The sequence below is a fragment of the Vibrio sp. B4-6 genome, from assembly GCF_963888245.1.
Taxonomy (GTDB): Bacteria; Pseudomonadota; Gammaproteobacteria; order Enterobacterales; family Vibrionaceae; genus Vibrio; species Vibrio anguillarum.
In genome coordinates, this window is the sequence record NZ_CAWPIM010000002.1 from 1 (window position 1) to 57671 (window position 57671).

Here is a 57671-nt window from a genome sequence, read left to right on the forward strand (position 1 = left end):
TGACCAGTCTTCGTTACATTGTCAGACTCGCTACTTTATTCAGAGTCCTAGGTTCATCTGGTGATACAGATGGTTCACACATTAAGCGGTGAACAGCGCTTCATACGACCTCACGTCGCACGCCCCATAATGAGTAGAAAGCGCTATCAGAGTAGAGGGAAGCGTTCTAAATTGGTGGTACCAAAACTAATGGGAGTCCCTACCTAACCTCAATGATTTAGCGGGAGCTGTTCATATGTCACCTGAACATTCAATTTATGCTATACAAGCTTTTTATTGTCTCCCTTAACCATACGATTTTAGGATTCTGATTATTGCGCTTATGCCAGATCATCGTAAATGGAATCAGTAGCTTATGCTGATATTCTTGCGAAATTGGAATGGGTAGCGATACCAAGTTAGGGTGCAGTTGTTCACAATATCGCTGACAATACTTGGGTGCCGTGGTTAACATTAGATGGCTGGGCTTCTCTGCTACAAACAGCGCTTGTTCGAAGCTTGCCATCGTTAGGCTAACATTGCGCGTATGTCCCTGCTCAGCCAAAATCTCATCCAGCGCCCAGCTGTCGTTCTTCTCCCATGTAACATTGATATGGGCGTAGCTTAAGAAGGTCTCCAAGTTCCATTCCTGCTCAATCGCTGGGTGGTCTTTTCGGATATACACCATAGGCAGGTCGGAAAATAGAACTTCAAAATTGATGAAATATGGCAGCAGTTCTAGCGACTCCTTAGATCGAGGGTGGCTCTCTCGCCCCGTAAAACCGATATCCACTTCACCGCGCGTAATCGCGTCTAATGAATCGTAATCCCAATTGTGATACTTCACTTTAGAATTGGGATACGTGTCATGAATTCGTTTAGTCAGCTCATCCACCATAATGAGTGACAATGGCGACTCGACACCAAGGTGAAACTTCACACCACTCGGCGCATCATCACCTTGTCGTGATGCAATCTGATTACCGATTTGCATCCAGTCTAACAAGCTTTCTTGCATGCTCGTCGCAAGCGTTGTTGGTTTAAGTCCCAGCGGCGTGTTCACAAATAAAGGGTCGTCAAACCAATCACGTAATTTAGCCAGTGACTTACTCACCGATGAGGGTGTTACATTCAGCTTTTTCGCCGTTTTCGTGACACTTTGCTCTTGCAAGAGCAACTGCAGAGTGAGCAATAAATTGAGATCAAGTCGGGCAAGAGATTTCTTCATGGCTTTCACTAACATTATGATATGGAAACAATACTATTAGAGAGAGGCCAATTACGCCACTCGCGACCAAGGCAATGATTAATATCATTACTGCCGAGAGGCCTAAAAGCGCCATCAACCAGATAAATATTGCCGAACACGATACCTGAGCAATACCAAGCACGGAGCTTGCTAACCCAGCTTTGCGAGAGAACAAACTGAGTGCTTGACTCATTGCCACGCCAAATCCCATTGAAAAGCCCATGCTGATTAAGGCGAACCCAGCCATATAGAGCGTCGAGTTATCACCATTCAAGTGAGCCGCAAGAATGACGATAACCGACAGCAAAATGGTTACCTGAGCTAAAAACATTAATGTCGTTTGTTTGAAGTAAGAGAGGGCCACAGGCGCTGAAAATGACGTTACCATACCCACCATGGCAAGCAGTGCCATCGCAGCAGAATACTCAACTCTTGTAAGGCCAAGAATATCCATAACAATCATCGGTGAGGTATTCACATAAGAAAGAATCGCAGTCACACCCAAGGATGTGTAAACAACGCGCGAGATAAAGAAACGATTAAACAGTGACTCATTTGAACCGTCATTCGCAGTGATAAAGTGACGCTCATTTTTAGGTAAGGTTTCCTTCAATACAAAGCAAGCTATCAAACCTATTGCTATCCCCATCAGTGCCATGGCAGTGAACAGCACAGGCCATGGAAACTTAATCATGATCAGATTACCGATAACAGGTGCTAGCACGGGAATAGAACAAGTTATGCCATTAAGCATTGAAAGCACTTTAGCCCGCATTTGGTCATCTAAGGTATCACGCAAAATAGCGAAGGCTACAACGTAGCAACATGCCGCTCCAACGCCTTGGAAGAAACGCATAACTAGGAAGCTATCACTGGTTTCCGCTGAACCCGCCAACGTCGAAGCAAGCGAGAAGATCACTGCCCCACACATGGCGACAGGTTTACGGCCAAAATGGTCAGCAGCTCGTCCTACAAACACCATAGTAGAAGCCATACCCGCAAGATAAACAGAAAAGGCGATATGAAGTTGGGATTCACTTGCAGAAAGATCGTTGGCAATTTGTGGCAAGGCAACCAAATAGAGATCGATGGCAGTGGGATAGAGCAGCACAAAGGCAAAGCTGCATAGCAGATATCGGGATACATTAGCCGCTGGTTTCATGGTGGTCTCGTAAGTGGTTGGGTTTACGAGGATAATATGAGACATCTCTGAACTTGGCGCGTTACCTTTATGACAACAGGTATTTCCATTTACTACATTAGTAAATGAAATGTGTTGGTATGTCAGGGATTTACGTTAGTAAGGCCCCCTGTTTTTCATACATGCTTGATTTTTCCTTGAGCTACTACGCCTTTTCTGTTTATTGGTTCAATAAACAAACATTCATGCTCACCAACCGCGAACATGAATGTTCAGGCTTTATCTAACCTAGTTGCGCTTACTGTTCTAGTCCTGCCTGCAGAATACGGAATGCCGCTTTCACTCGTTCCTGATTTGGGTAGTTTTTATTGGCAAGAATCACGATACCCGATTCTTTGCTTGGAATGTAGACCACGTAAGCACCAAACCCACCAGTCGAGCCTGTTTTGTTGACCCATACTTCGTTCGTTGGTGGTGTCGGCGGCGTGTTTATCTGGATTGTTTGAGGCTTAATGATTACGTCCGTCGAATTGCCTTCTAAAAGGGCACTGAGCTGACTGGGATACGGGTACATCTCCCACGCCAAACCTTGCATAAAAGTACTGGACTGATAGAAGCCAGTCCTGTTATTGACCAGTGCTTGTTGCATATCGGTTGCGACTACGGCCAACCCCAGATTAGCTTTGATGTACTGTGCCATGTCCGAACTGGTGGACTTGACTCCATACGCCTCTGCATCCAGTACGCCCGGATTCACTCTCACGGCTTCGCCGTTCGCGTTATAGCCAAACGCATACTCTTTCATTTTGTTATCCGGCACATGGATGTAGGTATTGGACATACTCAGTGCTGGGAACACATTTTTTTCCATAGCAGACACGTAGTCCTCTTTCAGGCTTAATGCGGCTATATAGCCAAACAAACCGATACTGGGGTTCGAATAGACTCTTTTAGTGTTGCTTGGGTACACTTCGTCCCAATTTCGATAGTACTGAACCATATCCTGATTGTTTTTCACCGTATCTGGAAACTGCAACGGCAACCCGCCTGCGATGTACGTTCCTAACTCTTGCAAGGTTCGTGCACCGATGGTGCTGCCTTTTAGTTCTGGCATGTGTTGCTCCGCAGTATCCGTTAACGACAGTTGCCCCTTCACCTGCGCGTAGCTCGTCAATGTGGCTGCGAATGTTTTACTGACAGAACCCAACTCAAAAATCGTCGCTTCAGACACAGGCTGGTTTTGCGCTGTATCAGCCACACCGTAATTGTAAAAATACGTCTTCCCCTCAACGACAACACCAAACGCCATACCCGGAATATGATAGTTCTGCATCAATGCTTGAGCCTGTTTATCGACCTCGTTTTTTAATTTTTCTCCCACCCCAGCCGCGCGAACGTTAGGCGCAAACAACATAGCCAGAGCTATTGTATTGATGGTTAGTCTTCTTACACACATTGAAGTTAATCTCTCCATTTATAAGTTTTACTTATTGTTTTTAATATATATCACCATAGGACACGCTAATCATAAAAATAGATTTATAAGAGAACAATGTGTTAAAACTAAATCCAGCCATAAGTTTAACTAAGATCTAATCATGAACATCACACATTTACCGCTGAATGCACTGAGGGCATTTCTTATCTCTGCTAAGCATTTAAACTTCACAAAAGCAGCTATCGAGCTCTGTGTCACGCAGGCGGCGATCAGTCAGCAGGTTAAGATGTTGGAGCAGCAATTGGGGGGAGCGCTGTTTTACCGTCTTCCGCGGGGATTAGCGCTGACCGATGAAGGAATGATGTTATTGCCGGTGGTTAAAAATGCGTTTGACAGTATGACCGATACGCTAGAGATGCTTGAACAAGGAATTCACCGAGAAGTGGTCAGTGTTGGTGTTGTGGGCACCTTCGCTCTGAACTGGTTGCTCCCAAGAATTAAAGACTTTAATGAACGTTTTCCTTATATCGATGTCAGAATCTCGACCAACAACAACGTGGCAGATCCCGTGTCCGAAGGGCTGGACTTCTTTATTCGTTATGGCAAAGGCAGATGGCATGCGACCGAAGCAGAGCATTTGTTTCCTGCCCCTTTAACCGTGCTTTGCAATAAAACGATCGGCCATCACTTAGAGAAACCGCAGGACATTCTGGGCTACACTTTGCTCCGTTCATATAATCCTGAGGAGTGGTCGTTGTGGTTTCAACAAGCCCGTATATCGCTACCTAAGTCCAGGCTCAATAGCATTACCTTTGACTCATCCATTTCGATGATTGAAGCAGCAATTCAGGGACTAGGGATTGCATTAGCGCCTCCCGTTATGTTTGAAAAGGCACTCATTGAAGAGAAGCTCATTCAACCCTTCGATATCTTTCTCGACAGCGGATCCTACTGGCTAACAAGACTCCAAAGTCAAACTGAGACCAAAGCGCAGACTCTATTCAAGCAGTGGATCCTGGAGTGTTGCTGATGGTGAACGGGTATTAATTCTGAAACGTCCAGCTGTCAGGCCATCAAAATAGCGGACATCGATGTTAGCCACCTATGGGATCAAACATCCGAGAGTTCACTGCCCGAAGATCACTATCCCACGCTTCAGTTGTGGTATAGCGCGTGACGCAACCGCATGGATTACAGTGCTTAAAGCTAATGCACTTGCCTCCATATTCGTAACTCCCTAGACCAAACTGCTTGACTTTAGTGAATGAGAATAGTTGGCTATCTCAAATAGAGGTTGTTTGCCATACATCTACTAATTTATTGAGAGCTGGTAATTTCTCGTGAATGTGTAGAGCGCATCTAACGCAGTAAGCCTTGTTCCCTATCTTAAAGCCCGAACCCAAGCGTTCGGGCTTTTTCTTTAACACACTGACTGATAAGTAAAAGCAGAGTTTTCTACTCGCTTGAACAGATATGACCTCTAGTTACTTAGTATTAGAAATAGTGTGCTTTAGGTTTTACTCAACTATCTTTAACAGCATAACAATATTCATATAAACGAATGGCTTTAATGATTGTGTTTGGAGAGCGCATTTATGCAGTGGATTAAAGACTTATCGATTACCCAAAAAATGATTTCGCTAATTACGCTAATGCTGTGCCTAATTGTTGGTGTTGCAAGCTTTAGCGCTTTAAAAATGAATCGTATTGCGCTCGAAATTGAAGAAATCGCGGATGAAAGTATTCCTTTAATCCGGTTGACGTCGGATATCACCATCAAACAGTTGGAAAGCTCGATCGTGTTAGAAAAGGCTTTTCGACTGACTAAAATCCCTGTCGAAGGCAACTCACAAGCGCTGAAAGACCTTACTCAGAAGACAGAAAACATCGCAAAAGTGTTGGAGTCTGAATTGACACAAGCGAAGCAAATACTTAGTGATGCAAAGAAGCATCGTCAAGCGAAGGGTGTTGATCAAGAGAGCCAAAACCGATACCAAACATTTGAAGCGTTAGAACGTTCTTATCACCAGTATGAGGTGGCTTTATTTCAATTACTCAAGCGCTTAAATAGTAATGAGCCAGTAGAACAACTTGCGCCGCAAGCACTCGCACTAGAAAATATGCAAAAGTCATTTAATACCGAAATTGAACATTTTCTACGCGATTTAGAGCAAAAAACAGCAACCTCTATTCTCATTACTGAGGATGAAGAACACAGAGCATTGCAGGGCACAATAACATTAGCTGTCGTTTCGATAATTCTTGGCCTTGTTATGGGGACGTTACTCAGCCGTCAAATTGTTCGCTCTGTGCTAAAAGTGAGAAATATAGCGGCTAAAATGGCAAATGGTCATTTTGATCAGCACATTGTGCCAGAGTCAAAAGATGAGATAGGCCAGTTGACGCAAAGTATGAACACCATGGCGGACTCGTTGAGTAAAACCGTTGGTGAGGTGATTCAAAGAGCAAACAGCATTGCAGGGCTGGTGACGGAATTAAATGTGTTGGCAGAGAATAACCGTAAAGCGATGCTTGTACAGCAAGAGAGCACTCAGCAAGTTGCGGCTGCAATGGAGCAAATGGCATCAACGATTACAGAAGTGGCGAGTAATGCTGAAGGTGCCGCGGAGTCGACTACTCGTGCAGATAACAGCGTTAAAGCGGCTTGTGAGACGACGGATGTGACACAAAAAATCTCCCATCAATTGGTGATTAACGCGGCTAACTCACAGAAAATGATCTTAGAGTTACAAGACAGCACACATAAAATTCAGAATTTCGTTTCAGTAGTTGATTCGATTTCAGAGCAAACCAATTTGTTGGCACTCAACGCTGCAATTGAAGCGGCAAGGGCGGGTGAACAAGGAAGAGGATTTGCGGTTGTGGCTGATGAAGTGCGCGCTTTGGCGTCTCGCAGCCAAGAAGCGACTCATGAAATCAGCAGTTTGATCCAAGTGTTGGTGAATAAAGCTCAAATTGCTGCAAAATCGATAGAAGATAATGACCAGCAGATCAGCGAATCATCAACACTCGTCGATAGTGCAAAAGCTCAGCTCTATTCGATAGCGGGAGCGTTAGACGAACTGATGCAATCGAACTTGCAAGTCGCCTCCGCCAGCGAGCAGCAAGCCGTGAGTGCTGAAGAAGTCAGCCAAAATTTGTTGGGTATTCGTGATTCAGGCGACAAAGTATTAGTGAGTACAGAAGAAACCGCTAACGCTAGTAATGATTTATCACAGCAAGCCAATGATTTAAAAGCGTTAATGAGCCAATTTAGTGTGCGTAAATTAGCTTAACGTCAATAGTATTAGGATAGAAGAAAGGGCGACGTTGCTGTTCGCCCCTCTGATATTAATTATCTCTTCAATGCGCTGAGGACTTTGACCTTAGTAAAGGCATGGGCCTTTTTAACGAATATGGTTTTGACGTATGTAGCTTTGACGTAGACGTATATAGCTTTAACGGACGTAACTGCTTAATCTGGATTGCTTGTTTCTTCGCCCATTGAATATGACAAATCTCCATTGCCAAACCAAACGCCATCGCAAAATAGACGTAGCCTTTATTGATGTGCAGCTCAACACCTTCCGCGATTAACAAACCGCCCAGCATCATTAAAAACAGTAATGCCAGCGTTTTAAAACCCGGATAACGGGTGACTAAGGCGTTAATGCGCGCTGCGGTTAATATCATGATCACCGCAGACGCTAAAATGGCCGCGACCATGATAGGAATGTCGTTAGTTAGACCCACCGCAGTGATTACCGAATCCATGGAAAATACCGCGTCAACCGCGACAATTTGCAGTAATACGACCGCAAGGCCAGCACTTACTGTCGTCGTATGTGAATGCTCATCAGGCATTAGCCAGTTCCACAACTCTTTTGCTGCTTTGAATAACAGAAAAGCACCGCCGAAGATGAGGATAAAATCTCGTCCAGATAATTCGTTGCTAAACCAAACGACTATCGGTGCAGTTAATGACATCAGCCAACTGATAGAAAAAACCAAACCAATCCGAGCGGTAACTGCTAACAAAATGCCTAAGTTACGCGCAAGCGGCCGCTGCTGAACGGGGAGTCGTTCACATAAGACGGAAATGAACACTACATTATCAACGCCAAGAACCACTTCTAAAGCAAGCAGTGTGGCAAATATCGCCCAAGTTTCGGGTAGTAGGAAGAGTTCTAACATGTGGCCTCCTTAAGTAAGGGGGCACGGTGAAGGGGGGAATCAGTAAATATTGGTCGCCTGAAGGGGTCGTCCATTGTCAATAAAAGCCTCTGTTGCTAGGGAAGCGACAGTAAATCATTGACTGAACCACAAGACAAGAGGGCGATTTGTAACAAAATACATATTCATCTTATCGAACAACGCCCTGCGAGCTATTTGTTCGCTCGCAGGCTAATTGTATCTTCAAAATGATGAATCTTATTTAAATCTCGCTTTGCGATAGAATCTTAGTTTGTCGTGTTGATGAGGTGGCGCATAGTTGAACACTGCTCTCCGGGGTAACCAGGCAGAGCCTTAGCGGCTGAGCTACATGCCAGTTGTGCCGCTTGTTCGAGTCGTTCTGGGAGCGTACTCGCATTGACTGGCACCCAATTCATTTGCTCCCCAAGCCAGCTAGCCCAAGCAAACTCAACAAAATAAACCTGTTCATGCTTGCTGTAATAACCGGCATCTTGTAGTTCACCAGCCAAAGAGCGGTAGGGGTAGTCGGATAGCTTACTTATGTGTGCAGGTAATTGATCGGGAGTTAGCGGGGCTCCTTTTTCATCGCGCAGCCATGTCCAGTGGTTGCCTTGCATGTCTTGCCAAAAGCTCACCTTGTTGTCGAGGTGAGCAAGGATGTGGACGGTCACCTCTTTCACACCTTGCTGCCAAAGCGCCTTAGTTAGATGATGTCGGTCAACCAACCAATACTGGCCATCAGCATCTACGATTACCGGAATCTTTTTCTTTTTCATGTACTTCTTAAGTTGTGCTGGGCTTTTTGTCGCCAGTTTGGCTTGTGTTTTATCAACTTGTTGTTGACCAACCCCGGCCTGAGTGGGGTGTAGCTGATTAATATCCAGGCTGCACCAGTCCCCTATGCCACTGTCTGTCCCGCAAGGAGCGAGTGCCCATGCTCCCTGACTGATGATTGCGGCGGCAAGCAATATCCATCCTTTGCTCAACATACTATTCCTTTTGAATGATGACGGTACCAATGCAATCAAATGCATTGTTGAGTATTCAATATGTAAAAGTGAAAGTTTAGCCTTCACCGACCTTCTGCCTTGCATTGTAGGAGTTTGAAGCCTAACGGTACAGAAAACATCGATAAGGTGTTGGAGAATTGATCAGTCGGTATATAGTTTGATAAAAATCATAGTGTTACAGTGATGGCGTAAAGTTATAACTTTGAATGAATGCATTAACGTTTATCATTTTGAGTGTGTTTCAGAGTCGAGTGATTAGAGAGCCGTCAACACACTTTTGCCCCATTATGTTCCTCCCCCTTTCAGGGGGAGGTTAGGAGGGGGTGCTGCTAGCGACGAACCAAGAAACACCCCTCCCCTTGAAGGGGAGGGAATTAGTTTCGTGAGCGTTGAGAGTATGCTATTTATGATGAGCGATATAGTTTGCTGAAACATGTGATATCCACTACAACCCCCAAAATTCTCTTTATTCGTTTTCCTCATAAATCAATACCTTGCGTAGTAAATCAGCAAGTTGATCTTGTTCTTTTTTAGTCAATACATTCAGCATTTTATCCATGTTTTCAACATGATCGTTTAACGCAGTATCAACACACTTAACACCTTTTGAGGTCAAAGTGACTTTGCAGCTTCGTCGGTCGTGTTCGCTATAAATACGCCCTACCAATCCTTTTTTTACTAACTGATCTAAACGCGTACTTACAGCGCCTGAAGAAAGCATGAGTGTCTTATATAACTCTGTTGGTGTAATACCGGAAGGATCGCTTCGACGCATCGTTGCTAAAATATCGAACTCGATGCTGCTTAACCCATGTTCTTTAAACACCTTATCCATTTTACTCTTCCAGACATTACTGGTTCGACGTAAACGTCCAATGACTCCCATAGAAGAACAGTCCAGATCGGGTCTGACACTTTTCCACTGAATCAAAATGGAATCGACATTATCCAATGACATTTTATCTCTCCTATAAATATCTTACTAAAAAGATACTTGATCATAAGTTAAATATCCATTACTTTAAAGAAAGTATCTTTTACAAGAGATATTTTTAATTTGAAGGAATCATTATGAAAGGATTACATCAGATAAGGACAATCGGTTTGACCGCTATAGCGCCGATTGTCTGGGGAAGTACTTATATTGTTACCACTGAGTTGTTGCCAGCGGAGTCACCGTTGCTTGCATCAACAATTCGAGCTTTGCCGGCAGGTTTGTTTCTAGTCTTAATTAGCAAGACGTTACCTGATAGCAAGTGGCTGAGCCGTCTTGCGTTACTTGGCTTTTTAAATATTGGCTTGTTTTTCTACTGTCTATTCTTTGCTGCAACTTATCTACCTGGGGGGATGGCGTCGATAGTGATGTCTATCCAGCCTATGTTCGTACTCCTACTAAGCTGGAAGTGGCTAAAATCAGAGCTATCATCGCGTCAAATTTGGGCTAGTGTGGTTGGAATCTCAGGTATTGTCTTGCTGGTCATCAACAGTGCTGTACAGATCAATTTATTAGGAGTTGTTGTTGCTTCTATTGGTACATTAAGTATGGCTTCTGGGGTTGTATTAACAAAAAAATGGGAAAGACCTAGAGAGATAACTTTACTGAGTTTCACCGGTTGGCAACTGCTTTTTGGTGGGTTCATGCTGCTGCCAGTGGCCTTATGGGTTGAAGGGCTTCCTGAACATTTAAGTTTGTCAAATTATATTGGATATCTGTATCTGAGTGTAATAAGCGCAATTTTAGGCTACTCCTTATGGTTTCGAGGAATAGAAAAGCTGCCACCGGTTACCGTTTCTTTTCTCGGTTTTCTCAGTAGCGTATCTGCATGTGTGTTGGGTTATCTCATTCTCGATCAAACCTTAACTTGGCTTCAATTATTAGGGGCAATGTTTGTCCTAGTTGCTATCGCTTTGGCAGCCCCTCGTACAAATTCGTCATCTAATAATTTACTTTTAAAAAGGAACTAATATGAAGATTACAATTGTATCTGGCAGCCAGCGTGCAAACTCGCTTTGGACTAAATATTTTCTGAATAATTTGTTTTCAATAGCCAACTTCAAGAAGATCATTAGGTGAACCTCTCGAGGTCGAAGCTATTTCCTATATTCTTTATAGTTTAAATTATGCGAATTTAGTGGAAATAGTTCGTGTCGGTAACCCCATTTATGTCCGTACGACCTGAAGTCGTATTAAGTGTGGTTCTCCACGATAAGAGGGAATTAGTTTCGTGAGCGTTGGGTGTATGTCATTTATGATAATGGATGAAGTTTGCTAAAACAGTTTTGTCCAGAACCTTCACTGTGGGCACTTCGTAACTCACAATTGTCCAAAAATCGTTTTACAGCCTAACAAAAAGGCGAACTTCTCAGTTCGCCTTTATTGTATCGAGAAAACCCCCAGCTAGGCTGGGGGTTCCGTAAAGCTTACAGCTATAAGTCAGTTATATAACCCCTTTCAATTTGATAAAAACGTCTTGTGGTCTGGCAACTGCAAGAGTTAATTAAGAATTGAAAGGGGGTCCCAATGGGGGACGAAAAGAGCTTAGCGCATACGCGATGGAACTGTAAATATCATGTGGTTTTTGCACCTAAGTATCGAAGACAGGTGTTCTATGGTGAGAAACGAAGGGCAGTAGGCGAGATACTTAGAAAGCTATGTGAATGGAAAAACGTGAATATTATTGAAGCGGAATGCTGCGCAGATCATATTCATATGCTTTTAGAGATACCACCTAAGATGAGTGTTTCATCCTTTATGGGGTATTTGAAAGGAAAAAGTAGCCTGATGCTCTATGAGCGATTTGGTGATTTGAAGTTTAAGTACAGGAATCGGGAATTTTGGTGTCGAGGGTATTATGTCGATACGGTAGGAAAAAATACCGGCAAAATACAAAGTTACATAAAGCATCAACTAGAGCAGGGTAAAATGGGAGAGCAATTATCGATCCCGTACTCAGGTAGCCCGTTTACGGGCCGCAGGAATAGTCATATGCAAATGTCAGATCACTACGCGCCAGCTAGGGCGCTGCCAGTAGGAAAGCCTTATAGGCGCATATGAAAAACCACCGGCTATGCCGGTGGATACTTTTTTGAATATTGATAACAAAGTCAGTCACAACCAAAAAGATGATCATAAGTTGTGACGACGAGCTATCAACGTTAGCACCTACTCTTGGTAGTTATCGATACTTGGGCATGAGCAGACAAGGTTACGGTCGCCGTAAACGTTATCGACGCGGCTCACGGTTGGCCAGTATTTTGATGCCTTAGTATGAGCGGATGGGAAGCAAGCCGTTTCACGAGAATATGGATGAGCCCATGCTTCACTCGCGAGATCCGATTGTGTATGCGGCGCATTCACTAACGGGTTGTCGGCTAATGGCCATTCGCCTGATTGAACTTTCTCCATTTCGGCGCGAATCGCAATCATCGCCTCGCAGAAGCGATCCAATTCGGCTAAGTCTTCCGATTCGGTTGGTTCAATCATCAAGGTGCCAGCAACAGGGAATGACATCGTCGGTGCGTGGAAGCCATAATCCATCAAACGTTTAGCAATGTCTTCTTCGCTGATACCTGTCGCTTCTTTAAGCGGACGAATGTCAATAATGCATTCGTGCGCTACACGGCCGTTACTACCACGGTAAAGAATAGGGTAGTGTGGGCGCAGTCTTTCCATCACGTAGTTAGCATTTAAAATAGCGACTTGAGTCGCCGTGGTTAAGCCTTCTGCACCCATCATAGCAATATAAGCCCATGAGATAGGTAAAATAGAAGCGCTGCCTAAATCGGCCGCAGATACTGCGTGATCGCTGCCTTCAACTCCCCCTTCAATATGTCCCGGTAGGAAAGGCGCTAGGTGAGATTTTACACCAATCGGTCCCATACCTGGGCCGCCACCGCCATGAGGAATACAGAATGTTTTGTGCAGATTGAGGTGAGAAACATCAGAGCCAATAAAGCCCGGATTGGTTAAACCAACTTGCGCGTTCATGTTGGCGCCATCAAGGTAAACTTGGCCGCCCGCGGCGTGAACCATGTTACACACTTCTTTAACTTGTTCTTCGTAAACGCCGTGTGTTGAAGGATAAGTGATCATGATGCTAGAGAGGTTCTCTTTATGCTTCTCAATTTTGTCTGCGAGGTCTGCGATATCAACGTTGCCGTTATTATCACATTTCACGACCACCACCTTCATCGAAACCATTGAAGCGGTTGCAGGGTTGGTGCCGTGTGCTGAGCTCGGAATTAAGCAGACGTTACGGTGCCCTTCACCACGGCTTTTGTGGTAGCGCTGAATCGCTACAAGCCCTGCATATTCGCCAGAAGCACCGGAATTTGGTTGTAGCGAGAAGGCATCATAGCCTGTGATTTCACAGAGCTTTTCTTTTAAATCTTTAGCGAGAGCGGCGTAACCTGCGGCTTGCTCTTTCGGTGCAAATGGATGGATCGAACCAAATTCAGGCCAAGTGACAGGGATCATCTCCGCTGCGGCGTTCAGTTTCATGGTGCAACTGCCAAGCGGGATCATGCCGTGAGTTAATGAAAAATCTTTATTCTCAAGTTTTTTCAAATAACGCATCATTTGCGTTTCACTGTGATAGGTGTTGAACACAGGATGCGTTAGGAAGCGAGATTGACGACGGCAGTGTTCTGGAATCGCTGCAAATTCGTTGGCGGCAATTTCTGCCGACAGCGCGCTTACCGATTGCTTAATATCGAAAACCGCAAACAGGGTTTCAAGATCAGCGGTGGTGGTGGTTTCATCCAAACTGATGCCTAATTGGTCATCAAATCGGCGTAAGTTGATGTCGGCTTGCTGCGCTTTTGCGTACAGAGCTTGAGTTTGAGCGGCACTCTTTAAGGTAATCGTGTCAAAGAAGCTGTTATGCACCAATTCGTAACCCGCTTGAGTTAAGCCTGCCGCTAGAATTGCTGTCATATGATGAGTACGGCGCGCAATGGTGCGCAACCCTTCTGCGCCATGATAGACAGCATAAAACGAGGCCATATTAGCCAGCAGAGCTTGCGCGGTACAGATGTTCGAGGTCGCTTTTTCGCGGCGAATGTGCTGCTCGCGAGTTTGCATTGCCATGCGCAGTGCTGGGTTACCTTTAGCGTCAATCGACACGCCGATCACGCGGCCGGGCATAGTGCGTTTGTGCGCTTCACGCGTGGCCATAAAGGCGGCGTGTGGGCCGCCGTAACCCATAGGGACACCGAAACGTTGAGCTGAGCCAATCACGACATCCGCGCCCATTTCACCTGCTGGTTTCAGCAAGGTGCTGGCCAGTAAATCCGTGGCAACAGTGACCAAGATTTTATTGGCTTGCGCTTTAGCAATCAGGTCGCTTAAATCACGCACTTCACCTGTGGTGCTTGGGTATTGCAGCAGCGCGCCAAACACATCTTGCTCAGGCAATGAGTCGAGTGCGCCGATTTGTACCTCAAAACCGATAAATTCAGCGCGAGTTTTTACCACTTCAATGGTTTGTGGATGAACATCGTCCGCCACAAAAAAGACGTTACTTTTGCTTTTTCCTGCGCGTTTACACAGTGTCATTGCTTCGCCAGCAGCCGTTGCTTCATCGAGCAGCGACGCGTTGGCAATATCCATCGCTGTTAAATCCATCACCATTTGTTGGTAGTTAAGCAGCGACTCCAAACGACCTTGAGAGATTTCTGGCTGGTAGGGCGTGTAAGCCGTATACCAGCCCGGATTTTCCAGTACGTTACGCAAAATGACGTTCGGCGTGAAGGTGTTGTAGTAACCTTGACCAATGAACGTGCGTTTAATCTGGTTTTGATTGGCAAATACTTTCATCGAGCTGAGCATATCGGCTTCGCTTTTAGGCGCAGCAAGAGACATTGGGCTTTCTAAACGAATTTGCGCAGGAACGGTTTGTTCGATTAACGCGGCTAAGCTTTCGGCGTTAATCGCGTTGAGCATTTTTTGTTGATCGGCTGGGTTGGGTCCGTTGTGGCGTGCAACAAACTCATTTTCGGTACTTAACTGGCTAAGCAGTGGGCTGTGAAGTAATTCAGTCATTTCCTTTACCTTTTCAAAGATCGTGTGCGACCTTAAAAAAAAGCCGCCCATGCTGGGCAGCTTTGATCCGTGATGGGCTAATTAATCTTCTTCGATAGAGTTTTGGTACTCTTCTGCATTTTTTAGATTGTCGAGTTCAGAAGCGTCAGACATCTTCACTTTCACAATCCAGCCACCTTCATACGGTTCTTCGTTGATGAGTTCTGGGCTATCTTCTAACTCTTCGTTGATTTCAACGATGACACCTGTAATCGGTGCGTAAATATCTGAAGCGGCTTTGACAGATTCAACCAGAGAAAAACTGTCTCCAGCATCAATTTCTGTATCTACTTCAGGTAGGTCAACAAACACGACGTCACCAAGCATCTCTTGCGCATGCTCAGAAATACCGATGGTCACTGTGCCGTCACCGTTGTCGCGCACCCACTCGTGGCTATCTGCAAACTTCAGTGTATTGTCCATTGCTTTATCTCCAAAAAAGTATCGTATTAATTTGAACTTGTGTTTAATTTAAAAAGGTTATTGATAGAGTGGGAAGCGTTGGCACAGCGCTTTAACTTGTTTGCGCACACGTTGCTCAACATCACTGTTTCCTTCTGGGCTCACAACAAGGCCATCGAGAACATCGCCAATCCACTCACCGATGAGTTTGAATTCTTCACGACCAAAACCACGGCTGGTTCCAGCTGACGTACCTAAACGAATACCCGAAGTAATCATAGGCTTCTCGGTATCAAATGGGATGCCATTTTTGTTACATGTGATTCCTGCACGCTCTAATGCTTGTTCGGCTATATTCCCCTTCAGCCCTTTAGGGCGAAGATCAACAAGCATGAGATGAGTGTCAGTCCCGCCAGTCACAATGTCACAACCGCGAGTTTGCAATACTTCGGCGAGAACTTTTGCGTTATCGATCACCGAATCAATATAACGATGAAACTCAGGGCCTAACGCTTCGCCTAGTGCTACCGCTTTGGCCGCAATTACGTGCATTAACGGGCCACCTTGCAGGCCGGGGAAAACCGCCGAGTTAATTTTTTTGCTGATCTCTTCGCTGTTGGTCAAAACCATACCGCCTCGTGGGCCGCGCAAGGTTTTATGTGTGGTGGTCGTGACAACGTGGGCATGCGGCAATGGGCTTGGGTGAGCACCAGTGGCGACTAATCCGGCAATATGCGCCATATCGACCATTAAGAGCGCGCCCACTTCATCAGCAATGGCTCGGAATTTGGCAAAATCAATCACGCGAGGAATGGCAGAGCCGCCCGCAATGATCATTTTTGGTTGATGCTCTAACGCGAGGCTGCGTACATCATCATAATTGATTTCTAAGGTCGTGCTATCGACACCATATTGAATAGCATTAAACCACTTACCAGAGAGAGCAGGCCGAGCGCCATGAGTGAGGTGGCCTCCGGCATCCAGAGACATACCTAAAATCGTGTCACCCGGTTGCAGTAAAGCCAGCATCACCGCGCCATTAGCTTGTGCGCCTGAATGCGGCTGCACGTTGGCGTATTGACAATGGAATAGGGATTTTGCACGTTCAATCGCAATGGTTTCGACGGTATCAACGTGTTCGCAACCACCGTAATAGCGACGGCCGGGGTAGCCTTCTGCATATTTATTGGTGAGACAAGTACCTTGCGCTTGCATAACGGCTTTTGAAACGATGTTTTCTGAGGCGATCAGCTCAATTTGTTCATTTTGGCGCACGTATTCGGCTTGAATACCCGCAAAGACAGCATCATCAGTGGCAGCAAGGTTGGTAGAGAAAAAGCTCTCAAGGCAGTGGTTGGGGTAACTTTTGTTCACGTTGGCATTCATGGTAGATGACCTTCCAATAATCCGACGGATTGGCTAAACATTCCGTCATTCCTTTTTAGTGGCTGCCTTATCGTTAAGCCGTTGGGCGACAACAAAGCAGAGTGTCAGTTATCCTTAAACTGGATTGCAACCCCAACAATACGGGGTGAAAAGCCACTTAAACCTTGTTAAATCCCTAACCGCAATAAGTGGTAAACCGCATCTCTTTATCTAACAAGTCAGTAACATACTCTTTGACTTATAAACAATCAATCAAAAATTTCCTATAGGAAACATGGTTTCTTTTTTTGTAAGCAAGAGCACGCTTTATTTACGTTCAGCCTCTTTAACCTTGCGTTGGCTTTATGCCACAATGATGGCCGAAATCAGGAAGATAACAATCGAGGGAAAGCATGTCTGAAGACATTTATGATGAGTACCCATCGTTGACCTTGGCCAAGGAAACTGGTGAACAAACGATCGAACCGCTTAAGCTTGGGCAACGTATTAAAGAGATCCGCTCTAAGCTTGGGATTACGCTAGAAGAGGCGAGCCAGCGGACAGGATTAGCTCGATCTACATTGAGTAAAATCGAAAACGAACAGATTTCTCCAACCTACCAAGCGATGCAAAAACTCGCTCATGGATTGCAGATAGATATGCCTCAACTATTTGAGCCACCAAAGAAAATTGTGGCAACAGGTCGTAGGGATATTTCTCGTATTGGTCAGGGAAAGCCGCATCCCACCCCAACTTACGAGCATGAATTGCTCGCCACGCAGCTCTCTAATAAGAAAATGATGCCGTTTAAAAGCCGAGTGCGAGCTCGTGCTTTTGAAGAGTACAGTGACTGGGTTCGTCACGATGGTGAGGAGTTTTTGTTGATCCTCACGGGTGAAGTTTTGTTCTATAGCGAATTTTATGAACCGGTTCGATTGGCGGAAGGTGATAGCGTTTATTACGACGCTAACATGGGGCACATGCTGGTCTCTGTCAGCGAAGAGGATGCATTGATTTTGTGGGTTACGGCAAAATGAGTGTGAAACGCGAAGTTTCTTATAGTGACAGCAATCGTTTGCTATTTGTTGGCTTTGCCCTCCGTAGTGTGTTTTTAATCACTTTTAGCTCAGGCGATGCTAAGCATATCGCGACTTTTAATTGTGATTGGGTTGTTAATTTTGACAATTCATCTTGTTTTGAACTTGTTAATCCGTCCGAACGGGCGCATTCTTGTTCACTATTGGAAACATGGTTTCCTCTTCTTTGGACATAATAGCCAAAATTTGGTGGTGAATTCCCTGCTGGGTCGGCTGAAATGGAGATAAAAATGACTCAAGAACATGCAAATCAAACATTACTCACTACTCCTTTACATGCGCTGCACATCGAAGTTGGAGCGAAAATGGTGCCATTTGCTGGCTATGACATGCCCGTTCAGTACCCATTAGGGGTCAAGAAAGAGCATTTGCATACTCGCGAGGCGGCTGGTTTGTTTGATGTTTCGCATATGGGCCAACTTCGTTTGCATGGAGCCAATGCCGCGCAAGCATTGGAGTCATTGGTTCCGGTCGATATTATTGACTTACCAGCAGGCAAGCAGCGTTACGCCTTTTTCACGAATGCACAAGGTGGCATCATGGATGACTTGATGGTTGCTAACCTTGATGATCATTTGTTTGTTGTGGTTAATGCGGCTTGTAAAGCACAAGATATTGCTCATCTACAAGCACATTTGCCACAAGGTGTTGAGCTCGAAGTCATTGACGATCGCGCGCTGTTAGCGCTGCAAGGGCCAAAAGCCGCTGAAGTGTTAGCTCGCCTGCAACCACAAGTGATGACGATGCACTTTATGGATATTCAGCTGATGGACATCGACGGAGCTCAATGCATTGTCAGCAGAAGTGGTTATACCGGTGAAGATGGTTATGAAATTTCTGTACCAGCAGAACAGGCCGAAGCATTGGCGCGTAAACTGACTGCTTATGAAGAAGTGGAATGGATTGGTCTGGGCGCACGTGATTCACTGCGTTTAGAGTGCGGTTTGTGCCTTTACGGGCATGATCTCGATACCACCACAACGCCAGTTGAAGCGAGCTTGTTATGGGCGATAAGCAAAGTGCGTCGTGCTGAAGGTGAGCGTGCGGGTGGTTTCCCGGGCGCAGACATCATTCTTGGGCAGATCGAAAGCAAAGATGTTGCACGTAAACGTGTAGGTCTAGTGGGTTTAACTAAAGCGCCAGTACGTGAAGGCACGGAGCTATTTGACGCCGATGGCCAGCATATAGGCGTAGTGACCAGTGGTACAGCGGGACCGACGGCCGGAAAGCCCGTGTCTATGGCCTATATCCGAGCTGATTTATCAGCGATAGGCACCGAAATTTTTGCTGATGTGCGCGGAAAAATGCTGCCAATGGTGGTTGAGAAAATGCCGTTTGTGGCTCAGCGTTATTATCGCGGCTAAAGCATCATAAAATGTAATAAAAGCACATTTAAAGATGTTTCATATCGATAACGGATTAAGTACTATCTGGGTTCAAAGTGATAAGGAATGACATGATGAACAAATGGGTAGTACTTTTTTCTTCGCTCGCCTTCTCTGGCAATGTGTTCGCCGTTGATGCTCAGCCTTATATAGTAAACGGTACGGATGCAAGCGTGACGGAGTTTTCTTCTATAGCGAGCTTGTTTTTTGACCAAATTGATTATAACGGTTCGTATGGAAGAGGAAGCTATTGCGGTGCTTCGTTGCTCAATAACCAATACGTATTGACGGCTGCGCACTGTGTTTATGGTAATAGTGCAAATCAGCTTTTCACCTCTGTTGTACCTAAGCTGCAAATTGAAACAAACTTTCCATACAACATATTAGAAAAAGCGCGAGTGGCGGAGATCTATTACCCATCAACTTATAACAACACCACTTTATTGGATGATATTGCGATCCTCAAGCTTGAAACACCTTTGACAATGGTGTCGTCTGCTGACTACTTAACGCGGCCTACCGCAAATTCTGATAGTACTTATCGTTCATCAAGTGAAACCTTTATTGCCGTTGGGCATGGTAATACCTCTTCTAATATTGATACTAAAACGTATCTACAGAAAACTAATTTAACCTATGTGCCTAATGTATATTGCAATTACACTTCCACCACGGACACTAATTTATGTATGGAAGGAGTGATAGGTTCTACGGGGCTTGAAAATGCAACCTGTCAGGGCGATTCTGGGGGGCCGTTATTTTGGCATATTGGCGGTAACTATATCCAAGTTGGTATAACCAGCTTCGGGCCAACTACCAAGTGTGGAGACCCTAATCCGCTAATTGGTTCAACGTCTGTATTTACAGAAATCCTTGACTATTCTACTTGGATTGAGAGTGTTCTGCTTGGTTCTGAACCACCAAAATTTGTCGCAACAGAAACGAAACGCCAAGCTTATTTAAACCCACCTTCTGACAGTGGCGGTTCATTCGGCTGGTGGTCTTTACTGTTGATGTTTATTCCTTTCATTCGTAGACGTTGAACCCTTATTGATTTCGAGCGACCTGTTTAGGTCGCTTTTTTATTGCCTTTTTTGAGCAGGTTCCACTTAGGGCGCTAAACTTGAAAGTGATACACGCGTATCTTTCTAGATGAGTGACGAGGTGATGGATGTACAAATGGATACTGTTCAGTGCGATGCTATCAGCAAATGCTTATGCGGTTGATTTCCAGCCTTACATTGTGAATGGTTCGGATACCAGCAGTGCCACTTACCCTTCTTTTGCTAGCCTTTTATATCAAAGCAGCGCTCAGTATAGTACCAACAGTTTTTGTGGGGCGAGTATTATCAATTCACAGTTTATTTTGACGGCAGCTCATTGTATCTACGGTAAAAAAGATACCATGCTTTACACAGTGGTAGTGCCTCAGTTGGATAATGTGGCCGATTTCCCCTACGGGAATATCCAGATATCGCGCGCGGCGGCTTTTTATTACCCCAGTACTTACATCAATTCGTCTAGCGCACTCTGGCGTGATGACATTGCGATTATCAAGCTCGAAACACCGCTCAATGTGGCGGACTATTCTGCGCTACTCAATACTCAGTTAAATAATGATTACCCTGCTGGCAATAATTACAAAGCGATTGGGCATGGCTACGTGGCGGGTAATGTCCCGAATGCTAATAAGCAGTTGCAAGAAACGACCCTCACTTTTGTTAGTAATGCCGTCTGTAGCGCTTTTTATGGCTCGGCACTGACCTCAAAGCAGATCTGTTTTGATGGTGCGGTAAGCGGTGCATATAAAAACTCCACCTGTTCTGGCGATTCCGGTGGGCCTGTCTATTGGTTTAATGGCTCGCAATACATTCAAATTGGTTTAACCAGCTTTGGGCCTTCACTATGTGGCGATACTAACCAACCGATCACCTCGGTATTTACGGAGCTTTATGATTATCAGAGCTGGATTCAGCGCGTTCTTACAGGGGCAGAGGTGCCTAAATATTATGTTGCCACTCAAAATGGGGTACGTGTTCTGATTGATACTCAAACTGTTACCCCTCAAGAGGAGAGCGGCGGCAGTTTGAGTATCCTAGGGTTGACTCTACTGCTGTTATTTCGCTTTCGGGCGCATAATAATTTTGGTTCGTCTGTTGTGGTGATTAAAAATTTGCTTGGCTCTCAACGTCATCTCTTGTGCGGTGATTCGGTTTGCCGTTTGCTCTATGTTAAACAACGCATTGATGCCGTACCCGTGCAGTGAATAACGTTGAATAAACCAATTCATCTGCTTGGGGTCGTCTTTGAGTGGTTTGAGATCGGCAATCAATTGTTTCGCTGCGGTGAGCGTTTCCTCTTCCGTTATTTCGACAGATAAACCGTCAATCAGCTTATCAATGGCTTGCTCTGCGGTATCGACATCATTGGATGAAATGTCCACGCTAAATAGCCAATCGTTGTGTGGTTCACTATCGGCTGAAACCGAAAAAGCATTGGGAGCGTAATCCAGCCCTAGCTGTTCACGCACCTGACTCACCATGCGGCGGTTTGCCACACGCCACAACATATCATCCATAAAGATAGTAGTAGCCGATTTGTGTTCCGGGTCGTTACTGATCACTCTGGCAAGATAGGCACTGCTTTTTTCATCGTTGATCGCCATGTCGATTCGAGGCTGAAAGTCTGCGCGATAATCAATGCGATAATCGACCTCAGGTGCAGAGCTGAAGGTTAATGACGCTACATAGGTACGCAATAGCGGTTTCAGTTCGGCAGGTTTAATGTCTGCGGTAATAAAGAGTTTAAAGCCTCTATTTTTCTTAAAGAGATCATCATGGGTTTGCATCAGTTGCTCAACACTCACCGTATTGATGTCCGATCCTTCGTATAACCAATGAGTGGTGTCCGGCAGATAGCTATTGCGATTAATGGCGAGCGCCATCTGGCCAATGGGTGAGCGAAGAAAAGTATCACGATTTTGCTTAAACTCTTGTTTTGTTAACTGCAGATGGCTGTCGTCGATGTTGATGGCTGTCATCGCCGTATAAAGGGCCGCAAACGCTTCGGCTAACTCATCTTTAGATGATTCAAGGCTGATACCATGCGACGTAAAGTCGATGTAGGGATTCAATATGATGCCGTGTCTTCTCAGGTGATTATCCAACTGAGAGCCGCTAAAGTTACCAATTCCACCGCGTATGGCACTCGGAATAAGCACTTCAGAAGCTTTACGCAAATCGGGCTCTAAGCTTGCTTTACCACCAAGGCTTGCCAAAGAGGCATACACTTTTTCCCCTGCGTTAGTGTCTCTGCGATACCACACTTCAACACCGTTACTTAGCATCCAAGTGGTGATATCCATCGGCTCTTGAGGTTGAGATTCCGACAAAATAGCACCTATCTGCGTAGGTGTTACAAAAGCTTGATTGACCTCTTGTAGTAGCGGTGGCTGCCCTTTTTGGGCAAACAGGGTTTTGAGTGTTGGCAGTGTCGCGACGACGAATTCTTTGTCTTCACTTTTATCCAGCCCAATATTGATCTGGTAGTTGCTAGACAATAATTTGCGAAGGTGTTTATCGAGCATGGCACTGTTGGTGGTCGAGATAAATTCGGTTAACGTCGACCGTCGGTCTAAATGTGACTGGATCGGTTGATCTAACGTGCGCGCCAGCGTTTTTTCTTCGACTAAATCTATCGCGGTGGCTTTTTGCCAATTGTTATCGAAGTTCGCTAGCATCTCTTGATACTGACGGAAAATCGCCTGAAACTCTTGCTCACTCACACCATGATCACGCAGTGCAGCAAGTGTGGAGAAGAAGAGATTTTGCGATGCTTCTCTTGAGTCCACTGGAAACCCGACCTCTGCAAACGAATAGCGCTGGGTTTCAAACGGGATAGTTTGGGAATAAATCCAAAGTGCCGGAAGGTTGGCGTCACTAAAATTGCTGGATAACCGCTGTTGTATCAGTTGCTGGGCGATATCATCGAGCCACCACTGGGCTTGTTGTTCACGGCTGGCTATTTTTTGCTCGCCACGGTCGATGAATAGGCTAATGTTCGGTGAGTCATTGGCACCAATGTAACCCACAAAATCTGTATTATTGGCCGTAATGCTGTGATTTCTAGTCGGCATTGGCGTGCTGCCTTTTTCCCAGCTCGCGAAATGTTTTTCTATCAATGCCGTGGCTTGCTCTAATGTGATATTGCCAGCGATAACGATTTCGGTGAGTTGTGGCTGATACCAAGTGCGGTAAAAATCGGCAATCCCTTCGGGTGTCGCTTGGTTCACGCTCTCTTTGGTGCCCAAGGGATCATGCTGCGCATATAAAGTATTAGCAATCATGTGCTCATAAACGTTTTGAGCGTAGCTCTTCTCCTCTTTACGTGAAAAACGAAACTCGCCCATGATCACGCGTTTTTCATTTTCAACCGATGTGGGAGTAAGCTCTATACCATCGGCAATATCTCTAAACCAGACCAGAGCTGGCTCTACCGCTTGGTTATCGGGTAAATCCAGTTTGTAAACCGTTTCTTGATAAGCAGTATAAGCATTGATGTCAGGACCAAAACTGACACCTGATTGCTCAAAGGTTTTGATCGCATCATTTCCGGCATAATGAGCGCTGCCATTAAAAGCCATATGCTCAAGAAAATGAGCGTAGCCCTGTTGCTGATTGTTTTCTTGAAATGCCGCTGCGTGAACAATCAAGCGGATGGAAACGGGTTCTTTTTGATTGGGATAAATGTGGTATTTCATGCCATTGGCCAGCTCGGCGCTCGCCCAATAGGGATCTTCTTTGATCGGAGTGAATGCTTGATTTGAAGCACATCCCAACAGAAATAAGCAACTAACGAATAGTAGACGATATATTTTCATAACAACCTCGACATGTATTTGGTGGCAATATACGTCATGAGGTTTGAATTATTTTGGGGAATGTGACTGTCAACTCAGGTTTTGAGAAAGAAGTTTCAATTTTTTCGTAACAATGAATGTTATTAATTACATTGTGTAACGGTAGTGTTAGGTTTTGAATAGTTTACCCACCTTTGTATTGGATATCTCTAACACGTCAGCTAGCACCATAAAACAGAGAGGCTGGCTAATTTCTTCAACAGTGGAAGCATTAGCTTCACACTGCTGAGAGATTAGTTCGGTGATCTACTGGCTTTCTTCACTGATACGAGGGGCTTTTTGCAGTGAACGTTTACGCATTAACCAACCCACCAGTACCGTTGAGATAGCGATCAACAGTGTCATCAGTGGTGCTAATATCAACGCATGATTGGCTATTTTGGCAAGCTTATCGGGCAAAAGAGAAATACCTAAGCCTGAGCCGACCAAAAACAGAATCCACGCCAGCGCGCTCAGTGGTGAGACGAGCAGGAAGCGTGTTGGTGTTACTGCATTACGCAGCCCCATTACCATAGGCAGCAAAGAACGAACTACCGGCAGAAAGCGCCCCATGAACATGGCCAGTAGCCCATACCTTTGGATCAAGTTATCGGTAGTGCGCCACTGTTTTTCTGAGACTTTGTTGAGCCAAGTTGAGACTAATCGCCACTCTTTAAGTTGGTGGCCTTGATAAAAGGCGATCGCACTGCCCAGCCAACCAGCAAAAACCAGCACGCCAATAATGGCATAAAGGTTGAGTACCCCAACGGCCGCAAGGCTACCGCACAGTACAATCACACTATCGCAAGGCAGCGGCGCTGCTGGAATAAATGCACTTTCAACGAAGATAAGTAATCCAATGCAGAGGTAAAGTAACGACAGATCGACCTGTTGTAGCGCAAACAGATCTTGATGCCATAAGGCAGAAAAAATAGACAAAAAAGTATTCATAACAAGCTTCCTCAATCAGTAAATAGTAATAATTGGTCCGATTGAAAAAGGTGTTAAGCGTGGGCGAAGCGTGAATACAGGTTGGAAAATTGCAGTGCTTTACGCACAAAAACGTGAGTTGATTGACCTATATACAGAGAACAAATGACGACAAACGCAGTGGTACTGAGAGTGTAAAAAAGTAGGGTAGTTTCTGCGCTCGTCTCTTCGTCGTCATCTGAGATTAACCGAAGCCCACTGACTCGTGGCGACTCATGCCTTGTGGTTAATATCGCTGCATCACGATCAACAAAAAATGGATGACTGGAAAAATGAACATGCTGGATTGTCGTAGACTCACTCGCCGAAAAGCTTTGTGTAGCATTGAGGTTGAGCGAGGAGAACAGGCTCAATAAGCTAAACAAGAAGGCAAACATCAATGACTGGATCATAACTATCGCGAGGCTACTTAAACTGAGGGTGAGTATGCGGCGTGTCAGCGGTGCGTGTAAAGGAATTTTAGCCCTGGAAAAGCGTGAAAAAGTGAGCAGCACTGCTGCTCACTCATGATGGTTAGATATTAATGATGTAAATTATATTGCTGCCGCGGTTGAGCTCTCGCTCGCTTTTGCGCGGTTTTTAAGGAAGGCGTAACCAAAGCCAGTCACCGCCGTACCAGCCGCAATCGCGATTAGGTACATCAGTACAGGTGTAATCGCATTTGGGATCAGTAGGACAAATAAGCCGCCGTGCGGAGCCATTAATTTCGCGCCAAACAGCATAGACAGTGCACCCGTTAACGCGCCGCCTGCCATACAAGCTGGGATAACGCGCATTGGATCTTTCGCTGCAAATGGAATTGCCCCTTCAGAGATAAAGCATAAACCTAGTACAAATGAGGCTTTACCCGCTTCACGTTCACCGGCTTCGAATTTGTCTCTGGCAAGGAAAGTCGCAAGGCCCATACCTAACGCTGGCACCATACCCGCAGCCATAATGGCGGCCATTGGTGCGTAAGTTTGCGAAGCAAGTAGACCAACACCAAAGGTATACGCTGCTTTATTAATCGGCCCGCCTAAGTCAAAGCACATCATCGCGCCTAAGATTACACCCAGAAGTACGGCGTTGGCTGAGCCCATGTTGTTTAAGAACTCAGTCATTGCAGCCATGATGCTCGATACAGGGCCACCGACGATGTAGATCATCACCAAGCCAGTAAAGAGACTCGCCACAAATGGAATGATGAGGATCGGTTTTAGCGCTTCCATCGATTGAGGTAAGGAGACTTTATCTGCAATGAATTTAGCGGCGTAACCTGCAATGAAACCGGCCACAATACCACCAAGAAAACCGGCTCCGGTAGAGCTTGCCAACATCCCGCCAATCAAACCAGGAGCAAGCCCCGGACGGTCAGCAATCGAGAACGCAATAAAACCCGCCATGACAGGGATCATTAATGCAAAGGCTGAACCGCCACCAATGGTCATCAGCGCTGCCGCCAATGTGCCTTGTTCTTTAAACGCTTCAATACCAAACACAAAAGAGAGTGCGATGATCAAACCACCCGCGACTACGACAGGAAGCATGTGAGATACCCCAGTCATCAGGTGCTTGTACACCCCTTTTTTCTCTTCGGTTTGATTGTTATTAGACGCTGACGATTGCGTATAAATAGACGCTTGGTTAAACGCGTTGGTGATCTCTTGCTCGGTTTTTTTCAGTGCAAGGCCAGTACTGGTTTTGTACAGTTTTTTGCCGTTGAAACGATCGAGTGGCACTTCGATATCGGCCGCAATGATCACCAAATCCGCATCAGCAATCTCTTGTGCCGTGAGTTGGTTTTTCGCGCCCACAGAACCACGTGTTTCTACTTTGATCTGGTGGCCAAGGCGTTTTGCATGGTTTTCTAGCGCTTCTGCCGCCATAAAGGTGTGTGCAACACCCGTTGGACAAGCGGTGATAGCCACGATTTTTTTAGCAGCTTGCGTTACGACTGGCGCAGACACCGTTTTTGCCTCTTGCTCAGTTAGGATAGTCGCTGCACTTATCGCGCTGTTTAAAAAAGTAACGGGATCAGACGTGCAGGCTGAAATGTCACTTTGGTACACTTTTTTGCCGATAAAGCGGGTGGTATCTATTGGTGTATTACGAGCAATAACCACCACATCTGCGTTGTCGATTTCACTGCTAGAGAGCGTATGGCCTTGAATGATGCTGGAATGACATTCAACCACAGCGGTCCAATTGAGCGATTTTGCCGCTTGTTCAAGCAGCCCGGCAGCAATGATGCTGTTTGCAACGCCACTGGGGCATGCGGTAATAATAGCAATCTTCATAGTTACGACCTTCTGTCCTTATGAGTTAGCGCTTAAGCTAACGGGTTGTAATTGGATTTGTTGTTGTAGGGTTTCGAGTTGTTTTCGGTTTGACATACCCACGCCGACTTGCGTAACAGCTAACGCAGAGAGGGCGGTGGCAAAAGTAAGCAGTTCTGTTTTTTCCATCTGCTGCATGTGTCCCCAGCAAAGGCCCGCGACTAAAGTATCGCCTGCGCCAACAGTGCTAACGACCTGCATACGTGGTGGTTTTGCATGCAGCCATTGATGTTGGTTCAACCACATCACGCCATTTGCTCCCATCGACACCACGATATTTTCAATGCCTTTTTCGGCCAGTTGCGCGGCGGCAGCTTGGCATTGTTCAGGAGTGTGTAGTTCACGCCCCACAAATTGAGAAAGCTCTTCATCGTTTGGTTTAATCAACCAAGGCTTTGCGTCAAGACCCGCTTTGAGGGCATCACGACTGCTATCAAACAGCACTTTTTTACCCATGGAGTGCAGTTTTTCGATCCACGAAGCACATAATGCTGGGGAGATGCCCTGTGGCAAGCTACCAGCGATCACAAAATAGTCGTGATCAGCGGCTAATCTATCGAGAGTGCGTTCGAACTGCTCAATGGCAAGCGGCGTCACGTCAACTCCGGGGAAATTGATGTCGCTCACTTCGCCCGATTTCTCGACCAATTTCACGTTAATACGGGTTGCACCATCAACACGAACAAACTCATCAATTGCGGCCATTTGATCAAATAGCTGACAGAACAACTCTTGGTTATCACGGCCAAGAAATCCGGTCACAGTCACCTTTGCACCGAGATCGCTCAGTACTTTCGCAACATTAACCCCTTTACCTGCGGCGTGAAGCGAGCCTTGTTTGACTAGGCTCACTGAGCCAACATTCAGCACATCCAAGCTACCTGTTAAATCAAGCGCTGGGTTGAGCGTGATAGTGACGACTTTATTTGTCATGACTTAATCCTCACCCTTCACCTAGACCAGAAGCAATCGCTTTACCGATCGACTCTAATGCTTGCTCGGCGTCTGGCCCCTCAGCTGAAAACTGAAGCTGGTGACCATGTTTTACGCCCAGCGCAATGACTTTCATCAGGCTTTTCGCATTGGCTGTTTTTCCGTCGCCATCTAAGTTAGACACTTTGATATTGGCTTCAAATTTCTTCGCTTCGGCCACCAACATCGCTCCTGGACGAGCGTGCAGACCATGTGCGTTTTTGATTTTGAATACCGCAACCTTGCTTGCTGCTCTCTCATTTGTTGCCGGAGCTTGCTCATTGTCATTGCTGAAGAAAGCCAATAATTGGGCAGCATTCGCATTGAGCAAGGTTTCTTGTTGTTGCTGAAGCACAAGCTGCGTGAGCTTATCCAGAATGTTTTGGTGAGCATTATTACAAGCGGCAATCGCGATCAAGGCTTTGACGTTGAGTTGATTGTATTCACACGCATTGGCGGTTGACACAAACGAAATGCCCGTGCGTTTGACCGCTTTGTCACTGCTGATTAACCACAATCCCTTGCCTAGGTGGGTTGGCTCTTTCGTGACCAGTTCGGCAACAAATTCATTGTCGGCACAGCCGGTATTGCGTAGCAAACCGCCAGCGACGGCGCTCATTTGTACCATATCACTGGCAGGGAAAAGCAGTTGGATCAACGAAGCATCAAAATCAGGCTCAAATTGCACTTCGCCATTGAGGAGTGCAATGACATCATTGGCACTGGATGCTTGTTTCAGTTTCTCTTCAACGCCATCGGCGGACAACACTTGCGTCAGTTGCTTCAGAATGCCCAAATGTTCATCGGATTTCGCTGCAATACCAATCGCGACATAAACGGTTGCGTCGTTACCCCAGTCAACGCCGTTGGGGAAGTGGTGAACAGCAACACCCGTTTGCTTAACCAGTTGACGTGTATCGGTTGTACCGTGTGGGATCGCGATACCATTACCAAGAAAGGTCGAATTCTGAGCTTCACGGTTAAACATGCCATCGACATAACCTGCTTCGACGAACCCTTTGTTGGTTAGATCAGCTGCGATAGCTCGAATCGCCTCTTGCTTGTTCGTGGGTGATTGGCCCAAAGTAATATTGTTGGAATTGAGTTGCAGCATTTTGGCCTCTTTGCCTTACGGCTTAATTCGTTATCACTTTGAAGTATAGATTTCACCTAAGTGATAGTTTATTAATATGACTTATTCAAGCTGAATCGTTTCAGCTTTTTTCCCAAAAAAATTCAGCAAACCTATTTTTGACGAAAAATGGCGCTGTTCAATTTATTACTCACACTGCTCATTTTTTATAACACTCACATTTGGTGATCTTTACATCGATGAAGTGATGGTCAAATGTAGCCTTAGTTATCATTTTGTAATTTTGCTGAATCCTTTCAGCTTTTATACTGAATCGATTCAGCGTATAATTCAACTTCATCAAGGATCAAAAAATGAGTTCTATGATCCGACGCACAGAACAAGAGTGGTTGATATGACACTAGATGAGATAGCGAAGTTAGCGGGAGTCTCTAAAACCACCGCCAGTTATGTAATCAATGGCAAAGCGCAGAAGTACCGCATTAGTGAAAAAACCCAGCAGAAAGTGATGGCCGTGGTGGATGCTCATAATTACCGTCCCGATCACGCCGCTTCTGCTTTGCGAGCAGGAAATAGCCGTTCTTTTGGGCTCATCATCCCTGATCTTGAGAACACCAGTTACGCGCGTCTTGCTAAATTGTTAGAACAGAACTCTCGCCAAGCGGGTTACCAAATTCTCATCGCCTGTTCGGACGATGACCCGCATACCGAGATGTCGGTGGTGGATGCCTTGGTCTCACGCCGCATCGATGCGCTATTTGTCGCCAGCGCGATTCCTCACGCCAGTGAGTTTTATCTCAAGTTGCAACATTCAGGCACTCCGGTTATTGCGATTGACCGCCCGTTAGATGATGAATTTTTCGCCTGTGTGATCAGTGAAGATTTCAACGCCGCGTTTGAATTGACGCATTCTCTATTAACGCCGGAGATTAAAACCGTTGGTTTGGTCGGTGCATTACCAGAGCTCAATATTTCGCAAGAGCGCCAGTTGGGTTTTGAAGCCGCGTTAAGAGCGAAAACTGTGCACAGTGTTATCGGTTATGGCGCGCACTTTAATCGAGAAGAGGGCAAACGAGTGGTGAATGAATGGATCGCCAACAACAGCATGCCAGATGCGATCGTCGCGACTTCTTACACTCTGCTTGAAGGGATCTTAGATGTATTGTTTGAAAACCCAAGCTTGATGAATCGTGTGAAGTTATCGACATTTGGTGATAATCGTTTACTCGATTTCTTACCTATTAAAATCAACTCTCTGCCGCAGCAGTTTGAACTGATTGCCGACAGCGCACTCGCGTTGGCCCTCAACGCTTCGGCAAAACGTTATCAAGCTGGTATTGAATTGGTGCCTCGTAAACTGAAAGTTCGTATTCATTGATGGTCACTTTTTAGCTTAATTTTTATAAAGTCATCAAGAAAATTCACGTAACCTAAGCTCTGTTTTGCTAGATCTTACGTCGCTTTTCTTGGTTAATCGCGTATTATGAAGCACTTTGATTTTCGCTATCTTTAGGGTTGGAATGAAGCTTCTTCACACCTCTGACTGGCATCTCGGTCGACAATTTCACAACGTTTCTTTATTGGATGATCAGCGCGCAGTACTCAATCAATTGATTGAGTATCTGCAGTGCAATCGGGTGGATGCTTTAATCGTCGCCGGAGATATCTACGATCGTTCAGTTCCACCGACGGCAGCCATTGAATTGATGGATGATATAGTCAACCGCGTGTGCAACGAGCTTTCCATCCCCTTAATTATGATCCCCGGTAACCACGACGGGGCGAAGCGTTTAGGCTTTGCGGCCAAGCAGATGCAACACTCGGGCTTGCACATTATTAGCAATTTTGAACAGATGATGCAGCCTGTGGTACTAAAATCAGCCATTGCTGGTGAAGTGGCATTTTATGGTATGCCTTATAACGACCCTGAAGTCGTTCGCCACTACTTTGGAGAGGCCGTAACCAGTCATGATGAAGCCCATCAATACCTTATTGAGAAGATTATATCGCAGTGGGATCCGTCACAACGTCACGTTATAATTAGTCACTGTTTTGTTGATGGCGCTATCGAATCTGACTCTGAACGACCTCTGTCCATTGGCGGCTCTGATCGTGTCAGTCATCAACACTTTGTACCTTTTGATTATGTTGCACTCGGCCATCTGCACCAACCGCAGAAAAAAGGGGAAGAGTATATCCGTTACTCTGGCTCTCTAATGAAATACAGCTTTTCAGAGCAGCACCACAAGAAAGGAGCGACCTTGGTTGAATTTGATGAACAAGGTTTTGCTAGCGCTACGCATGTGCCACTGACTGCTCCTCATAGCATGCGTATTATTGAAGGTGAGTTGCTGGAGATCATCGAGCAAGGCAAAACAGACCCACACAACCACGATTATCTGTTAGTTCGTCTTACCGACAAACACGCGATACTGGACCCGATGGAAAAACTGCGTCAATCCTACCCCAACGTACTGCATTTAGAAAAACCGGGCATGTTGGTGGGAGTTGATCAAGCCATGGGGCGTGCACGTTTGGCACGTGGTGAGGTGGATATGTTCCGCGATTTTTTCTTAGAAGCTAAGCAAGAAGCGTTAACCGCAGCGCAAGAGCAAGCGGTGATCGACGTCATTCAAGCCCTAAAGCCGGGAGCCCAAGTCTAATGCGTCCAATAAAATTGACTCTGCAAGCATTTGGCCCCTTTGCTCATAAAGAAGTGGTAGATTTTACCGCCTTGGGAGCCTCACCGCTATTTTTGATTAATGGTCCAACCGGAGCGGGCAAAAGTTCACTGCTCGATGCCATTTGCTACGCTTTGTATGGTGAAACGACAGGCAGTGAGCGTACTGGTGATCAAATGCGCTGCGACTACGCGGACCCGCACACGCTCACCGAAATCAGCTACCAGTTTGAGCTTGGCGGGCGAATCTACCAAGTTGAGCGCTCGCCCGACCAAGAAGTGCCGAAAAAACGCGGTGAAGGCTCAACAAAAAAATCCCATGCCGCGAGCTTGTTTGAATGGGTCGATGGCGAAATGAAATTGCTTGCTAACAAACCCAATCCCGTCGGTAAAGCCATGGTGGAATTGATCGGTTTAGATGTAAAACAGTTTCGCCAAGTGATGGTCATCCCCCAAGGGAAATTTCGTGAATTACTGACTGCCAACTCCAAAGAGCGGGAGCAAATCTTTGGTCAGTTGTTTCAAACTCACATTTATAGCCAAATTGAACGAGCGCTGTTTGAGAAAGCGGCGGGGATCCGCAAAGCGAAAGAAGAATTTGATCACCAAATTAAAGGCGCATTGGACGTCGTGAACGCAACTAGCGAGTCACACCTTGAAACGTGCATTGCTGAGCTGTCACCGCAATTGACGGCCGCTCACGCAGCTTACCTAGATGCCCAGCAAAGGTTTGATGCAGCGAGCAGCGAGCAAAAAGCGGCGCAAACCCTTGCTAAACAATTTCAAGAGCAGCGTCAACTCGTGCAACTTAAAGCCGATCACGATGCACAATCGTCAGTCATCGATGCGGTAAAAGCTCAAAGGCATCAAGCCTTGCAAGCTACGCGCTTAGATTCACCCTATTACGAATTACAATCGTCACAACGTCAGTTAGAAGCGGCCAAACAAGCAAAAATCGAAAAAGAACAAGCGCTTACACAGTCACAACAGCAGTGGCAACAGGCCAAAGCGGCTCAAGAAGACGCGGCAGAAAAAGTCAAAATAGTGCCGAATCTGATGCAACAAATTTATGACTTGAACCTAATCAAAACTAAGCTTGTTGAGCGAGAACATCATCAAAAAGCGCTGCAACAAGCCTTACGTGAAGTGGAGCTCGCGACGCAAAATCGCCACAACTTGCACACCGCTGTTGAGCAGTTTGAACAGCAAATTATGCTTAAGCGTCAAGAGTGCGAAAGAGTCAACCAACAGTTGGCTGAGTTAAAAGGACAGCGCTTAGAGCTTGAAACCATCAAACAGCAGATTGATCGCTTATCAAAGCTGCAGCAGCTTGAACAGCGTTTAGCCACAGAGCAAGCTGCACTGAGCTATAGTCAGCAGCAGTTTGATTTGGCACAGCGCGCAACATTGGACGCGAAACAGCAAGCCGATAAATTAGAGCTGATTTGGCACACCAACCAAGCCGCCGAGCTGGCTCGAACCTTGGAGCAAGGCAACGAGTGCCCGGTGTGTGGCAGTTGCGATCATCCTAAATTAGCGCGTTATGCCGGAGAAACGGTGACTAAGGCGCAAGTGCAGCAGGCGAGAGCGATACAGCAAAACAAACTAACCACTGAGCAAGAAGCGCTGAAGCAGCAACAACTGCGAGAGACCCAATACGCACGGCTTGAGCAAGAGATGGCAAGTTTGAGGGAGTCATTATCTGGAAATACGCAAAGTTTAGTGCAACTGCAGCAAGCTCAAAGCGATCTTGAACATTTCATTGCTCATCTTGAATCGCTCAATCCAGAGCAATTAGCTCAACAATTGGCAAACTTAGAACTGCAGTTAGCACAAGCTAAGCAAAATGCTGAAACGCAACAGCATAAAGTCGAACAAGCCACCCTGACGGTTGCCAAAGAGCAGACTGAAGTTTCTGCATTAAGCCAAGGGATCCCGGAGTTGTATCAAGACAGTTTGCATTTGAACGAATCTTTAACCCAGTTAGAGCTGCAATTGGCTAATCTCAACCGTTTAGATGCGGAAACCAAAGCGCGCTTCAATCAAGCGAACGCCGATTTTTCTGGTGCGAAAGCGGCATTAGCGGCGGCGGTCGAACACCAGATACATTGGCAAAATGCGTTTACGCAGTCACAGCAGCAGTGGCACAGTGCGCTGATTGAGAGCCAGTTCGACGATACTGAGCACTATTTACAGGCACGTTTATCTTCGCAGCAGATCGAGCAGCTTGAAAAGCAGATCAAACAATTTGACGAAAGAAGTACGACGTTAAACGCCCAGCTTCAAACATTAGCCAGTGATCTGAGTGAAAAAAGTGAGCCCAATCTTGCTGAGTATGCAAGCGCGGTCGAGGCTGTAGCCATGTTACAGCAAAGCGCATTGGATCAATGGAGCACGTTACGGTCTAAAATGGATGCCTTAACCAGTGTGAAAGAAAAAATCGTTATTTTACATATAAAAAATGAAGCCTTAGAGCAAGAGTATCAAGTATTTGGGACTTTGAGCGATATCGCCAACGGCAAAACAGGCGCCAAAGTGAGTTTGCATCGCTTTGTTCTTGGCGTGCTGTTAGATGATGTGCTGATCCAAGCCTCAATGAGGCTGCAGATCATGAGTAAGGGGCGTTATCTGCTCAAGCGTAAAGAAGATCGCGCCAAAGGTAATGTGGGTTCAGGGCTTGATCTGATGGTCGAAGATGGCTACACCGGAAAATGGCGAGATGTGGCGACCTTGTCTGGTGGTGAATCTTTTATGGCGGCGTTGTCATTGGCGCTGGGTTTATCGGATGTGGTGCAATCATACAGCGGCGGTATTAAACTGGATACACTGTTCATCGATGAAGGTTTTGGCAGTTTAGATCCTGAGTCATTGGACTTGGCGATTCAAACCCTTGTCGACTTACAACAAGGAGGCCGAACGATCGGCATCATTTCTCACGTGAGCGAGCTGAAAGAGCAAATAACCTTACGCATTGATGTCGATGTGGCGAGAAATAACGGCAGCTCAATAAGACTTGTTGCATAATGAATGGGAATGTGGTCTATCTTGTGCTAGTTATTAATAGGTATGGCGTGATGAGTGTAACTGACTTCGACGCTTTCAAAAAAACAGGTTATGCACAATCAGGTTATGCACAATTATGATTATAAAAATGAATGTATCAGTTTGGTAAGGTTACATGGACGTAGTAAAAAAAATATACCAGTACGCTGAGCCGAACCTCACCCTTGTGGGATGGATGGGGTTCATTGGTTTTCCCCTTTATTATTACGTGTGGACTTATCTCTTTCCACAACCTTATGAAAGTATGGAGTTACGGGCGATTTGCGCCATTTTATTTGCGGGGATTATTTTTCGCAATTCAACGCCGAAACATTTACAGCACTACTTACCTTACTATTACTTGTTTTCAATAGGATTTTGTTTGCCATTCTTTTTTGGCTACATGATGCTGATGAACGATTGGTCAACGATCTGGGCTATGTCGTTCATGGCGTCTATTTTCCTCCATATCCTCTTAGTCCACGAAACAAAAGTCATGCTGATTCAAGCCGCCATTGCATTAGCATGTGCTTACTTTGTGACTTATGGCGTAATGGACGCGGAACTGCGAGTGATGGTGGAATGGCCGTACGTACCGATTTTTCTATTTACTTACATTTTTGGCAACCTGTTCTATTTTCGTAACCAAATTGAACATGAAGCGAAGGTGTCGATTGCCAAGTCTTTTGGCGCAGGGATTGCGCATGAAATGAGAAATCCATTAAGTGCGTTAAAAGCGTCAATTGAAGTAATGGGTTCAGTATTGCCCAATCCTACGGCATCCAAATCAGAATCTTATACGCTACCGTCTAAAGATTTAGAGCTGATTGCTGGGCTATTAAGAGATGCTGATGAAGTCATTCGCTCCGGTAATGAGACCATTGATTTGTTGTTAACCTCGATTGATCAAAATAGGGTCTCAACATCGACCTTTAAAAAGCATGCTGTAAAGCCTGTTATAGAAGAGGCACTGCGCAGTTTTTCTTATAAAAGACCAGAAGACAGGCAGGCAGTGACTCTTAAGGTGGTGGATGACTTTGATTTTTTAGGCAGCAGTACACTGTTAAAATACGTGCTCTACAATCTACTCAAGAATGCGTTCTACTATCAAAATAACGATATGTTTAATATCCATATCACCTTGAAATCAAGTGAGAATTGCCACCAAATTACAGTGAAAGATAATGGTGTTGGTATTGAACCTCATTTGCTAGACGATATTTTTAAAGACTTTTATACCTTCGGTAAAAATGGCAGCTATGGTCTGGGGTTACCCTTTTGCCGTAAAGTAATGCATGCTTTTGGAGGGGATATTATCTGCCGTTCTGAACTTGGAGAGTGGACGGAGTTTACCTTAACGTTTCCCGAGTATGATTCGCAAGCCGTTGCTAATATTAAACTTGATCTAATGAAGGCGAAATCTCTGCTTTATATTGGCAAAACGAGCATAGTGAATCGTTATCTCAGTGAGAAATCGTTCTATCTTGGTTTCCAGCTTAATGTCTTAGAGCCTGAGAGTGCTTTGCGTCGAGAAGAGTTTGAATTTGAGTTTGATCTGATCTTTTTGGATCTGCAAACGTTGGATGAAACGCCGGATTACTTAACCAAACTGGAACCTAAACTGCATTTTACACAAGCAAAAGTTTGCTATTTATATGACCAAAATCAGCGTTACGCGTTGACGATGGAGCGTCATTTAACCATTTACCCAATTGAAAAGCACAAATTGTTATTGGATGGATCGGCGATTATTGATGAACTACTCTTTGAAACGGAAGAGCTTATTGCCGATAAAAATGTTATCCCGTTAAAACAATATGATTATGAAAAACGAATTTTGTTGGTCGATGATAACCACTCCTTACGTAGCTTCACCGCTCTGCTGCTAGAAAAGCAAGGGTATGAAGTACTGCAAGCGAGCGATGGGGAATTAGCATTACAAATGTTGGCCAATAATTCAATTGACTTGGTGTTAATGGATATTGAAATGCCGATTATGGATGGTATTTCGGCCACTTTATCTATCCGTTCATCCACCGCTTCTTACAGTAAAGTGCCTATTATTGGGCATACGGGTGACAATAGCCCTTCAACGATAGAAAAAATCCGTACATCAGGAATGAATGATTACGTTTTAAAACCAGCGGATAAAACGCTATTGTTAAAAAAATTAAGTCACTGGATTTAATAACCCTAGGTAAACCCTAGGGTTATTCCTTACCTTATCCTTCTTATTTGAGATTGTACCATTGGTTTAGTATGTCGATGCGTGACTTACTTGAAATAGAGACTGCTATCATTTTGGGCCCTTTCACACACAGTTAATATGGTATCAATTTGTGAGTCAGTGACATTACTATTTAACGAAAGCCGAATAATGTTTTTATTCTTTGAAGTGGCAGGCCTGCAAAAAACAGCACCAAATATTTGATTCTCTTCTAAATAATCGCGAACTTTTTCTGTATTTCGTTCATCTCCGGTTTCTAGCGCTATGATTTGGGACTCACTTCGTACGCTTAGCCCTATACTATTTAGTCCACGACGCAGTGTGTGTGCATTGCGATGCAACTGAGTTCTTTTAGAATCGGCTGATTTGATAATGTCCAATGTCGCTTCTAACGCTTCGACTTCATAAGGCAAAATAGTTGAACTAAAAATAGCGGGATAACCCACAAAAGGGATACAGTGATTCACATTATTATTCGCCCAAATAGCGCCAGCGCGATACGCGAACGTTTTCGCAAGGCTAGCTGTAATAAAGTCAACTTCTGCTGTTAACCCTAATTCACTGACAAGTCCTGCACCTTTTTCGCCATGTGTGCCAAGTGAATGCGACTCATCAACTAAAATGGCGCATCCATACTCTTTGGCGATAGTGACCAAATCGGTGAGTGGTGCAATAGTACCTATAGTGCTGTAAATCGAATCAACCACAATGAGCCCTGGGCCGTGTCGAGCGATTAGTTTTTGCAAATGATCACAATTATTGTGCATGAATGGGTGAATATTGGCATTAGCGTAACGAGCACCTTCCCACATTGACATGTGAGCAAAAAAATCAATGTAGACGTTACTTTGTGGCCCGCACACGGCTTGCAACAAGGCAGTATTAGCATTCCATCCTGATTGAGAAAGAAGGCAACTATCAAAGCCTACAAATTCTGCAAATTTCGTTTCTAATGAAGGTTTAGACTCTTCATCTTGTAGAAAAATAGCGGACATAAAAACACTATCATGTGTTTTATCGATGGCGTTTTTCAACCGTGCTTTAATTAATGGATGATCAGCCAAGCTTAAATAATCATTACTTTGTAACACTATATCGTTTTTTGTTGGCCTTTTCCCCAGGACTAGGTGTTTTCCGTTAGCATTTGCATTAATCAAATCATTGATAAAATAGTCAATTCTAGATTGTATAGAAGCCGGTAGTTCGTGTTTCCACTTACGTGAATTCATGGTTATATCCTTTATATGTTTTTAATTAAATGCCAGCTGACAAAGGATATATTGAATATTAATTTAAAATTGTCACGAGTGAGTTGTTATTATTTTGGCTGCTATTGCAAATTAAGGTATAGTGTCTTTTATATTGTTCGTCATTGCCTAGGCTTATCCAGCCCTAATTAATTTTTAATTAAAGATAAATATTAGGTTTTTATTTATTAGCAAATAATTCAGGCCAATACATTTTTATATAACCAATAGAAACCCAAATGACTAAGAAAGTAGCAATAGTCAATTCAAATAACCCAAATTGATGTAACCAGTGCCATTGCGGGTACTGTCCTTCAAAGAAGGTGGTTAAACGATGCATGGCGATAGCACTGATGACAGAAGGGAAGGTCACAGCAGCAATAGACGGTTGAAACTTGAGCCTGAGCAGACGGATATAGCAAAGGTAAATAAGCAGTGTCATGGTGATGGCAATGCCAGCCAGTGCGCCTGTTAATATTGGATCAGGATGAGGGAAGTTGACCAAATACGTCGCGAGGGTGAGGTTAATAGGTGCAGCCATAATCGCGAGTGTTGGGCGTGCGCGTTTAGGTAATATTCCAGCAAACACCAAACGATATAACACTAACGGCAGCATAAAAAAATAGATAGCGATACAGACAGAGACGAGTGTTTCTGAAAAGACAGTGTGGCCAAATTGCGTGCCAGCGAGCGAGCTACTGATTAACCCAACCGGATAAAGAAACCAGCTTGGTACAATATGGCTGATTTTAAAGTTCATGGCCTGAAAACTGAAGAAAAGCAGCATCATGGTGAAGTGCAGCAAGAGCGCGGTAAACCAAATAGGATAAGCAATGAGCGGTGAAATTAAAGCGAGATAATCACTTAAGATCAGTAAAGTCATGCTCATTGGAGCCATCAAGCTACCTGAAAGAGGGTGGCGAATGTCCTCCATGAATGTCTTGAAGCTGGTGAGGTATTTTAGCAAGACAGGCAGCAGTAATAATGCACCGAGCAGTGCCAAATAGGGGCGAATAATGAGACCGACCGAGGGAATATAAAGCGCCCACGCATGCCCGAGGCTGATCACACCTAATGCTAGCGCCGCTTGAGAGGGCGGTGTGCTTTGTACTTGAATTAACCTTTTCCAGTTCAACGATAAACTCCATGTCATCATTTGCTCTAGAAAATGAATAATGTATTTCTAGCAGCAAGCAAACGAGCGCATTATCAAGTTTATCGAGTTGTGGTGCAACATCTCACCTTCTAATTTGTTACTTAGACATAACAATTCGCAGCGGAGTCAATATTCATGAGTCTCACGATTACTCTTTTGGTGGAAGATCTTGTTGTTGCAGCTTGGCGTTTTTCAAGGTGCGATGGAGCAACTGACTATAAATGGGTTGGCCGCCAAGTAATTGAGCGAAAATAACCGCGCCAAGGCTAGTAATAATCAGCGGTAAAATTAAATAATAATTATTGGTCATTTCAATAACTAATAAAATACCTGTAATGGGTGCGCGAACCGTTGCGGCAAACAGTGCACCCATGCCTGCAATGGCGAACATTCCTGGGTCAATCGCTAATTGTGGTAACAGTTCTTGCGCAATCAGGCCAAAGGCGTAGCCAAACAGCGTGCCTAATGCCAGCATTGGCGCAAAAATCCCGCCCGGAGCACCAGAACCAAAGCAGATCAAGGTGGTAAAAATACGACCAATGAACAAAAGCAGCAAGATAGCGGCACCGTAGTCACCATTGGTGATATTAGGGATCAGTGAGATGCCACCCCCAGTCAATTCAGGAATATACAATAAAGTTAAGCCAAAACAGCCTCCCAATAATGAACCCGTGAGTAAATATCGCTTACGATCATTGCGATGAATTCTGGCAAAAATATCTTGTGATAGTGTGATTAAACGGTTGAATAGCACACCGAAAATACCAAACAGTCCCCCAAGTAGCAGAAACAGCCACAGTGAAGCCAGCTCTGGAGCTTGATATTGCGGCATTTGGATCACAGCATGTTGGCCATTAATCACGCGAAAGACGATATTTGCCGCTACCGCAGAGACAATGACGGCGCGTACTGAAATCAAGGTATAACGAAACTGCGGGCGCATTTCTTCAATAACGAACATGATGCCCGCCAGCGGCGCATTAAATGCGGCAGCTAGGCCTCCAGCCGCACCAGACGCTAAGAGTGAGTGGCGGGTATCATCATTTTTGATGCGGAAAATATCCGACACCATTCGGCCAATTGCTCCCCCCATTTGAACCGTAGGCCCTTCACGTCCTAAAACCATCCCAGAACCTAACGCGCCCATACCGCCAAAAAACTTCACAGGCAGTACTCGCCACCAACGAACGGGGCGCATACCATCCATCGCGCCTTCAATTTCAGGAATGCCAGAACCGGCGGCTTCGGGCGCAAACCGGTGCACAAGGAAATAACCGATAAACGCCAACGCTGCACTGATAAGAAAAGCGGCCAACCACAAGGGTAAGATATTACCAATCTCACTTTTTAACCACTCGGTGCGTGTTTCAGAAATCAGGTGCACAGCGGCTTCAAAGTAAGTACCAACAATCCCAGCAAGAATACCGACAATGAGCGAAAGAAAAAGGATTGAGAGTGGTGTTTTGTCCTTAGAGAGAAATTGGTTAATCGTATCTTTTGGAACTGTTGCAAGCAGTGACTGTTTCAATCTCTCTCTTTTGGTCATGTAAAAAAGGGCCTCGATTGGTAAAATGTGAACATATTTTGTTACAGAATTATACGCGCCAAAGTGATTAACTATAGCGTCAAAGCTGCAATGTAGATTTCCATATCTGGAAGATGGAGAGATTCTCTACTAAAAACGAGATCTGAGTTAAAAATGAGTTAAAAAACAGAGATTGAACCTTGCTAAGCCAGCCAAATGAACCATAGTTAAAGCGTAAGGCAGATTCAGATATCGTACAGGGAGGAATTCAAGCCTTACCTACAATTTGGATGGAATCAGCAATATTTCAATTCTATGTCCTCGTTTATGATCGGGTTGCATCTATAGTCCTCCCGATTCGCGAACTCACGATTGAGTTACGAGGGGAAAGGCGCGCTCACCGTAGTGCGCCTTTTGTCGTTTATGTACCTCGGCTCATTGTTGCCTGTCTAACTGGCAAACCATGCACTGGCTTCTTATTTCGGTATATACTGCCGCAAAAGGAGTGCTGACATGACAAAAAAAGTACCAACTAACATTATTACCGGTTTTCTTGGTGTAGGAAAAACGACGGCCATTTTGAATTTATTGAAGAATAAACCTGCTGATGAAAAGTGGGCGGTATTGGTCAATGAGTTTGGAGAAATTGGTATTGATGGGGCGATGATGTCTGACCAAGGCGCGCTGATCAAAGAAGTACCGGGCGGCTGTATGTGCTGCACTGCGGGTGTTCCTATGTCTGTTGGAATTAACGCCTTACTTAGGCAAAAACCCGATCGTCTATTAATTGAGCCAACAGGGCTTGGACACCCTAAGCAAGTGGTGGCGACTTTAACTTCTGATCAATATGCACCGTATGTCGATTTAAAAGCCACGATCACTTTAGTGGATCCGCGCAACTTGCGTAATGAAAAATACACATCCAACCAAAATTTTAATGACCAATTGGCCAGTGGTGATGTGGTGATTGGCAACAAAGTGGATCAATGCACTAGTGCTGATGTGGATGCGTTTAATGACTGGGTGACTGATCAATCACCCGCGAAGATTTTTAGCAAGTTAGCTAAGCAAGGTGAGTTGCCTTTAGAATTATTAGATATTGAACGTCTTCACGGCGCAGCTTCTACTCATATTGAAGCGCATCACCATCATCATGCTTCGTTAGAACCACAGTTTGCGTTACAGCCGGGTAAAGCGTTTGTGCGCAAAGAAAATCGGGGCCAAGGTTATTTCAGTTGTGGTTGGTTAATCGGCGCTGAATACCATTTTGATTTTGATGAGCTTTTTTCTATGCTGAGTGCCCTGACCGCTGAGCGTGTTAAGGCGGTCGTCAATACCGATAAAGGATGCTACGCCTTCAACATCAACCAAGGAGTCGTTTCAGTGAATGAGATGAGCTTAGAAGGGTTTGAATCACGCTTAGAAGTGATTGACTCACAGCTCATGCCATGGGATCAACTCGAAGCGGTATTGTTGAAATTGGCGGGTATCTCTCAATAGGATCCAAAGAAAAACCAACAAAGAAAGAACAAAGAAAAAATGAACTAAGAAAGGCGAACTGGAACGGCTTCGTCTTTCTCGTTCACTTTATAACTTCTCACAATGTGTTGAGCTATTTATGGCTGCCTTGTTGCGTGATCAACGCGTTCATCAGATAAAATCTGCCCATCTTTGATATTCACTATTCTGTGAGTTCGCTTCGCTAATGCTAGGTCGTGAGTGACGACAATAAGCGTTCGTCCTTCTTGATGAAGCTCATTGAACAGGGCTTCAATTTCAGCGCCCGATTTTGAATCTAACGCACCTGTCGGTTCGTCGGCTAAAATAATTTGCGGATCATTGACCAACGCGCGTGCAATCGCCACCCGCTGTTTTTGCCCCCCCGAGAGCTGGTTGGGTTTATGCTGCATGCGATCGCCAAGCCCCACTTTTTCTAATAGTGTTGCTGCACGTGCTCGGCGCTCTTTTAATTTTACTCCGCGATAGACCAAGGGTAGGGCGACGTTATCGAGAGCATTAGCGTATTCGAGCAGGTTGAAACTTTGAAAAACAAAGCCAATTTTTTGATTACGAATATGAGCCAATTGATGGCTGCTGAGCGAGGCGACCGCCTTATCGTCCAACTGATATTCACCCGATGTAGGAACATCTAGGCAACCGAGGATATTCATTAAGGTTGATTTACCCGAGCCTGATGGCCCTAGAATAGAGAGAAATTCGCCTTTTTGAATCGATAGCGAAACACCGTCTAACGCTTTGACCAACTCTTCACCACTGCGATAGTGCTTGCTGATATTGGTCAATTGAACAAGGTTCGGTAAGTTTTGTTTATTCACTTTGTAATGCCTCTAATGGCGTAATGCTAGCCGCGCGATTGGCGGGAAACCACGCGGCAATCACACCGACAATCGCCAGCGCCGCGATCACAAGAAAGACAATCGAAAACGACAGTTCGGGTAAGGGTTTCCCTAATTGCTCAAACAGCATATTGCCTTCTAAGGGAGCGTATCTTAATAAGGTGATCAGCCCGTAAGTGGATCCTAAGCCAGCTAAACCGCCAAGTGACATCGTGAGCAAGGCTTGCACTAAATAATGGAGTTTGATAGTGGTTGGCGTAGCTCCGACGGCCATTCGTACACCGATGTCTCGCGTGGATCGTTTTACCGTGGCGTACATGACATTGGCAATACCAATGCCTGCTACGCCGAGGGTAATAAGCCCAATAATGCCCAAAAAGCCTTGTAGACCGAATAAGAAACGGCGCATGCTTTTTTGCCTCAATAGCATGTCTTCGACTTGCAAGAGCTGCGTGTCTGAAGCACTGGCACCGTACTTTCTGGCGATCACTTGCTTAATCACTTGCGCGGCTTTTTCGCGATCAACCGTGGCATTGAGCTGCACATTGATCGCTGCAATCGCTGCGTTGGGGTTAAAACGTTGCCAAGTGCGAAAAGGCACAAATACCGCGTAGTCAATAGGGGTTCCTTGTTCTACCTCTGCACTTGTCTGCGCTATCACGCCGATAACGGTAAAGTTTTCATCACCTATTTTTATCAATTGACCTACAGGGTTTATGCTCAGCGTCTGGGGTTCCAGCCAACTCCAACCATCCTCAGAATTGAACAATTGCACTGCGGCGTTATAACCGAGTACAACCACTTTACGCTGCTGTTGATTATCGAGCGGGTTGATCCATCGCCCTCCTTTGGCTATCTCAATACCAGTTAAAGACTGATATTCTGGGTTAACCGCTAGTGGGCGCTGCCAGGTGCCATTGTCTTGATTGCTGACGCGTTTATCCCATTGTGCGCTGACTTCAGCGCGTTGGATAAAGGGCAGTGCGCGAACAAGCTCAACATCATCCGCTTGCAAAGAGAGGGCTTTCCCTTCAAAAAAGCGTCCGGCGGTCTGGCTGGCATAACCCCCGGTCACATAGAGTAAATTGCCATTGCCACTTTGTGATGAGCGTGTCAGCCCTTGGCGTAATCCTTCGCCTGTTGCGAGCATGGTGGCGATGCAAAGTGTACCCCAAGCCACCGCTAAAATAGTGAGTAGCAAGCGTAGTTTTTCGGCCGCCATCTCTTGATAAATTTGCCTGATAGGTAACATCATTATTAAGTCCTCGCACTTAAGGCGATGACGGGGGTGAGATTGGCGGCACGCTTTGCTGGGAAATAAGCGGCCAGCAGTGCAAACAACGTAGTGACGAGCAGTGACCAGCCTAGAGCCGGCACAGTGATGACTGGTTCGCCGAGCCAATCAGGTAAGCCGATGTAATTCAGTAATAGCACCACCAGATAGGAGAGGAGCATTCCAATCACTGTACCTAATGCCACTAGCAACCCACCTTCTAAAATAAACTGGCGCAAAATGATCTTCGGTGTTGCGCCAATGGCTAAACGCACACCAATTTCCCGCGTTCTTTCCGTGACAGAAAGGAACATGATATTGGCGACGCCCAAAGCGCCGACCGCAAGCGTCATCGCTCCACTTGCCCCTAAGAACAGCTGTATACCTCGAAACAAGGCATTGAAAAACTGAGCGCCGCTACTGAAGTCAGGTAGGTTTATGGCCTCAGTATCGCTCGGATCAAAATGTTTCTGTTTGGCGAAGAAAGAGAGGATGTTCATGCGCAATACCGCTGCTGGTATCCCTGCGGCGGGCTGCACAAGGAAAAATTCAGGCTCACTTTGCCAAAGATCAGTAAAAGCGCTGCTTGGGATCATCACTTGGCTGTTTTCATTGTTTATAGAAATGCCCCCTTCTTGCTGCTGAGTAATGCCGACAACCGAGAAGGGAATGGTATTGACTTTGATCGTATCACCAATAGATAGCTGACCAACTTGTGCCAACTGCCAACCAACCACCGCAATTCGGGAATGGTTTTGCTGATCGCTGGCGTGAATGCCGCGTGACCCCGCGGTCAGTTGCAAGTTGCGCAATGCTAAAAATTGAGAGTCGATCCCGCTGACATAACCGGGAAGCATTCGGCCTTTTACATTCGTCACTTTAGCATCCCATTTTCCGTAGATAACTGATAATGCGCTGATGTTTGGGTGCTGTGCCAAAGCGCGCATTTCCGGCTCTAAAAGGGTAATCGCTCGTCTTGCTGCAAGCCCTTGCCAAGGTTTGGTGGTTTGGCTGGGGAAAGCCATTTGTGTATCGCTCATTAACAGCGCGAAAGATTGTGTATTGACGCGATAAAATCCTTCACCTAAGGCAACGAGCACTAAAACAGAAACAATACCCCAAACGATAGCAATGACCGCGAGGGCGCTGCGTAGCCGATGGGCAAGCAGCGTTTGCACGACTTGCTGTAGGCTTGAGATCATGAGTGCAGAGCCTGAGAGAGCGAAGCGATCACGTCATCATCTAACTGCCCAGCAGCTTGCAGCAGGCCAATCCGCTGCTTCCAATATTGGTACAATCGCCGTTGTAGACTGTTTTTACTGTTAAACAGAGCGTTATGGGCGTCAATCAAATCAGAAGCTTCAGTCATTCCTGACTCATAAACGGTTTGTTTACTTTTTAAAGCTTGCTCTCGTGAGCGGACTTGTAACTGAGCCATCTCCACTTGTCGCCAATCCAGATGGATTTGGTTAAAGCCACTTTGAATTTTGCGTTTAATCTCGATATCTACCTTGCGCAGTACTTGCTTGGCGCTTAAGACTTGCAGCGCAGCCTGATCGACCGTGGCGCGCGTGGAACCATTCAAATCCAACGGAATTTTTAAGCTTAAACCTGTACTGAGATCCCCATCTCGACCCTGATCATTGTCTTGGTAAGAAACACTGCCAGATAAGGTGGGATAATATTTGGCTTTGGCTGCATCTCGGCCAAATTCAGAAGCGGCGACTTCCTGCTGGGCAGCCAATAACTCAGGGCTGTTATTCTGCGCAAGCTTTAACCATTCAGTTTCGCTGCTGACCTGCATTGGCGGTTCAATGAGGTCGGTCGTTTTAATTTGGTCAATGTGCTGTGGGTCTTGATTGATGAGCGCGATAAGGGCTGACTTTTTCTCTTCTAGAGCAGCTTGCGCACTGAGTATATCGGCTTGCTCATCGACGTGGTTAGCACGCATGTCTTCCAATGCCGTTGATCGAATTTTTCCTGCTTTGTAGCGCTGCTCGGTAATCTTCAGCAGTTTTGCACCTTCTACGAACTTTTGCTCAGCAAGTTGTAGATCGCCTTGTGCGCTGGCGAGATCGAGATAGGCATACAGTAATGTTGCAGCCAGCTCATTATGTGCAGTCTTCACTTTTAATTGTGATGCCACATAGCTTGCTTGAGATTGGTCGAGCTGTGCCCAATTAGCGCTATCCCAAATGGTTTGGCTTAATGTGGCACTATAGCCTTTAGTGTTGTTGCCATCGTCATCCCATGAGGTATCCGCGCTGAGGCTAAAAGAAGGCAGCAAGGCACTTTTGGTACTTCGGACCTCTGTTTCACTGATTTGAGATTGGATCTGTGCTTGTGAATAAGTAGGGTCAAAAGCTTTGGCGGCTTGCCAAGCTTGTTCAATAGTGATGGCGTGAGCTGAAAAAATCACCGCGCCACAGAACGTCATTAGCGCGGCTGCTAGCGCATTACGTTGAAAAGGGCGCTTAGTGGTCATCTTTGCCTCCGAATAAACTGTTGTCGATGATCACATCGTCCGCTGATAAACCCGCAATCACTTCCACATTAATGCCATCGGACAAACCTAAGGTTACGGCGCGCACTTGGTAACCTTGTTCTGACTGATCTGGGATCAAGACTTCAGGTTTTTCACCGCTAAATCGTAATGCGCGTTCTGGAATGGTGATGACGTTTTCCACGCTCTTTAATGTGATCTGTGCGGTAGCAGAAAAGCCCGAGCGAATCACCATATTGTCAGGAAAGCGAATCTGGTTAATCTCCACTTCAAATCCATTATCAAAGCTAGTCGTTTTAGTATCACTAGGGTTATTCAACTTATCAGATTGAACCGCAACTTTGCTTAATACGCCGCTGATTTCTGCTTCTGGATACGGTGCTAACGTTAAGTTGACGGCCATCCCTGCGGCGAGTTGTGCCGCATCATGTTCACTGACACTGCCTTTGAAAATCATGTCATTCATATCGGCAATCGACATCATTTCAGTCGCCGCTTGGCTTGAGGCCGTGGAGATGATCGGCTCTCCCACTTCCACTTTTAAGTTTAAAATGGTGCCATCAATGGGGGCGACGAGTGTGGACGTGAGTTTCGAATCGCCAACCGATGCTTCACCGCTGCGGATCAGCTCAAGGTTCTGCCTTTTTTGTTGCACTTCGGCTTGTTTTGATTTCAGCTCTGATTTTGCTTGGATTAGCTCACCGTAGTTTTCCGGCACAATCTTTTGTTCAACTAACTGCTGCAAGTTTGCCAGCGTCTGTTTGGCGGAATCTAAGCTCGCCTCACTTTGCATTAAAGCGGTGGTTGCGTCGGTTAACGCTTGCGGTGTTGGATTTGGACGCACTTTGATCAAAGGCGTGCCCAAGGTAACTTGTTCACCGACCCGATGATAAATTTCACCGACAATCCCCTCAATTTGCGATTTTATAGATACCGAGTGAGCTGGCACGATTTGGCCAACAGCGATTGCCTGTTTGGCAATATTTCCCTGTTCGACCGTCAGAGTGGGGAAAGCCGAGAGAGATTCATTGCTATTAGTAGTTAGGTAATAGCCCCCGCTGATTAAGGCGGCGCTAATTACCGCGATGGCCCAACGCTTTTTCATGAACAATTCCATATCTAAGGAGAAAATAAACAATGGTGGTATGACTTGAGTGTCATCAGAAGGTTCCTTCATGCTATAGAAGTAGCGCATAAAAACCTGTATTGATTTGTCATGATAATGTCAGCTAGAAATAGCAAACAGCATGCAGTTGTCTGTTCTGATGAAAAGGGCGATCATTGACCGCCCTGATGGTAATAGTAGAAATGAGGTGTAGCGTAGAAGGTATCCGAGAGGAATTTAGCGTTTATTACGCAAATAACGTTTACGACGCTCTACTTTTTTGGCTGCTTTTTCCTCGGCTTCTCTGGCCGCTCGTTCTTCCACTTCCACTAACTCTTTGGTGATCATTTCAGGGCGTTCAAGAGTAATTTGGCCGAGAATACCTTGGCGCAATTCATGCAGTAGGATTTCCGAAGCTTTGTGCAGATCAATACGGCCACCGGGGCGCAGAGCACCACGTTTGCGGCCAATTTCTTCCATCCATTCCACGTCAGATTGAGGTAGCTCATCGATTTGATAACGCTCTTGCAAACGCTCAGGATAAGCTTGCGCTAAATACTCAACAGTATAAAAGGCTACATCCTCATATTCCATTGCAGTATCTTTTACTGCCCCCGTTGCGGCTAGGCGAAAACCACTGTGTGGGTTTTCCACTTTAGGCCATAAAATTCCCGGAGTATCGGACAGCACAATGCCATTTTGCAAATTGATACGTTGTTGGCGGCGAGTAACGGCGGGTTGGTTACCTGTTTGAGCCACAGCGCGACCGGCTAACGTATTGATGATGGTTGATTTACCTACGTTCGGGATACCCATGATCATGGTGCGAATATTTTTCCCCACTTCTTCACGATGTGGTGCCAACTTACGGCAAAGTTCCATGATTTTATGCACTTCTTGAGGGTTAGACGTGGTTACCGCCATTGCTTTCACCCCTTGTTCTTTCTCAAAATGGTCGATCCACAATTGCGTCATTTCAGGGTCTGCTAGGTCACGTTTATTGAGTACCTTCACACACGGTTTATTACCACGCAAATGGGAGATAAGTGGATTCTCGCTGCTAAACGGGATACGAGCGTCCAACACTTCGATAATCACATCAACTTGCGGAATGACCTCTTCGATCTCCTTACGTGCTTTATGCATGTGTCCCGGAAACCATTGAATTGTGTTGTTAACCATTTGAAAACTGCCTTTTAATGTAAAAATTCTGCTGGTGGAGGAAGAGAGTTTTTATTGATGTTTATGAGAATCATCAACAAGGTTTACTGATAACCACCGCAGTTTTAGATGTGATGATGTTAACATTTAATTGGCGAGGCTGGAATCTAAGCTGTGCGGTGAACTTTACGTGTTCTGTCAATGGTGAGATGGCTTAGGATTGACGACGCTTGTGCAGTTACATCTCTTGTCGGTGAGAGAGCACTGAACCGAGCAAAAATTCGGTCAGATCGTGCTTGGTTAAGCAAGTTTTTGCCCAGTGGAGCAATTTATTGCTCAATCAGTCAAAAAGCCAAAGTTAACCTATTGAAATATAATAATTTAACACTGGCATTGCTTTTGCTTAGTGAGGCATTACATTATGCGATGCGATTCACGAAAAAAAAGGACCAAACCATGCCAGCCGCTCTTCGAACCATTTCTTACCAAGCGTTATTAAACGCAGAGCAAGCCCATATGCCAGCCGTAAGATTATGCTCTACGCAGGGGAAACCGTCATGATCCTCTCTTGGTTTCAACAGCAGCAAAATCATCGCTATTGGTTAGTTGATCGCAAGCTTCACAAGCAGGCCTTACAGCAAAATGGGGGCTTTGGATTTGAAGAAGCCGTGCCTCTGTTTTATGGTGCAATGTTTACTGAGGTGATGCCATTCTCTCCATGGTTAATCCCTGTTTCTGAATCGATATTGTCGCTCCCTGAAGCGTTACTTGAACAGGGTATTGGGCTGTCCAGCCATGCCGTGGGTGATGAAGTTTTGCAGCATCTTCGCAGTTTATTAATTGCCGGATTGGAGGGCGAGGAAGTGATGTTTCGCTTTTACGATAGGTCGGTCATTATTGCTATGTTAGCGCGAATGGACCAATCAGAAGTGAACCAGTTTTTGGGTAATATCAATCAATTGGCTGCATTAGATAATGGAGACCAAGGCCACGATCGTGATCAAGGCCACGATCGTGATCAAGGCCACTTAGTCACGTTTGACAACACCTCGCACGCGCCATTTAATGCTCAACAAGGCTCTTGGTGGGTAATAAAAGCGCATCATCTTGATAAACAAGAGAACTTACCTTTGTTAAAAGCTAACCTTGAATCTTGGTTATGGCAGCATTTCCCCAAGGCAATGGACCAGCATCTTACGCAAGGGCGTGATATCGCTTCCATGCTCACACCGTTTCTCTCTGCTGCTGAGCAAACCTTAACGTATCGTGTGATGAGCGCGGCCATCGCGGCGATTATGGGCAACGAATACTTGGCTCAGCCTAGCATGATAGAACTGATCAAAGACAATCAAAATGAAGAGATTAAATACGCTCTGCATGCCTTAAGTCGCCAATTACAACATGAGGGATAATCATGGATTCATTTAACCATTGCGTGCAGTGCAACCCCGAGAAAAACTGGTTGGAACTGGAGTTCATGAGTGAAAACGATGAACCGATTGATGGCCTTGCCGTCACTATTACGAACAAAATTACCTCCAACACACACACGCAAACCACCAGCGCCGGTAAAGTATTATTTGCAAATATTGCCGCAGGTGAATGGCGCGCTTCCGTCAGCCAAGCCTCTTTGTTAAGCGAAGTCGAAAAGTACGTCAGCCGTAAAGAAGGGCAAGAGTCGCCAGTGAAAACCCGCGCATCGGCAGAGTTTGATGCTGCTGAGCAAAACCCGAAACGGTATCACAGCACCACCATAGGTGATTTTTGGGATGAAGCCCCTCAAGATGAGTTTTTGCAAGAGCATCATAAAGGGATAGATACCAATGCCTCTGCGGAAAAAGCAGGGTTCAGCCTTAGCCACAACCAAAGTTACGTTTTCGAAATCAAAGCACTGCGCAGTTATATGCCAGTGATTATTGATACCGATGAATTTAGTTTGGTGAATAGTTATACCTTTGCGTTGTTATCGAAATTGGCTTATGCGACTAACGATTTTAATAGGGATGATGGCAAGACAACAGATAATCAGGGTGCGATTAGTACGGTAATTTCTCAGTTAAAGCGCAAAGAAAGACCTGCTTATTCTGGGGATTTACAGGCGAAATGGCTACTAGAAGAGATACCATACAGCAGAGCTTTAAGTGCTCAATATTATGCCGAGGATGATGTTGGGAGTGAAGGTTACATCATCTTTAACGATGAATTGGCGATTATAGGTGTGAGAGGTACAGAGCCTTATTTCCAGAGTAAGAAACCACCTGTTAATAATACTAAATTTAAAATTATAAAAGCGGCTTCAGGTATGGCGGCTGTGATTGCGGATAAGGTAGAAAGTGCTACCGATTCACCAGGAATGAAAGACCTTATTATAACGGACCTTGATGCTGCTCAAATCGCCCCCGAAGAGTTTGGTGGAACGTATGTCCATCGAGGGTTTTATCAATATTCGATGGCGTTGTGGAAAAATACACTACTAGCTGATCATATTTTAAAAAATCACTCTACTAAACGATTTTATCTCTGTGGCCATAGTTTAGGTGGTGCTGGTGCATTGTTACTAAGTGCACTGATTAAAGATCGTTATCATCCTTCAGTATTGCGTTTATATACATATGGAATGCCACGTACGGGAACGCGCAGTTTTGTTATTCGCTACCAAGATATTCAGCATTGCCGCCACGTTAATAACCATGATCTAGTACCACAGATACCGATGATTTGGACGAATACTGATTTGACTGAGGGATTCAATAGATGGGATGTATTTAGTAGCGGTATAACGTTGATTAAGAAAATGCTCACCGATAACGACGATGATAATTATCTCCACCATGGTCATTTATCGCAGTTATTAACTTATAATGATTCTGGCCAGATTTTATTGACGCCAAGGCAAACACAAATCACTATGCTAGATCTGGCAAAATTAGCCAGCAATGATTCTGTTACTTTGGTAAATAGCTTGTCCGATGCTTCAATTGCAGAACATGGAATGGAATATTATATCCCTAATTTGTGGCAACAAATGTATTCTTTAAGTAATGAAAGTTTAATGGTGCATTACCAACAAGCAATATCAGCTCTCGATCAAGAAATTGCTACTTTACAGGGAAATTATCTCACCGTTAAACAAACTTGGGCTGAATCTTTAGGAAATGCTACACCAGCGTTGAGCATCGGACGTTTGATGAATGAGATGAATTCTATAAATAAACTAATAGAGAATCGCAATAAAATAAGAGGAGAGCTCAAGCAGATAGTCTCTGACCCTGAGCGTTTACCTTTAGCAAAACTATTAATAGCGCAGAAAACATTACCTGATGAAATTAAGGAACAGCTGCAATGAAGTTATTGAATAACCTCACAATGAAAAAGCGAATATCAATTGTTGTATTATTTATCGCATTGTTTTTTCTTGGGTCTGGTTATTACCAGACTTCTCAACCGAATATTTGGGGTGATGAACCTGATGAGTCCTATATTACTATATCAGGCAAAAAGCCTATAGATGCTTATTTAGAAGTTTGGACTCATTTTTGGGTGACAGGAGATGAGTGTGAGGCCTATTCCTACGATTTATTTGGTCAAAAATCCCATAAAGGAGGAAAGATAAGCCAGAAAATTACGCATGATTTTGCTAAAGATGATTCAAATTATGAATTTAGGATCCCTTTTAAAACGTATAAAAATTCACAAAATTGTATAGTGGAATTAAGAGATTTTTCTATTCAGGCTTATAACTCATTTGGCAGTGCTGGCTTTGCTCAGTTACGAGTTTCACAGGCAGGAAAAGAATATTATAATCGAGCAATTGAGCCTGATTTATCAATTGTCGCAAAGGATTGTGGCGCATATTACTCTGAAAAGTTCAATCAATGGACAAATGGTTTTGGCTGTTATTACTACATTGATGGTAAGAGAAAAAGTCAAGATCAAGAATTCAACGCCTACAGCGCTTATTATGATTTCTCGAAATTCAATAACGACATCGTGATTCATTACGATATTTTAGCCGGTGATAATTACCGTTCTGAACCGTTAGATAAAGAGAAAGGGCCGCAATAGTGATATTTATCGCTAATGCCAACAGGAAAAAACAAATATCAATTGTTGTATTATTCATTGTATTAGTTTTTCTTGGATTCGATTATTACCAAAGCATTCAACCGAATATTTGGGGCGATGAACCTGATGAACCCTATATTACGATCACAGGTAAAAAACCAACCGATGCTCACATAGTTGCATGGGCTGCATTTTGGGTAACGGGCGATGAATGTAAAACCTATTCCTATGATATGTTTGGCCGTAAAGCTCATCAGGGAGGGAAAATTGACAAAAAATATACCTATAATTTTTCAGACGATCCAAACGGTTATGAATTACGTTTACCTTTTAAATCTGTAGCAGATAATAATGATTGCAATATTGAATTGAGAGATTTTCAGGTAAATGTCTTAAATAACTTTGATGGAATCGCAGGATTTAGAGCTTATCCTCAGGGCGAGCTGCCTTATGAAAAGGCTATTTCTACATCGATGATAATAGAAGCACGAGATTGTAATGCTGAATTCCACCAAGGGAAAAACGATATGTGGGATGGATGGTTTAACTGTGAGTATTTTGTTGGTAATAAATCCAGACTAAAAGATGTTAGACCTTATGAGTTCTATTACGATTTTTCTCAGTTTTCTGATGATACGATAATAAAATTTAATGTTTTAGCCGGCGAGAATTACCGCTCTGAACCGTTAGATAAAGAGCAAGGGCCGAAATAGTGAAATTTATCGCTAATAGCAATAGGAAAAAGCGAATATCAATTATTGTACTATTCATCGCATTGTTTTTTCTTGGGTATAATTATTACCAGACTTCTCAACCGAATATTTTGGGTGATGAACCTGATGAGTCCTATATTACTATATCAGGCAAAAAGCCTATAGATGCTTATTTAGAAGTTTGGACTCATTTTTGGGTGACAGGAGATGAGTGTGAGGCCTATTCCTACGATTTATTTGGTCAAAAATCCCATAAAGGAGGAAAGATAAGCCAAAAAATTACGCATAATTTTGCTAAAGATGATTCACGTTATGAATTTAGGATCCCTTACCAAACGTATAAAAATGAACAAAATTGTATAGTGGAATTAAGAGACTTTTCCATTCAAGCATACAACAAATTTGATACTGTTGGTTTTGCCAAGTTACGAGTTTCACCAGCAGGCAATGAATATTATAATAGATCAATTGAGCTTGGTTCTTCTATTGAAGCAAAAAACTGTAGAGCAAGATATTACGAAGACTTAGATGAATGGTCTACAGGCTTGGCTTGCAGTTTTTATACTAATGGGAAAATGAAAGATAAAAAAGATTTAGTTGAATTTAACGCTTACACCGCCTACTACGATTTCTCGAAATTCAATAACGACACCGTGATTCATTACGATATTTTAGCCGGTGAGAATTACCGCTCTGAGCCGTTAGTGCAAGAGCAAGCCGCTGTAGCGCAATAATTAGGCATAATGAATGTATTCAATGATCACCTGATTACCTTCTATAGAAACATGCTGGATATCACCATCAACACTTATTCGGTTTTTTAAACAGATCGCTTTTACCTCGCTGGTGGCGGTCTGTTTCAAACTCGGTAGTACCCTGTGCGGCTCAATATGTAGATGACGACAGAATTGACTGATAAACGTCATCGATAAAGAGCTATCCCCTCGTAAAAGATGTGAGAACTCAAGTTGAGTAAGGTTAAGTCGCTTAGCCATCTCCATCTGAGTCAAATGCATTTTAGCCTTTTGTGACATCCATACATTGTATAAGGCTTGGCGATCCTCTTCGCTAAACACCATAGTCCATCCTCTTTTTGTTATCACCTTTATTGGTGTTGTGCAGAGTGACAAAAACGAGTTGAGGTAGTGGCAATGAGAGGTTAAGGCCAGTTTAAATTTTTAATCAATTTCCCTACCAAAACTCTTTCCTGCTCTCGGGTTCTTCCTGTTTGATATCGAGCCACCGTATCAAAAAATGTAAAGCGTGATTCTGTAGCGCTTACAGCCTACTTTATGGGTTTTCATACTGAAATCATTTTTGTGACATTCTCGTTGTTTTCTTTTGGTTTGAAAATTAGTATGTGGCTTTGATTAAACTGCTTTAAGGATTGTCTGTAGTTATTTTAATCATGATACTGATGGATCGTGGCTTCTTTACGGTCAGACAATACCTGTCGAATGCGGCCTAATAAAAACTTATTTTATTTAATATATATTAAATACATGCAGTTATGTTTTATTTGGGTTTGAGGTTATTGATTTTTAGCGTTTAAAGTAGATCAGGAATGGGTAATGCCTCTTAGTTGTTAATTCGTTTTCATCCCTTGTTATTTCGTTGTTGTTGGTTTCATTGTGAAAATTGTTTTGTGATCTTTATCATTTAAATGAAAGTTGAGGCTTTTAATTTGAAATGTAAAGTGGAAGTATAAATACGTACTTTGACACTAAGCCAATAACAACAATGAGGTTTGATTATGGAATGGATAATTCACGGAGCGGAATGGTTTATCGGACTATTTCAAAAAGGAGGAGAGGTGTTTACGGGGATGGTAACCGGTATTCTACCTTTACTAATTGCACTGCTGGTGGCGATGAATGCGCTTATCCGGTTGGTGGGTCAAGAACGAGTGGAGAAACTGGCACAGAGTAGTGCAGGCAATCCGATCTCTCGCTATTTGATATTGCCAGTTATCGGCACCTTCATTTTCTGTAACCCGATGACATTGAGTCTCGGTCGTTTTTTACCTGAACGTTATAAACCTTCCTATTACGCGGCGGCTTCATATAGCTGTCACTCGATGAATGGTTTATTTCCGCACATTAACCCTGGTGAGTTGTTTGTCTATCTAGGTATCGCTAGTGGCCTGACAACGCTCGGTCTGCCGCTTGGACCTCTTGCGGTTAGCTATTTGTTGGTTGGTATGGTGACGAATTTCTTCCGTGGGTGGGTCACTGACTTCACTACAACTATGGTTGAACGTCAACAGGGTGTTCAGTTAGAGCGTCAGGTTCACGTAGGTTAATGGGGCAATAAAAATGACGAAAGTATTACGTATACAGAAAGGTAGTGGCGGTTGGGGTGGCCCATTGGAGTTGCCGATCGAAGCCGATAAAAAGGTGTTTTACATTACGGGTGGTACTCGCCCTGCGATTGTCGACCGTATTGTTGAGCTTACCGGTTATGAAGCGGTTGATGGTTTCAAAACTAGTGTGTCCGATGAAGAAATTGGTGTTGCGGTCATCGACTGTGGTGGAACATTGCGCTGCGGTTTGTATCCAAAAAAACGGATACCGACAGTTAATATTCACGCTACGGGTAAAAGCGGACCATTGGCTGAATTCATCACTGAAGATATTTATGTATCGGGTGTGCGTGAGCGTGACATTCAGCTAGTAGGCAGCGAGGGGGGATCAATGCAACCACCACTAAGAGATGAACTCTCGAACGAGAATTTGGCGACAAACAAATACGATACGAGTAAAAAACTAACTCAGCAAAGTGACAGCTTGTTGGCTCGGATCGGCATTGGGATGGGTTCGGTGATGGCGACCTTCTACCAAGCTGGGCGTGAAGCCATTGACACCATTTTGAAAACGATTTTGCCTTTTATGGCATTCGTCTCCATGCTGATTGGGGTGATCATTGCCTCTGGTTTGGGCGATGTGATCGCGCATGTATTGACGCCTTTGGCGCAAAATCCACTAGGGTTAGTAACGCTTGCGTTGATC

The 57671-nt window shown here is 44.8% G+C and carries 42 protein-coding genes and 2 pseudogenes (1 of these 44 running past the window's edge); 20 read left to right on the top strand and 24 right to left on the bottom strand.

Annotated features, from left to right (window positions below; all coding sequences use genetic code 11):
- Positions 1-250 precede the first annotated feature (250 nt).
- From yidZ to ampC, 3 genes are all read right to left on the bottom strand, one after another.
- Positions 251-1207, bottom strand: coding sequence for an HTH-type transcriptional regulator YidZ (yidZ, locus tag AACV20_RS00395; protein WP_017050004.1), 957 nt, complete (start codon positions 1205-1207; stop codon positions 251-253).
- Complete coding sequence (locus tag AACV20_RS00400) at positions 1182-2390, bottom strand: MFS transporter (RefSeq protein WP_170907784.1); 1209 nt, start codon at positions 2388-2390, stop codon at positions 1182-1184. The genes yidZ and AACV20_RS00400 overlap by 26 nt, the downstream gene beginning before the upstream one ends.
- A 277-nt stretch (positions 2391-2667) precedes the next feature.
- Positions 2668-3825 carry a class C beta-lactamase gene (gene ampC, locus AACV20_RS00405; protein ID WP_170907755.1) on the bottom strand — a complete coding sequence of 386 codons (1158 nt, stop codon included), beginning with the start codon at positions 3823-3825 and terminating at the stop codon, positions 2668-2670.
- A gap of 142 nt (positions 3826-3967) precedes the next feature.
- Between ampC and AACV20_RS00410 the strand changes: the two genes are divergently transcribed.
- Together AACV20_RS00410 and AACV20_RS00415 are read left to right on the top strand one after the other, a co-directional pair.
- A complete protein-coding gene (locus AACV20_RS00410; protein WP_019282654.1) occupies positions 3968-4837 on the top strand; it encodes a LysR family transcriptional regulator in 870 nt (289 codons plus the stop codon).
- Positions 4838-5402: 565 nt separating this feature from the next.
- Entirely contained in the window at positions 5403-7103 is a 1701-nt protein-coding gene (locus AACV20_RS00415) for a methyl-accepting chemotaxis protein (protein WP_019283284.1), read from the top strand.
- A 67-nt stretch (positions 7104-7170) separates the two neighbouring features.
- Here AACV20_RS00415 and AACV20_RS00420 read toward each other — a convergent pair whose 3' ends face one another.
- The 3 genes from AACV20_RS00420 to AACV20_RS00430 all read right to left on the bottom strand — a co-directional run bounded on the left by AACV20_RS00420 (position 7171) and on the right by AACV20_RS00430 (position 9969).
- Positions 7171-8001 (bottom strand): TerC family protein, encoded by an 831-nt coding sequence (locus AACV20_RS00420; RefSeq protein ID WP_017050009.1) that lies wholly within the window; start codon positions 7999-8001, stop codon positions 7171-7173.
- Positions 8002-8267: 266 nt separating this feature from the next.
- Positions 8268-8990, bottom strand: a complete 723-nt coding sequence (locus tag AACV20_RS00425; protein WP_170907756.1) for a ParB-like protein — start codon at positions 8988-8990, stop codon at positions 8268-8270.
- A gap of 487 nt (positions 8991-9477) precedes the next feature.
- Entirely contained in the window at positions 9478-9969 is a 492-nt protein-coding gene (locus AACV20_RS00430; RefSeq protein WP_094133836.1) for a MarR family winged helix-turn-helix transcriptional regulator, read from the bottom strand.
- A gap of 113 nt (positions 9970-10082) precedes the next feature.
- Here AACV20_RS00430 and AACV20_RS00435 point away from each other — a divergent pair, with 113 nt between their 5' ends.
- Positions 10083-10976, top strand: a complete 894-nt coding sequence (locus AACV20_RS00435; protein WP_170907757.1) for an EamA family transporter — start codon at positions 10083-10085, stop codon at positions 10974-10976.
- Positions 10977-11532: 556 nt separating this feature from the next.
- Positions 11533-11988: pseudogene (tnpA, locus tag AACV20_RS00440) on the top strand (IS200/IS605 family transposase); the annotation flags it as partial.
- Positions 11989-12174: 186 nt separating this feature from the next.
- Here the strand turns inward: tnpA and gcvP are convergent.
- The 3 genes from gcvP to AACV20_RS00455 all read right to left on the bottom strand — a co-directional run bounded on the left by gcvP (position 12175) and on the right by AACV20_RS00455 (position 16881).
- A complete protein-coding gene (gene gcvP, locus AACV20_RS00445) occupies positions 12175-15054 on the bottom strand; it encodes an aminomethyl-transferring glycine dehydrogenase (RefSeq protein ID WP_094147870.1) in 2880 nt (959 codons plus the stop codon).
- Between the two features lie 81 nt (positions 15055-15135).
- Complete coding sequence (gcvH, locus tag AACV20_RS00450; protein ID WP_013868476.1) at positions 15136-15516, bottom strand: glycine cleavage system protein GcvH; 381 nt, start codon at positions 15514-15516, stop codon at positions 15136-15138.
- A 57-nt stretch (positions 15517-15573) separates the two neighbouring features.
- Positions 15574-16881, bottom strand: a complete 1308-nt coding sequence (locus AACV20_RS00455) for a serine hydroxymethyltransferase (RefSeq protein ID WP_170907758.1) — start codon at positions 16879-16881, stop codon at positions 15574-15576.
- Positions 16882-17273: 392 nt separating this feature from the next.
- Between AACV20_RS00455 and AACV20_RS00460 the strand changes: the two genes are divergently transcribed.
- From AACV20_RS00460 to AACV20_RS00475, 4 genes are all read left to right on the top strand, one after another.
- Positions 17274-17897, top strand: coding sequence for a helix-turn-helix domain-containing protein (locus AACV20_RS00460; protein ID WP_010320321.1), 624 nt, complete (start codon positions 17274-17276; stop codon positions 17895-17897).
- Between the two features lie 290 nt (positions 17898-18187).
- Positions 18188-19321, top strand: coding sequence for a glycine cleavage system aminomethyltransferase GcvT (gene gcvT, locus AACV20_RS00465; protein WP_026028185.1), 1134 nt, complete (start codon positions 18188-18190; stop codon positions 19319-19321).
- Between the two features lie 77 nt (positions 19322-19398).
- Positions 19399-20385 (top strand): trypsin-like serine protease, encoded by a 987-nt coding sequence (locus AACV20_RS00470; RefSeq protein ID WP_088729428.1) that lies wholly within the window; start codon positions 19399-19401, stop codon positions 20383-20385.
- Positions 20386-20513: 128 nt separating this feature from the next.
- Positions 20514-21608 (top strand): S1 family peptidase, encoded by a 1095-nt coding sequence (locus AACV20_RS00475; RefSeq protein WP_170907759.1) that lies wholly within the window; start codon positions 20514-20516, stop codon positions 21606-21608.
- Between the two features lie 75 nt (positions 21609-21683).
- Here the strand turns inward: AACV20_RS00475 and AACV20_RS00480 are convergent.
- The 5 genes and pseudogenes from AACV20_RS00480 to fruB all read right to left on the bottom strand — a co-directional run.
- Positions 21684-24221, bottom strand: a pseudogene (locus tag AACV20_RS00480) (M16 family metallopeptidase); the annotation flags it as partial.
- 285 nt (positions 24222-24506) lie between these two features.
- Positions 24507-25190 carry a DedA family protein gene (locus tag AACV20_RS00485; protein WP_026028609.1) on the bottom strand — a complete coding sequence of 228 codons (684 nt, stop codon included), beginning with the start codon at positions 25188-25190 and terminating at the stop codon, positions 24507-24509.
- Positions 25191-25762: 572 nt separating this feature from the next.
- Positions 25763-27505, bottom strand: coding sequence for a PTS fructose transporter subunit IIBC (fruA, locus tag AACV20_RS00490; protein ID WP_017050018.1), 1743 nt, complete (start codon positions 27503-27505; stop codon positions 25763-25765).
- A gap of 18 nt (positions 27506-27523) precedes the next feature.
- Positions 27524-28477, bottom strand: coding sequence for a 1-phosphofructokinase (pfkB, locus tag AACV20_RS00495; protein ID WP_170907760.1), 954 nt, complete (start codon positions 28475-28477; stop codon positions 27524-27526).
- A gap of 10 nt (positions 28478-28487) precedes the next feature.
- Positions 28488-29630 carry a fused PTS fructose transporter subunit IIA/HPr protein gene (gene fruB, locus AACV20_RS00500; protein WP_170907761.1) on the bottom strand — a complete coding sequence of 381 codons (1143 nt, stop codon included), beginning with the start codon at positions 29628-29630 and terminating at the stop codon, positions 28488-28490.
- Between the two features lie 226 nt (positions 29631-29856).
- Here fruB and cra point away from each other — a divergent pair, with 226 nt between their 5' ends.
- From cra to AACV20_RS00520, 4 genes are all read left to right on the top strand, one after another.
- Complete coding sequence (cra, locus tag AACV20_RS00505) at positions 29857-30987, top strand: catabolite repressor/activator (RefSeq protein WP_170907762.1); 1131 nt, start codon at positions 29857-29859, stop codon at positions 30985-30987.
- Between the two features lie 142 nt (positions 30988-31129).
- A complete protein-coding gene (locus tag AACV20_RS00510) occupies positions 31130-32272 on the top strand; it encodes an exonuclease SbcCD subunit D (protein WP_170907763.1) in 1143 nt (380 codons plus the stop codon).
- Entirely contained in the window at positions 32272-35313 is a 3042-nt protein-coding gene (locus AACV20_RS00515; protein WP_170907764.1) for an AAA family ATPase, read from the top strand. The genes AACV20_RS00510 and AACV20_RS00515 overlap by 1 nt, the downstream gene beginning before the upstream one ends.
- A 154-nt stretch (positions 35314-35467) precedes the next feature.
- Positions 35468-37519, top strand: a complete 2052-nt coding sequence (locus tag AACV20_RS00520) for an ATP-binding response regulator (protein WP_170907765.1) — start codon at positions 35468-35470, stop codon at positions 37517-37519.
- Positions 37520-37605: 86 nt separating this feature from the next.
- On the opposite strand, the gene cqsA is transcribed toward AACV20_RS00520, so the two are convergent.
- The 3 genes from cqsA to clcA all read right to left on the bottom strand — a co-directional run bounded on the left by cqsA (position 37606) and on the right by clcA (position 41507).
- Positions 37606-38787 carry an alpha-hydroxyketone-type quorum-sensing autoinducer synthase gene (gene cqsA / locus AACV20_RS00525; protein WP_017050024.1) on the bottom strand — a complete coding sequence of 394 codons (1182 nt, stop codon included), beginning with the start codon at positions 38785-38787 and terminating at the stop codon, positions 37606-37608.
- Positions 38788-38986: 199 nt separating this feature from the next.
- On the bottom strand, positions 38987-39961 hold the full coding sequence (locus AACV20_RS00530; protein ID WP_170907766.1) for a TDT family transporter: 975 nt from the start codon (positions 39959-39961) through the stop codon (positions 38987-38989).
- A 148-nt stretch (positions 39962-40109) separates the two neighbouring features.
- Entirely contained in the window at positions 40110-41507 is a 1398-nt protein-coding gene (gene clcA, locus AACV20_RS00535; RefSeq protein ID WP_170907767.1) for a H(+)/Cl(-) exchange transporter ClcA, read from the bottom strand.
- A gap of 492 nt (positions 41508-41999) precedes the next feature.
- On the opposite strand from clcA, the gene AACV20_RS00540 reads away from it, so the two are divergent.
- Complete coding sequence (locus AACV20_RS00540) at positions 42000-42986, top strand: CobW family GTP-binding protein (protein ID WP_170907768.1); 987 nt, start codon at positions 42000-42002, stop codon at positions 42984-42986.
- A gap of 116 nt (positions 42987-43102) precedes the next feature.
- On the opposite strand, the gene AACV20_RS00545 is transcribed toward AACV20_RS00540, so the two are convergent.
- From AACV20_RS00545 to ylqF, 6 genes are all read right to left on the bottom strand, one after another.
- Positions 43103-43822 (bottom strand): ABC transporter ATP-binding protein, encoded by a 720-nt coding sequence (locus AACV20_RS00545; RefSeq protein ID WP_017045357.1) that lies wholly within the window; start codon positions 43820-43822, stop codon positions 43103-43105.
- Positions 43815-45098 carry an ABC transporter permease gene (locus AACV20_RS00550; protein ID WP_017046954.1) on the bottom strand — a complete coding sequence of 428 codons (1284 nt, stop codon included), beginning with the start codon at positions 45096-45098 and terminating at the stop codon, positions 43815-43817. The genes AACV20_RS00545 and AACV20_RS00550 overlap by 8 nt, the downstream gene beginning before the upstream one ends.
- Positions 45099-45100: 2 nt before the next feature.
- Positions 45101-46318 carry an ABC transporter permease gene (locus AACV20_RS00555; RefSeq protein ID WP_170907769.1) on the bottom strand — a complete coding sequence of 406 codons (1218 nt, stop codon included), beginning with the start codon at positions 46316-46318 and terminating at the stop codon, positions 45101-45103.
- Positions 46315-47601, bottom strand: coding sequence for a TolC family protein (locus AACV20_RS00560; RefSeq protein ID WP_170907770.1), 1287 nt, complete (start codon positions 47599-47601; stop codon positions 46315-46317). The genes AACV20_RS00555 and AACV20_RS00560 overlap by 4 nt, the downstream gene beginning before the upstream one ends.
- Positions 47591-48736: an efflux RND transporter periplasmic adaptor subunit gene (locus AACV20_RS00565; protein WP_013868497.1), complete on the bottom strand. Its 1146-nt coding sequence runs from the start codon at positions 48734-48736 to the stop codon at positions 47591-47593. The genes AACV20_RS00560 and AACV20_RS00565 overlap by 11 nt, the downstream gene beginning before the upstream one ends.
- A 225-nt stretch (positions 48737-48961) precedes the next feature.
- Complete coding sequence (gene ylqF / locus AACV20_RS00570) at positions 48962-49906, bottom strand: ribosome biogenesis GTPase YlqF (protein WP_013868498.1); 945 nt, start codon at positions 49904-49906, stop codon at positions 48962-48964.
- 512 nt (positions 49907-50418) lie between these two features.
- Here ylqF and AACV20_RS00575 point away from each other — a divergent pair.
- The 5 genes from AACV20_RS00575 to AACV20_RS00595 are packed head-to-tail and all read left to right on the top strand — an operon-like array spanning position 50419 to position 55397.
- A complete protein-coding gene (locus tag AACV20_RS00575) occupies positions 50419-51297 on the top strand; it encodes a DUF4123 domain-containing protein (protein WP_170907771.1) in 879 nt (292 codons plus the stop codon).
- A 2-nt stretch (positions 51298-51299) separates the two neighbouring features.
- Positions 51300-53231, top strand: coding sequence for a lipase family protein (locus AACV20_RS00580; protein WP_170907772.1), 1932 nt, complete (start codon positions 51300-51302; stop codon positions 53229-53231).
- On the top strand, positions 53228-53950 hold the full coding sequence (locus tag AACV20_RS00585; protein ID WP_170907773.1) for a hypothetical protein: 723 nt from the start codon (positions 53228-53230) through the stop codon (positions 53948-53950). Before AACV20_RS00580 ends, AACV20_RS00585 begins: the two co-directional genes overlap by 4 nt.
- The gene (locus tag AACV20_RS00590) at positions 53950-54663 is read left to right on the top strand and encodes a hypothetical protein (protein WP_170907774.1); all 714 of its coding nucleotides are present in this window, start codon (positions 53950-53952) and stop codon (positions 54661-54663) included. Before AACV20_RS00585 ends, AACV20_RS00590 begins: the two co-directional genes overlap by 1 nt.
- Positions 54663-55397 (top strand): hypothetical protein, encoded by a 735-nt coding sequence (locus AACV20_RS00595; RefSeq protein ID WP_170907775.1) that lies wholly within the window; start codon positions 54663-54665, stop codon positions 55395-55397. Before AACV20_RS00590 ends, AACV20_RS00595 begins: the two co-directional genes overlap by 1 nt.
- Here the strand turns inward: AACV20_RS00595 and AACV20_RS00600 are convergent, their stop codons facing one another.
- Positions 55398-55742, bottom strand: a complete 345-nt coding sequence (locus tag AACV20_RS00600) for a helix-turn-helix domain-containing protein (protein WP_026027796.1) — start codon at positions 55740-55742, stop codon at positions 55398-55400. It lies immediately after the preceding gene.
- A gap of 674 nt (positions 55743-56416) precedes the next feature.
- Between AACV20_RS00600 and srlA the strand changes: the two genes are divergently transcribed.
- A complete protein-coding gene (gene srlA, locus AACV20_RS00605; RefSeq protein WP_038148604.1) occupies positions 56417-56965 on the top strand; it encodes a PTS glucitol/sorbitol transporter subunit IIC in 549 nt (182 codons plus the stop codon).
- 13 nt (positions 56966-56978) lie between these two features.
- Positions 56979-57671, top strand: the 5' portion of a protein-coding gene (srlE, locus tag AACV20_RS00610) for a PTS glucitol/sorbitol transporter subunit IIB (RefSeq protein ID WP_170907776.1). It continues 300 nt past the right edge of the window; only the first 693 of its 993 coding nucleotides appear in the window; its start codon is at positions 56979-56981; its stop codon lies beyond the right edge, outside the window.

What these genes read in the sequence shown, in the direction of transcription:
- yidZ (WP_017050004.1), bottom strand. Translation starts at nt 1,207, where the DNA reads ATGAAGAAATCTCTTGCCCGACTTGATCTCAATTTATTGCTCACTCTG.
- AACV20_RS00400 (WP_170907784.1), bottom strand. Translation starts at nt 2,390, where the DNA reads ATGAAACCAGCGGCTAATGTATCCCGATATCTGCTATGCAGCTTTGCC.
- ampC (WP_170907755.1), bottom strand. Translation starts at nt 3,825, where the DNA reads ATGTGTGTAAGAAGACTAACCATCAATACAATAGCTCTGGCTATGTTG.
- AACV20_RS00410 (WP_019282654.1), top strand. Translation starts at nt 3,968, where the DNA reads ATGAACATCACACATTTACCGCTGAATGCACTGAGGGCATTTCTTATC.
- AACV20_RS00415 (WP_019283284.1), top strand. Translation starts at nt 5,403, where the DNA reads ATGCAGTGGATTAAAGACTTATCGATTACCCAAAAAATGATTTCGCTA.
- AACV20_RS00420 (WP_017050009.1), bottom strand. Translation starts at nt 8,001, where the DNA reads ATGTTAGAACTCTTCCTACTACCCGAAACTTGGGCGATATTTGCCACA.
- AACV20_RS00425 (WP_170907756.1), bottom strand. Translation starts at nt 8,990, where the DNA reads ATGTTGAGCAAAGGATGGATATTGCTTGCCGCCGCAATCATCAGTCAG.
- AACV20_RS00430 (WP_094133836.1), bottom strand. Translation starts at nt 9,969, where the DNA reads ATGTCATTGGATAATGTCGATTCCATTTTGATTCAGTGGAAAAGTGTC.
- AACV20_RS00435 (WP_170907757.1), top strand. Translation starts at nt 10,083, where the DNA reads ATGAAAGGATTACATCAGATAAGGACAATCGGTTTGACCGCTATAGCG.
- gcvP (WP_094147870.1), bottom strand. Translation starts at nt 15,054, where the DNA reads ATGACTGAATTACTTCACAGCCCACTGCTTAGCCAGTTAAGTACCGAA.
- gcvH (WP_013868476.1), bottom strand. Translation starts at nt 15,516, where the DNA reads ATGGACAATACACTGAAGTTTGCAGATAGCCACGAGTGGGTGCGCGAC.
- AACV20_RS00455 (WP_170907758.1), bottom strand. Translation starts at nt 16,881, where the DNA reads ATGAATGCCAACGTGAACAAAAGTTACCCCAACCACTGCCTTGAGAGC.
- AACV20_RS00460 (WP_010320321.1), top strand. Translation starts at nt 17,274, where the DNA reads ATGTCTGAAGACATTTATGATGAGTACCCATCGTTGACCTTGGCCAAG.
- gcvT (WP_026028185.1), top strand. Translation starts at nt 18,188, where the DNA reads ATGACTCAAGAACATGCAAATCAAACATTACTCACTACTCCTTTACAT.
- AACV20_RS00475 (WP_170907759.1), top strand. Translation starts at nt 20,514, where the DNA reads ATGTACAAATGGATACTGTTCAGTGCGATGCTATCAGCAAATGCTTAT.
- AACV20_RS00485 (WP_026028609.1), bottom strand. Translation starts at nt 25,190, where the DNA reads ATGAATACTTTTTTGTCTATTTTTTCTGCCTTATGGCATCAAGATCTG.
- fruA (WP_017050018.1), bottom strand. Translation starts at nt 27,505, where the DNA reads ATGAAGATTGCTATTATTACCGCATGCCCCAGTGGCGTTGCAAACAGC.
- pfkB (WP_170907760.1), bottom strand. Translation starts at nt 28,477, where the DNA reads ATGACAAATAAAGTCGTCACTATCACGCTCAACCCAGCGCTTGATTTA.
- fruB (WP_170907761.1), bottom strand. Translation starts at nt 29,630, where the DNA reads ATGCTGCAACTCAATTCCAACAATATTACTTTGGGCCAATCACCCACG.
- cra (WP_170907762.1), top strand. Translation starts at nt 29,857, where the DNA reads ATGGTCAAATGTAGCCTTAGTTATCATTTTGTAATTTTGCTGAATCCT.
- AACV20_RS00510 (WP_170907763.1), top strand. Translation starts at nt 31,130, where the DNA reads ATGAAGCTTCTTCACACCTCTGACTGGCATCTCGGTCGACAATTTCAC.
- AACV20_RS00515 (WP_170907764.1), top strand. Translation starts at nt 32,272, where the DNA reads ATGCGTCCAATAAAATTGACTCTGCAAGCATTTGGCCCCTTTGCTCAT.
- AACV20_RS00520 (WP_170907765.1), top strand. Translation starts at nt 35,468, where the DNA reads ATGGACGTAGTAAAAAAAATATACCAGTACGCTGAGCCGAACCTCACC.
- cqsA (WP_017050024.1), bottom strand. Translation starts at nt 38,787, where the DNA reads ATGAATTCACGTAAGTGGAAACACGAACTACCGGCTTCTATACAATCT.
- AACV20_RS00530 (WP_170907766.1), bottom strand. Translation starts at nt 39,961, where the DNA reads ATGATGACATGGAGTTTATCGTTGAACTGGAAAAGGTTAATTCAAGTA.
- clcA (WP_170907767.1), bottom strand. Translation starts at nt 41,507, where the DNA reads ATGACCAAAAGAGAGAGATTGAAACAGTCACTGCTTGCAACAGTTCCA.
- AACV20_RS00540 (WP_170907768.1), top strand. Translation starts at nt 42,000, where the DNA reads ATGACAAAAAAAGTACCAACTAACATTATTACCGGTTTTCTTGGTGTA.
- AACV20_RS00550 (WP_017046954.1), bottom strand. Translation starts at nt 45,098, where the DNA reads ATGATGTTACCTATCAGGCAAATTTATCAAGAGATGGCGGCCGAAAAA.
- AACV20_RS00555 (WP_170907769.1), bottom strand. Translation starts at nt 46,318, where the DNA reads ATGATCTCAAGCCTACAGCAAGTCGTGCAAACGCTGCTTGCCCATCGG.
- AACV20_RS00560 (WP_170907770.1), bottom strand. Translation starts at nt 47,601, where the DNA reads ATGACCACTAAGCGCCCTTTTCAACGTAATGCGCTAGCAGCCGCGCTA.
- AACV20_RS00565 (WP_013868497.1), bottom strand. Translation starts at nt 48,736, where the DNA reads ATGGAATTGTTCATGAAAAAGCGTTGGGCCATCGCGGTAATTAGCGCC.
- ylqF (WP_013868498.1), bottom strand. Translation starts at nt 49,906, where the DNA reads ATGGTTAACAACACAATTCAATGGTTTCCGGGACACATGCATAAAGCA.
- AACV20_RS00575 (WP_170907771.1), top strand. Translation starts at nt 50,419, where the DNA reads ATGCTCTACGCAGGGGAAACCGTCATGATCCTCTCTTGGTTTCAACAG.
- AACV20_RS00580 (WP_170907772.1), top strand. Translation starts at nt 51,300, where the DNA reads ATGGATTCATTTAACCATTGCGTGCAGTGCAACCCCGAGAAAAACTGG.
- AACV20_RS00585 (WP_170907773.1), top strand. Translation starts at nt 53,228, where the DNA reads ATGAAGTTATTGAATAACCTCACAATGAAAAAGCGAATATCAATTGTT.
- AACV20_RS00600 (WP_026027796.1), bottom strand. Translation starts at nt 55,742, where the DNA reads ATGGTGTTTAGCGAAGAGGATCGCCAAGCCTTATACAATGTATGGATG.
- srlA (WP_038148604.1), top strand. Translation starts at nt 56,417, where the DNA reads ATGGAATGGATAATTCACGGAGCGGAATGGTTTATCGGACTATTTCAA.